Source organism: Phenylobacterium sp. (assembly GCF_035309685.1).
GTDB lineage: Bacteria > Pseudomonadota > Alphaproteobacteria > Caulobacterales > Caulobacteraceae > Phenylobacterium.
Genome location: NZ_DATGEX010000013.1, coordinates 1 through 54,552, shown reverse-complemented (window position 1 = coordinate 54,552; position 54,552 = coordinate 1). Strand labels below are relative to the sequence as shown.

Here is a 54,552-nt window from a genome sequence, read left to right as displayed (position 1 = left end):
CGGGGCCAGCTTGGCGAGGAAGCGGTTCTGGTCGCGGAAGGCGATCTTCTCGTGATCCATCGCCTCCTGCAGGTGCTCGACCAGGGCGTTGAAGTCGGCGTTCTGCAGGCCCATGTCCTTGTGCACGGCCTTCATGTCGCGGCCTGAATAGGCGCAGCCGCCGTTCAGGATGTAGCAGAACTGCTCCTTCAGCGTGCGGCGCAGGCGCACCATGTCGTGGCTCTTGAAGATGTCGGAGATGCTCGGGTCCGCGAGGCTGCGGTCCACCAGCTCATCAACCACCCGGTCGACGCCCGGCGCCTCGTGGAACGCCTTCCACATACGGTCGCCCTCGAATTGCGGAGCGCCAGCGTTGGCGGGCGACGGGGTGTAGGCGGCGATCTCCTCCTCACCCGGATATTTTGCCGAGGGGTGTTCGACCTTGAACGTCGGGGGGCCATCCGCCTTGGGCGCAGGCTGTCCCGTCGCCACCGCGGCGGCGAAAATCAAAGCTTGGATCATCTTAGAACCCCGCTTGCAGTGAGAGGTAGACGCCGTTCTCGTGCTTGAAGGTCGCGATCTCGCCGAGGTCGACATAGGCCGCGGTGACCGAGAGGTGCTTGTTGATGGCGTAGGCGGCGAAAACGTCCGCCCAATCGTCTTCCTTCAGCCCGTTCAGGTTGTCGGGCTTGGTGCGGTATTCCACGCCGACCGCGAACTTGCGGGTCAACAGCAGGGCCGCGGAGCCTTCGAATTCGGCGTGATAGTCGTCGCCCCTATTGCCGCCGAAACCCAGCAGGCCGGTCTGGTTGGCCTTGGTGGCGCGCACCGTGCCGTTCAGCACCAGGCTCTCGTCCAGGAACACCTTGGAGGCGGCCACGAAATAGTCGACGCCACTCGAATGCTGGCCGCCCAGGAAACTGATCACCGCGCTTTGGTCGGCCCGTTTGAACTGGGCGCCGAGCGCGACCTGGGGCATCCAACTGTCCTGATTGTAGACCGCATCGCCCGCCACCTTCACCTTCACGCCATAGACGTCCTGACCGAAGGTGAAGCCGTGGCCCAGGCCCAGCTTCTCGCCGGTCCCCTGGGTGTCGAATTCCTGGTGCGCGTAGCTCAGCTCCACCCGGTCGCGGAAGCCAAGCGCCGCGCCGTAGGTGCGGAACTGGTAGTCCTTCAGCTGGATGCCGGTGGCGTGGACATTGCCGCCGATGCCGTCGCGGGTCTCGTAACCGGCGATCAGCGCCCAGGTGGCGATGCCGCCGCCCGCCGCGCCTTCGATATCGCTGACGCCCTGGGTCAGCAGCAGCTTGCCGCTGGCCCGCAGTTCGTCGGCCTGGGCCGCCCCGGCGCAGGCCAGGAGACCGGCGCCCATGAGCGCCACGCACGGTCCACGCATGGAAGAGTCCCCACTCACCGTCCGCTTGCCGCGGGCCGTCTGAGGGGAAGTTTGCCTTTGTATTCTTTATATTACGTTCAGCGAAACCGGTTATCCCGGCCTATATGCGACACCCCCTCGAGACCGCCGCGGCCTGCGTCGCAGCCGCCGCCATCGCTGGTTCCGCCGCTGCGGCCGACCTCACCGTCACCGTCAAGGGCGAGGACGGGACGCCGCTGGCCGACGCCGTGGTCCTGGTGCATCCGGCCGCCGGCTCGGGCCCGGCCAGCGCCATCCATTACGCCTGGGCCACGACGATGACCCAGCAGAACATCGCCTTTAACCCCTACGTCCTGATCGTGCCGGTGGGATCGACCGTGGGCTTCCCCAACAAGGACAAGGTGCGCCACCACGTCTATTCGTTCTCGGCGGCCAAGAAGTTCGAGCTGAAGCTCTACGGCCAACAGGAGGAGCGCAGCGTCACCTTCGACAAGGCCGGCATCGTGGCCCTGGGGTGCAACATCCACGACGTGATGATCGGCTATATCTACGTCGCCGACACGCCGTTCGCGGCCAAGACCGACGCGAGCGGAACGGTGACGATCCACGGCCTGCCGGGCGGCAATGGCACGCTCAGCGTCTGGCACCCCGACATGCGCGCCAAGGTTCCGGCGGACAAGGCGGTGAACCTCACCACCGCCGCGCCGGAGACCGTCGCGCTCGACCTGCGGCCGGTGAGCCAGCGGCACAAGAAGATGGCGATGTCGTCGCCGCTTTAGAAGCTGAGGCGCAGCACAGACTGCGCCACGGTCTGGTCCTGGTCCGGTTGGACGCCCGCGAGCGCCCGGGCCGGGCGCTTGGAGGAGATGCGCTCCGCCTCGAGGATCAGGTTGGCGTGGGGGCTCAGCCGCTTTCGCCAGGCCGCCGTCGCCGCCCAGCCGGTCTCATTGTTGTTGTCGAGCGCCACGAAGGTCCGGTCGTGGTTGCGGAAGCCGTCGAGGCGGAAGGTCGCCGCGTCCTCGCCGAAGCGATGGGTGACCAGGGCATAGGCGGCCTGAAAATCCATGTCGAACCAGCGACCGCCCGGAATGGCATGGCCCATCACTGTGTGGCCCTGCAGCGCCTGCGCCAGCACCACGGTGTCGGTATCGGCCTGCCAGCGCAGGCCGGCGTCGGTGAAGCGCGTCGCCCAGGCCCACTGGAGGTCGGCGTCCACCGCGGTCCGGTTGCCTGCGTTGTCGTAGCGGATGAGGTTGAAGCTCACCGGCGCCGGCGGGCGCCATTCCAGGCGCGCGTAGTAGCCGGCGCGATGGTCGAGCTCGCGCGCGGGATAGGTCTCATCCCCCTGGAACTGGCCCGCGAAGGCCGAGAGCGGCGGCAGGGAAAAATGGGTGAAGGCGCCGGCGCGGACCGCATCGGTGGCCCAGCCGCGGAAGGTGAGCAGGGTGGCGGAGGTGTCGTCCCAGCCGAACACCGCGCCCGTGGCTTCCAGCTTGTGGCCGCCGACCGCGCCCTTCCAGCTCAGCTCGACGCCGCCGACCTTCACCTCCTCGCCGATCCAGGTATCGAGCGCCGAGGCGCTGACCGTGTCCGGCGTGGTCCAGCCGAGGCCTGTGTGCTCCTGCGAGACCGGCGGATAGAAGAGGCCCGCCCGGGCGGAGAACCGACCCACCGACGTCGGCGGCGCCTTCAGCGTCACATAGGCCTCGTCGAGGTCGAGCGCGGGGCGGACCTGCGGCTGGGCTTGGACGCTGACCACCGCGCCCAGCGCGAAGTTCAGCTGCGGGCGCCATTCCGCCACCGCCTGGCTGAGGTCGAACCGGCCGTGGCCAGCGGCGACCGCGGTCTTGCCGAAGCCGCCGTCCAGCCAGGACCGTTCGCCGTCGGCGGCCGCCAGGCGGATGTCGGCCAGGCCGTGGACCGTCTGCGGCCCGATCAGGCTGTCGAGATCGGAATCGGTCCGGGACTGGGCGCAGGCGGCCCCTGCGCCGGCCACCGCCAGCGCCGCGATCGTCACGCAGGTGAGCCTTGCGAAGCCTTGCATGACCCCTAACCGAAGCGGCGGGCTTTCACGTCATCCTCGCCGAGGAATCGCAAAAGTTCCTTTAAGGGTAGCGGCTTGGCGATCAGGTAGCCCTGGGCCGTGTCGCAACCCATGCCGGCCAGGATGGCGTAGCAGTCCTCAGTCTCCACACCCTCGGCCGTCACCTTCAGGCCCAGGCTATGGGCCAGGTCGATGGTGGAGCGGACGATCAGCGCGTCGCGCTGGCTTTCGGTCACGCCCTCGACCAGGGACTTATCGATCTTCAATTCATGGCCGCGGATCTGCTTCAGATAGGCCAGCGACGACAGGCCGGTGCCGAAATCGTCGATAGAGATCTTGATCCCGGCGTCGGCGAAGCGGCCGATCATGCTGAGCGCCAGGTCCGGGTTCTCGATGACCGCCGTCTCGGTGATCTCGAAGATCAGCCCGCCCGCCGCGCGTTGCGCCTCCGCGAGCGCGAAGTCGGCGAAGTCCGGCTCGCCCAAGGTTCGGCCCGAGACATTGACCGACATCTCGACCACGTGGCCGGCTTCGGCCAGCTGCGCCTGTACGTCGATCGCGCGCTTGAACACCCATTCGGTCAGCGTGCGGATGTGGCCGGTTTCCTCGGCCATGGGGATGAACAGGTCCGGTGGCAGCATGCCGCGGGCCGGATGGCGCCAGCGCGACAGCGCCTCGACGCCGGTGACCTTGCCCAGCCGCATGTCGAACTTCGGCTGATAGAACAGGTCGATGGCGCCGTCCTCCAGCGCGCGCAGCATGCCGCTCATCAGGGCGAGGTTCGCGGCGGGGTCGCCGTAGGCGGCCGCGTCGAAGAAGGCGACCCTGCGCCTGGCGCCGCGCGCCTGGTCGAGCGCGATATTCGCCTGTTCGATCGCCGCGCCCGGACCCGCGCCGCGCTGCAGCGAGGCCAGACCCAGGTGCAGGGTCAGATCGATAGCGTCGCCGCCGACATTGAGCGGGGTCTCGAGCTCGGCCATCAGGCGCTGCGCGTCGTCCTCCGCGGCCTTCAGGTCGGCGGCGACCAGCACGAAACCCAGAACGTCGCTCGCGACGCGGGCGACGCCCGACGCGGGAGCCAGACCCGCCAGGCGGTTGCCGATCATCCGCATGGCCTGGGCGGCCAGCGCGTAGCCGATGGCGCCGCGCAGGTGGTCGAAGCGGTGGACGCCGAGCGCCGCCACATAGACCTGGCCGGGCGGCAGGTCGGACAGCGCCTCGACGACACGCTCCAGGGCCAGGCGGTTGGGCAGGCCGGTGTCGCCGTCGTGCAGGGCCAGGTGGGTGATCCGCCGCTCGCGGTCGCGGATCTCGGTGGCCATGGTGTTGAAGCTGCCGGCCAGTCGGCCGATCTCGTCCTCGGTCTCGATCTCGACCTGGGCCTCCTCGCCGCGCTTCAGGCGATGCACCGCCTCGTCGAGCGCGCTGATCGGCCGGGTGATGCCGCGGGCGAGCGCCCAGGACCCCCAGGCCACCACGCCCAGACCCGCCAGGCCGGCCAGGGCCACCATGGCCAGCATCAGCTGATAGGGCGCCATGGCCCGCGCCAGGGGATAGCGCAGCACCAGCACCGCCGGCTGGGTCTTGGTCAGCGTCGGAAGCGGCTTGACCAGCGCCAGCGCCGCGCCATCGCCGGCGTCGATGGACTGCGGCGTCGTGATCTTGCGGGCGATGGCCTGGTCGATGAAGGCCGACAGGCGGGCGCGATCATGCGCGCTCACCCTGCCTTCCTGTCGCCAGCCCCCACTCTTCAGGTTCGGGGCGTCGCGGCTCAGCACCGCGGCGTTCAGCGGGATCGCCGACAGCTTCTCAAGCGCGGTCATCTCGCCCCTGTCGAGGCGCACCGCGAACACCAGCCAGCCGATCTGGTCGGGCGAAAGCACCGGGGCGGCCATGATCTGGTAGGGCGCGCCGCCCAGCACCACCACGCCGGAGGGGTCCTCGGCGTTGTCCAGCGCCTTCGCAAGCAGCCGCGCGTCGGCGGCGATCGCGCCGGCGTCGTCGCCGATCACGCGGCCTTCGGCGGTGACGATGAAGGCGCGGTCGATCTCGAAGCGCTGCTTCAGGTTCTCCATCGCCGAGACGATGGTGGGATCGTCGCGCGTGGCGACCGCCTCGCGGAAGCCGAAGTCCCTGGAGAGCAGCGAGGAGCCCTCGCGAAGCCGGTCGGAGCGCAGCGACCAGACCCGGTCGAACACCGTGCCCGTGGCGGTCAGTTCGCTCCGCACCTGACGCTGGGCCGCCTGGCCGATGGCCAGATAGACGCTGAGCGAGACCAGCAGCAGCACCGCCCCGAACAGGCCCGCGTAGAGCACGGTCAGGCGCGTGCGCAGGTGCGTGAACCGCGTCAGGCGCGCTTTCAGGCCCTGCAGGGCCGCGAGCTCGGGGCGGCGGGCCATCAGTAGCCGCCGCGCCGCAGCGGCGGCGTTCGCGCCTCGGCTGTCACGGCCAGCGCGAACGACCCGGAGGCCGGCGCCTTGACCGAGCGGCTCACCTCGTTGCGCGGACCCTTCAGGAAGGGCTGCCAGACCACCACCTGCGCGTCGCCGGGCGGCAGGTCACGCACCACAGCTTCGCCCTTGGCGTCGGTCTTGGCGGCGAACGGCGTGTCGACGACCTTGATGAAGGCGGTCATGTCGTCGTGGATGTTGCAGCCCAGGGCGACCACGCCCGGCTTGTCGAACTTCACCGAGCGCTGCTCGTCGCGGCCGTAGAGCTTCAACTCGAAGGTCTTGGCCGGCGAAAACGAGAAGACGTGGTGCTTGAAGGGGTCCCGGTTCGGGAAGGCGACCTCGGCGCCCACCGGCACCACCAGGACGTAGGGCTCGAACTGCATGTCCTTCTGGGACATCATATAGGGCCAGGGGAAACGGATCGGGCCGCGCGGCGCGCCGGACGCCGGGTAGACGGTGACCACCGCATTGGCCAACGGCTTGCCGCCCGGGGTGGCGAGCGAGAGCGCAAGGTCGGCGGCCCCGGCCGGAGAGGCGACAAGGGTCGCGACCAGTATGGCGAGCAACTGGCGCATGCCCGCGTGGCCTAGCGCAACAGTTCTGAAGGTCACGTAAACCACGGAAAAATTTTGGCTTCCGGATTTCAACCCAGGCGCGAACGGGTTTCCCGTTTGCCCTCGCGCGGGCCACTTGGCACTATCGCGCCCATTGAAGAACCCAAGTGCGGCCGTTTCATTCCGCCCTCCCATTTGAAAGCCTGTGACTTTGACGATTTCCACATCCGCCGCGGCCGCCGCCGGCCCCACGTCGGGGCCCAACACCGCCTCTGGCCCGTTTTCTTCGGTCGACGCCCTGGTCGAGGGTCTGGGGAGCGTCGGCTATATCGCGTCGCGCCGCATCGCAACCGCCCTTTACATGGCCGCACACCTGCAAAAGCCGATCCTGGTCGAGGGCTCGGCCGGCGTCGGCAAGACGGAGCTCGCGCTCTCCACCGCCCGCCTGCTCGCCCAACCGCTGATCCGCATGCAGTGCTACGAAGGCCTGGACGAGTCCAAGGCCCTCTACGAGTGGAAGTACGGCAAGCAGCTGCTCTACACCCAGATCCTCAAGGACCGCATGGGCGTCGCGCTGGCCGACGCGCCCGACATGGATTCCGCCATGGATCGGCTGCACGGCATGGGCGACCTGTTCTTCTCCGAGCCCTTCCTGGAGCCCAGGCCGCTGATGCAGGCGCTGCGCCAGGACGACGGCTGCGTGCTCCTGATCGACGAGATCGACAAGTCGGATGAGGCCTTCGAGGCCTTCCTGCTGGAGGTGCTGTCGGCCTACCAGGTCTCCGTGCCGGAGTTGGGCGTCATCGTCGCCAAGACCCCGCCGTTGGTGTTCCTCACCTCCAACAACGTCCGCGACCTGGGCGACGCGCTGAAGCGCCGCTGCCTGCATCTGCACATCCCGCTGCCGGAGCCGGCGCTGGAGGAGCGGATCGTCGCCACACGCGTGCCGGGGATCGAGGCGACGCTGACCAGCCAGCTGGTGGCCTTCGTCCAGTCGCTCCGCACGCTGGATCTCCGCAAGGCGCCTTCGATCTCCGAGACCGTCGACTGGGCCCGCGCGCTCATCCTGCTGCACGCCAAGGACCTGGAGCCGGCTATGGTGCGCGACACCCTCAACGTGATCCTGAAATTCGAGCAGGACATCACCGCCGTCGAACCCCAGATCGTCGAGCTGATGGGCCGCAGGTGAGCGGGGGCTAGGTGCAGCACACCCTCGAAGAATTCCTCCGTGCCCTCAGGGCCGCCGACGTCAAGGTCTCGCCGGCCGAGGCGATCGATGCGGCGCGCACGGTCGCCGCCGTCGGCTACGCCGACCGCGAGCTGTTCAAGGACGCGCTCTGCGCGACGCTCGCCAAGTCGCGCGAGGAGGTCGGCCGGTTCGATGAGACCTTCGAGACCTTCTTCACCCGCGACAGCTTCAGCCTGCCGCCGCCGGAAGACGACGAGGCGGAAGGCAAACCCCAAGACGGCGACGCGACCGGCGTGGACCAGTCTCCGCTCGCCCAGATGCTGCTGGACGGCGACGCGGCCGGCATGGCCCAGGCGATGGAGGAGGCGGCCCGCGCCGCCGGCGTCGCCGAGATCCGCCTGTCGACCCAGCGCAGCCGGCTGACGCGCAAGCTGCTGGACGAGATGGGTCTGGCGCAGATCGAGCAGATCATCGCCAACGCCAAGCGACTGCAGACCCACGCGGGCGCCCGCCTGGCGGTGCGGCTGGAAGCCGGCAAGACCGCGCTCACCGCCCAGGCCCAGGCCTATGTGGAGCGCCAGCACGAACTCTATGCGGCGGGCTCGGGCGCCAAGCTTCGCGAAGAGATGCTGGCCAAGAAGGCGCTGAACGCCGACGGCGGCATCGATCCCGTCGACCTTGTCATGATGCAGGCGCTGGTCAAGCGCATGGCCAAGCGGCTGGCCGACCGCTATTCGCGCCGCCGCCACACCGCCAACAAGGGCCACCTGGACGTGCGCAAGACCCTGCGCAAATCCATGGCCCACGGCGGCGTGCCCTTCGAGATCGAGTGGAAGATCAAGAAGGTCGATAAGCCGTCGATCGTCGCCATCTGCGACGTGTCGAAATCGGTGGCCGCCGCCGCCCAGTTCCTGCTGACCTTCCTCTATTCCCTGAACGAGGTGGTCGACCGCCTGGACGCCTACGCCTTCTCCGGCCGCCTGATCCCGGTCAACGCCATCCTCGACGACAACGGCGTCGAGAAGGCGATCCTCAAGGTGCTGCAGACCATCGGCTTCCAGCAGACCGACTACGGCAAGGCGCTGGAGGACTTTGCCGAGAACCACCTGGACCGCGTCGACCGCCACACCACGGTGATCTTCCTGGGCGACGGCCGCTCCAACTTCGCCGACCCGCGCCTGGACATCATGCAGACCATCGCGGCCCGCTCACGCGCGGTGATCTGGCTGAACCCGGAACCGGAAAGCTATTGGGCGCAGGGCGACAGCGTCATGCACCGCTACGCCCGCTTCTGCAGCGTCGCCAAGACCTGCAACACCCTGGGGCAGCTGGAACGCATCATCGAGGATGTGCTGCGGACCTATTCGGCGCACTAGGCCCCATGCTCGGCTAGCCTCCGCCAGGGCGGGATCGGGACAATTTGGTCCGCGGCAAGTCGGGCGAATTGGTCGCCATGAAGGTCAGGATGAACAGCACGCGGCGCGCTTCATCGCGAACCTCGAGCTGCCACTCCTCGCCCTCCCAGAACCGTGAGGGATTTTCCTTCAGCAGTTCACCGGACCGCACGACCGCGTGAATGCGCGCGGCCTCGAGGTCGACGAACTCGCTGCCCACCTCATCAGGAAAGAACTCACCGTCGCGGATGTCGAAGAAGTAGCGCGCCATGCCCTAGGCCAGACCCGGCGCCGCGGCGTCCGCGGCGCGGTCGAAAACCTCCAGGCCGTCCGGGCGCGGCCGGGTTTCGTCGCCTCGCAGATGCGCCAAAAGATAGTCGACGGCGACGACCACGTCGGCGGCCCGATAGGGCTTGGGCAGCGAGCCGATCGCGACAGTCCGCATGGACATTGCGCGGCTTACCTGGCCGCTGATGAAGAGGGTCGGAATGCCCATCGCCTGGAGCTCTCCGGCCAGAGCGATGCCGTCGTCGCGCCCTTGAAGCTCGATGTTCACCAGCGCCAGGTCGGGCTTGTGGATCCGGGCGGCCGACAGGGCTTCCTGATGGCGACCCGTGAGGTCGAGGACGCGGTAGCCGGCGTCCTCCAACTCATCCTGGATGGCCATGGCCGGCAGGATGTCGTCCTCGACGATCAACAGGGTCTGGCCGCGGACGGGCTTCGTCTGGGGGGCCATGGTCAGGCGCCGCTCTCAGCCGACGGCCGGCCGGCGGCGGCTTCGCCCTCGGCGCCCTCGTCTCCGCCGACAAGGGCGATCTGGGTGTGAGTGATCGAAACCCTCGTGCCGGGATGGGCGCCCTCGATCTCGACGGTCGCTTGCTGCTGCCGCGCCAGGGCCTCGACGATGCTGGTCCCCAGGCCCGCGTGGACGTCAGCGGGATCCATGGGCAGGCCGACGCCGTCATCGGTGACCGACAGGGTCCAGTTCGGGCCGCGGAATTCGCAGTCCACCGTGATGCTGCCGCGCCGATGTTCCGGGAAGGCGTGCTTCAGCGCGTTGATCACCAGCTCGGTGACGATCAGGCCCAGGCTGACGGACACCCGCGCATCGACAACGCCGCCGCCGCCCGTGACGGTGAGGGAGATCTCGTTGGGATCGCCGATCATCGAGGCGGCGATGCTGGCGCACAGGTCGGTGAAGTAGCTGTGCAACTCGACCTGGCCATCGCCCGATCCGGAGAGCTGCCGCTCGAGCGCCGCAATGGACATCACCCGGTGATGGGCGTCCCGCAGGTGCCCACGGGTCTCGTCCGACTGGGTGCGGCGGGCGTTCTGCAGCAGGACGCTGGCGATGATCTGCAGGCTGTTGGCGACCCGATGGCGGACCTCCTGCAACAGCACGAGGTTCTGCTGCAGCACATCGTCCTTGAGCTTCTCGTTGGCGCGCGCGTCGGTCACGTCGCACACCGCCATCAGCAGCCGAAGGTTCTCCAGGTCGAGGTAGACGAGCCGCTGGGCGTGGATGACCAGACGCCGTGTGCGCTCGCCCGGTCGCCTGAGATCCATCTCATAGGCCTCGATCTTGGCCGCGCCGGAGATAGCGGCGTCCAGCAGGGAACGCAGTTGCGGCGCGTTCCACTCGCCGGCGCCCAGAGTGGAAAGCGGCCGGCCCTGGGCGGTCGCCGCGTCGATCTCGAAAGTCTCCGAGAAAGAGGCGCTGGCCGCGATGATGTTCAGGGCGCCGTCGAGCATCAGCAGGGGACCAGGCGAGGAGGCGACCACCGCCATGGTCAGGCTGAGCGCGGCTTCTTCCGAATAGGCGGGCGGTTGGGCAGCCATGGCTGACCCTTCAAGAAACTGGAGGCTCGCGGAGCGAAAGCCGTGCCCAGACAAATTGTGGGGAACAAAGGCGGTCGATGAGGATCGAACCTATGCAGGCAAACGCCCCCCCCCGCCGTTGGTTGCACATTCACACCAGAAAATGGAATTTAACTCCAGTTTCCGACATTCGCGCGTTTGGATCGGTCGCCTGGCGATCTCGCCCGCGGCCGATCTCACCAGCTGTCCACCCACTTCAGCTTCTTCTCCGTCCGCGGCGGCGTGGGCGGCAGGACCTTCAGACCACCGACGATCCAGCGGCGCGTGTCGGCGGGGTCGATGACGTCGTCCAGCGCCGGGTGCGAGCCGCGGGCCATGGCCTTGCCGCTGGCGTAGGCGGCGGCGACCATCTCGTCGAACTTGGCCTTGCGGGCGGCCGGGTCGGCGATGGCGGCGAGCTCGTTGCGGTAGCCGAGCTTCACCGAGCCCTCCAACCCCATGCCGCCGAACTCGCCGGTGGGCCAGGAGACGCAGAACATCGCCGCCTGGTAGCTGCCGCCGGTCATGGCGATGGCGCCCAGGCCGTAGGACTTGCGCAGGATCACCGAGAAGATCGGCACCGTCAGGTTGGCCCCGATCACGAACAGCCGCGAGCAGTGGCGGATCAGGCCGGTCTTCTCGGCTTCTGGCCCCACCATGTTGCCGGGCGTGTCCGACAGCGACAGGACGGGGATGTCGAAGGCCTCGCAGAGTTGCAGGAACCGCGCGGCCTTGTCCGAGGCGTCGCTGTCGATCGCGCCGCCGATATGCATCGGGTTGTTGGCGAAGACCCCCATGGGCTTGCCCTCGACGCGGATGAAGGCGGTGACCATGGCCAGGCCGAACTTGGGCCGCAGCTCCAGCACCGAGCCCTCGTCGGCGATCAGTTCGATCACCTTGCGGACATCGTAGACCCGCAATCGGTTCTCCGGGATCGCGCGGCGCAGCAGCCGTTGATCCGTACACGTCCAATCGGCGAGTGGGCCCTGGAAATAGGCGAGGTACTTCTTCGCGGCCCGCACGGCGTCGGCCTCGTCGTCCACCAGGACGTCGATGGTGCCGTTGGCCTGCATGACCTTGATCGGGCCGATCTCCTCGGGCCGGAAGACGCCAAGGCCGCCGCCCTCGACCATGGCCGGGCCGCCCATGCCGAGCGCCGAGTCCTTGGTGGCGATGATCACGTCACAGCAGCCCAGGATCGCGGCGTTGCCGGCGAAACAGCGGCCGGAGTTGATCCCCACCAGCGGCACGGTTCCGGACAGCTTGCCCCAAAACTCGAAGCCGCGGGTGAAGCCGCCGCCCTCGGTGTCGCCGGGCCTGCCGCCGCCGCCCTCGGTGAAGAACACCGTCGGCGTCCGCCAGCGGTGGATCAGCTCGCTCATCCGGTCGAGCTTCCAGTGGTTGTTGGCGCCCTGGGTGCCGGCCAGCACCGTGTAGTCGTAGGAGAGCACGGCGGTGCGCGCGCGGTCCTCGGCAAAGCGGTCGCCGTTGACGCTGGCCCAGCCCATGATCATGCCATCGGCGGGCGTGGTCTTGACCAGTTCGTCCAGCGAATGCCGCCTGCGCCGCGCCGCCACCACCAGCGGGCCGTATTCGACGAAGCTGCCGGGATCGACCAGGTCCTCGACGTTCTCCCGCGCCGTGCGCTGGCCCGTCTTGCGCCGCCTGGCCACCGCGTCGGGCCGCGCGGCGTCCCTGGCCATCGCCTGGCGGCCCAGCACCTCGGCGAGGTCGGGGCGGATGTAGTCGAGGTCAATAGCCTCTTCCTCGCCACCTTCGCCCGCGCCGACCTCCGCCGCCTCCAGGAAGGCCAGCGGATGGTCCTCGAAGACCGTCTCGCCGACCGTCACGGTGATCTGGCGCAGGACGCCGCTGACCTCGGCGGTGATCACATGCTCCATCTTCATGGCTTCCATGATCATCAGCGCTTGGCCGGCGCGCACCGCGTCGCCCTCGGCGACCGCGATGGCGATCACCGTCCCCTGCAGCGGCGCGCACAGGGCCTGGGTCCCTTCCGGCGCGTCGTGCTCCAAGTCTTCCGTGGACGGCGCGGTTTCCTGTTTGCCAAGCGCCAGGATGGCCAGCGGATCCACGGCGTCGACCTGATAGCCGACCCGTTGCGGAGCGGCCGCGGCCTTCGCCGGGGCGTCGAAATAGAGCTTCGGATGAGCCTGCGTTCCGCCGGTCAGTTCGGCGATGTGCTCGTCGATGAAACGGGTGTGGACGTCGCCCGCCGCCACCTCCGGACGGGCCAGAAGGTGCTGCAGGAAGCCGATGTTATTGGCCGAGCCCTCGATACGGAACTCGCTTAAGGCCCGGTAGGCCTTGGCGACCGCGCGCTCCAGGCCGCCGGCGCCGGCATGCACGATCAGCTTGGCCAACAGGCTGTCGAACCGCGCGCTGGTGCGGTAGCCTGCATAGCCGAAGCCGTCGACGCGGATTCCCGGCCCCGACGGCGGCTCGAAGGCCGTGAGCAGGCCGCCCGCCGGCTTGGCCGATCCGTCCGCGGCCATGGTCTCCAGATTGACCCGGGCCTGCACCGCATGACCGCGCGGCGGCGGAACCTCCGCCTGCGTCAGATGAAGGTCCGCCAGCGTCCCGCCATCGGCGATCTGCAGCTGCAGCCGCACCAGATCGAGGCCGGTGACCTCCTCGGTGACCGTGTGCTCCACCTGCAGCCGCGCGTTACCCTCGATGAACACGAACCGCTCGCGCCCCACCAGGAACTCCATGGTGCCCAGGCTGCGGTAGCCCGCCGCCTCGCCCAGGCTGACGGCGGCGGCGAACAGCTGCTCGCGCAGGGCCGGCGGAACCATGTCGGCCGGCGCGATCTCCACCACCTTCTGCCGCTGGCGCTGCAGGCTGCACTCACGATCCCAGAGGTGGCTGACGGCGCGCCCGTCGCCGATGATCTGCACCTCGACATGCCGCGCCCGCGGCAGGAAGCGCTCCACATAGAGGTCGCCGTTGCCGAACGCGGCCTTGGCCTCCGAGGCGCAGCGATCGAAAGCCGCCGGCAGTTCCGCGGCGTCGGTCACCGGCCGCATGCCGCGCCCGCCGCCGCCCGCCACCGCCTTGATCATCACCGCCCCGTCTTCGCCCAGCTCGGCGAAGAAGGCCTGGGCCTCCTCCAAGCTGGTCGGCCCCGTGGTGCCCGGCAGCACCGGGACGCCACACTCGTGCGCCAGCGCGCGGGCGCGGCCCTTGTCGCCAAACAGCTCCAGCGTCTCCGGCGTCGGCCCCACGAAGGTCAGGCCGGCCTGAGCGCAGGCGCGGGCGAAGGCGGCGTTTTCGCTCAGGAACCCGTAGCCCGGATGCACCGCGTCGCAGCCCGCCGCCTTGGCCGCCGCCACCACGCCATCCATGTCCAGATAGACCGCCGGGCCGGAGCCCTGCAGCGCCTGCGCCTCGTCGGCCTTGCGGGTGTGCAGCGAGGCCGCATCGTCCTTCGAATAGACCGCGACGGTGGCGATCCCCATCTCGGCGGCCGTGCGCGCGATCCGCACGGCGATCTCACCCCGGTTGGCGATCAGAAGCTTCTGCAACGTGCCGTCCCCGCGTCGAACAAGCGGTCTGGCGCCGCCTCACAGGACATTGTGCAAACCTGGGCCGGCCCAGCAACCGCTCATGACCGACCTAGGGCGTGAACTGGCCCCAGCCGTGGCAGCCCTTGCGCGGCGCGGCGGCGTCCCCATCGGTGTCGATGCAGAGCAGCGACGGCCGCGGTCCCACGGAATCCAGGCCCGACGGCTGCGATATCCATTCGATCCTGTCGTTGCGCAGGCCCACGAGAGCCGCGTCCTTGAAGTTGCTGAGGTTGCGGGTGGGATAGCCGCCGAGGTCGATGGACAGCACGGCGTAGCCGGCCTGCCCGCGGTAGGCGCGGACGCCGGGATGCTGGGCGGCGAAACGTTCGACGGGCGCCGGCAACGCGTCCCCGACATGCAGCGACTGCAGGAGCGCGGTCCCGCGGACGCGGGCTTCCTCGCGCTGGCGGTTCATGGCCGGCAGGCCGACGGCGAACGGCAGCAGGGACAGGCCCTGCCAATCGCTGGCGTCGAGCCCGTGGTGCGGGGCGCGCTGGATCGGGGCCGGCGGCGGCGTTGGCGCGCAGACGGCCGACAGGCGAACACCTGGCGCAAGCTGCGGCCGGGTCCAGCGGGACAGGAAGGCCACGCCGTCCTCCAGGGGAAGGTCGCCCGCGTGTGCGGTGAACGGCGAGACCGGCGGATGGCGCTGACGCGCCTGCGCGACCGCGGGGTCCATGGCCGGCGGCGGCCGCTCGGTGTCGGGGGGCGCGCCGAAGGCTCCGGCCAGGCGTCCGCCGCGGAACATCAGCGCGACCATGACACCCGGCGTCGGCGCGCGGTCGTCCCGCTGCGCGGCCGTGCGGCACTCCACATAGGGCTCCCACGCGACCGGATCGGCATAGGTGCGGTACATCGCCAGGCGGCGCGCCGCCACCGGATCGATCATCAGCTGGTCGAGGCTGACGAACGACAGGGCGCCATCGGGGCTCGCGATCTCGAACATCGGCTGGATGGGCCAGGCCGGGTCGATGTCGGCCAGCCGAGCGCGCACCTCGGCCGGGCCAAGCCCCATGAGATCGGAGATTGCAACGCTGCGCGCAGGCGTCTGCGCCCAGGCCGCGGTCGCGCACAGCATCGCCGCCGCCCAGCCCAAGGCGACGAGCCGCATCGCGCGGCCGAGCGCGCCCGCCACCGCGGGCGCCCTTAGGCCTTCAGCTGCTTCGTATCGATCGGCAGGCTGCGGATGCGCTTGCCCGACGCGGCGAAGATCGCGTTGCAGAGCGCCGGGATCACCGGCGGCAGGGCGGGTTCGCCCAGGCCGGTCGGCGGGTAGTCGGTGATCACGAACTTCACCTCCACCGGCGGCGCCGCGGCCATCCGCAGCAGCGGATAGTTGGAGAAGTTGCTCTCCTTGGCTGCTCCGTCGACGATGGTGATCTTCTGGTAGAGCGCGTGGGAAAGCCCCTCGAGCGCCGCGCCCTGCACCTGGTTCATGGCGCCCAGCGGATTGACGATCTGGCGGCCCACGTCGGCGGCGACCCAGACCTTGTCGACCTTGACCGCGCCGCTGGCCGGATTGACGCTCGCCTGCACCACCTCGGCGAAGTAGCCGGCGTGGCTGTAGTGGAAGGCGACGCCCATGGCCGTGCCCTTGGGCAGCTTGGCCCGGCCTTCCCAGCCGGACATCTCCGCGACCTCGGCCAGCACGCCCTTCATCCGCGCGGCGTTGTAGCCGGAGGGGCCATTGCCGACCATCGGCGCGTCGCCCAGCAGCTTCATCTTGAAGGCCACCGGATCGGCGCCGGCGGCATGCGCCAGCTCGTCGATGAAGCTCTGGTTCACGAAGGCCAGCGCATTGGAGCCCGGCGCCCGCATCGGCCCGGTCGGCACGCCCAGCGGGATGGTCGACTGGTCGATCTTGCAGTTGGGCACGAAGCGGGCCGGGAACTCGGTCCCGCCCATGCCGGCGCTGGAGGCGACCTTGTCGCCGTCGCCGAAGGTCACGAAGTGGTCCTGCCAGGCGACCAGATTGCCCTTATCGTCCACGCCGCCCTTGAAATAGTGGTAGCCGGCGGGCCGGTAGAGGTCGTGGTGCATGTCGTCTTCGCGGGTCCACAGCAGCTTCACCGGAGCCCCGGCCTCGCGCGCGATCCAGGCGGCTTCGACCATGTAGTCGTTGCTGAGACGCCGGCCGAAGCCGCCGCCGCAGCGGGTCATGTGGACGGTGATGTCGTCGGGCTTGAGGCCCAGCGTCGCGGCGACCAGCTGGCGGCCGGGCTCCGGGTTCTGGCTCGGCGCCCAGATCTCCATCTTGCCGTCCTTGAAGTGGGCGGTGGTGTTCTGGGGCTCCAGCGGCGCGTGGCTGAGGAACGGATAGGAATAGGCCGCCTCGACGGTGTGCGCCGCGCCCTTCAGCGCCGCGTCGACGTCGCCGTCCTTGCGCAGGTTGGTCATCGGCGCGCCGGCGTTCAGCTCCGCGGCGCGCTTGTCGAAGGCCGCCGTGGATTGTTTGGCGGTCGGGTGGTCCTGCCAGGTCGTCTTGAGCGCGTTGCGGCCCTTGCGCGCGGCCCACCAGCTGTCGGCCACCACGGCGACGCCGGGCAGCAGGCCGTCGAGCTTGGTCCCGCCGTCGACGATGAACACCTTCTTGACGCCCTTGACGGCGCGCGCGGCGTCGAGGTCGGCGGTCGCCACCTTGGCCCCGAACACCGGCGCCTTCTCATAGGTCGCGTAGAGCATGCCCGGCACGCGGACATCGATGCCGAACAACGGCTGGCCGGTGACGATCTTCTTGGTGTCGTACTGCGGCTTGGGCTTGCCGATGATCTTGTAGGCCTTCGGGTCCTTCAGCGGCACCGTCTTGGGGTCGGGCGCCGCGACGCCCGCGCACTGGCCGGCCAGCGTGCCGTAGGGAAGCTTGCGGCCGGTCGAAACGTGGATCACGTGGCCCGCGTCGGTCTTGCAGTCGCCGGACGGGCAGTTCCAGGCGGTGGCCGCGGCGTTGACCAGCATGGCGCGGGCGACCGCGCCAACCTTGCGCAGGTCGTCGTAGTTCATCGGCGTCGCCAGGCTGCCGCCGGCGAACTGGCGTGTGTAGAGCTTGGGGTCGTTGTCCGCCTGTTCGATGCGGACCTTGTCCCATTCGACGTCCAGTTCCTCGGCGATCATCATCGGCAGCGAGGTCTTCACGCCCTGACCGATTTCCGGGTTCTTGGCCATGATGGTGACCAGGCCGTTGGGCGCGATGCGCACATAGGCGTTCAGCGCCTGGGCGCCGGCCTCGGCCGCGCCGGCCTTGGGCGCGATGGAGAAGGAGAGCACCAGGCCGCCGCCGACGACGGAAGCCTTCAGCAGGTCGCGCCGCGAGGCGCCGGTAAGTTCGAGGGTCATGGCGTCAGACCGTCACTTTCTGACCGGAGGCCTGTTTGATGGCCGCCCGGATCCGGGTGTAGGTGGCGCAGCGGCAGATGTTGGTCATCGCCTGGTCGATGTCGGCGTCGGTGGGCTTGGGCGTCTTCGCCAGAAGCGCCGTCGCCGCCATGATCTGGCCCGGCTGGCAGTAGCCGCACTGGGCCACGTCCAGGTCCATCCAGGCGGCCTGCACCTTCTTGCCGATGGGATGGTTCTCCATGGCCTCGATGGTGGTGATCGCCTTGTCGCCCACCGCCGAGACCGGCAGGACGCAGCTGCGGGTGGCCTTGCCGTCGATGTGCACGGTGCAGGCGCCGCACTGGGCGATGCCGCAGCCGAACTTCGGCCCAAGGATTCCGAGGGTGTCGCGCAGGGTCCAGAGCAGAGGCGTGTCCGCGTCGACGTCGGCCTCCATGACCTTACCGTTGACGTTGAGCTTGTAGGCCATGATCCGCCTCCGCTGGACTTGCTCAATTCTAGAGCCGCACCGCCTATTCCAGCAAGAAAAGACCGTTATGCGGTTGTTCTACCGGACGCTTAGCGCACGGTCGGGAATTCGACGCGGGCGCGGAAACCGTCGGGATCGAAGGCGAAGCTGACGTCGCCGCCCTGGGGCCGCAGGACCAGTTGCAGCAGCCGGGTGCCGAAGCCGGGCTTCTCCGGCGGCGAGACCCGTGGACCGCCGGCTTCGCGCCAGGTGAAGGCCGCGCGGCCCTCGGGCGCCGCGTCCAGGCCCACGGCGACGCGGCCGGACGACGCCGACAGCGAACCGTACTTGACCGCATTGGTGGCCATCTCGTGGACCAGCAGGCCCATGCCGATCGCCATGTCGCCCCGCAGGGTCACCTCGCTCATCTCCGGCTCGAGATCGACGCGGCCCAGGCCGAAGGGGGTGAGCGCCCTGGCCAGCACATCGCCCAGCGGCACCGGCCGGCCGCCCGCCTCCGTCACCAGGTCCTGGGAGTCCGCCATGGCCTGCAGCCTGGCCATGATCAGCTCCAGGAACCCCTCGACGGTCTCCTGTCCGCGGGCGGTCTGGCTGACGATGGCCATCAGGATGGCGATGCCGTTCTTCGCCCGGTGCGCCAGTTCGCCCATCAAGAGCGCGCGCCGCTCCTCGGCGGCCTTGCGCTCGGTGATGTCCAGCGAGGTGCCGACCGCAAGCCGGGCCTCGCCGTCGGCGTTGGTGGCGATGCTGCCGTGCGCCTGAATCCAGCGCTGCTCGCCGGCCGGGGTTATGATGCGGTGTTCGAGGGAATAGACGCCGCCGTCCGGCTGGTCGCGGGCGGCGATGAAGGTTGCGCGGACATCATTCCGATCGTCGGGATGCACAAGCTCCAGATAGCGCTGCACACTCACGGGATCGTCGGGTCCGAGCCCAAAGAGCGCCCGGTTGCGGTCCGACCAGTGCACCCGGTTCGCCTCCAAGTCCCATTCCCAGAAACCGAGGCCTGTGGCCTCCACGGCGACCTCCAGGCGGCGGCGCTGCTCCACCAGGGCGGCGGCCATCTCGCGCCGGTCGGTGACGTCGATCTGCAGGCCGTCCCAGAACACCGACCCGTCCGGCTGCGCGCGCAACAGGGCCGCGACCCGGTGCCAGCGCACCTCGCCGTCGGCGCGGCGCATGGCGACTTCGACATCGAACGGCTTCAGCTCGGCCAGCGCCTGGGCCTCCGCCGCCGCATAGGCCTCGCGGTGTTCCGGCAGGATCATGTCGAAGAAGACCTGGGCGTCGCCCATGATCACCTCGGGTCCGACGCCGTTCACCCCCAGGCAGCGGGGGCCGGCGAAGACGAACCGGCGCGACCACCCCTGATTGACTCCGGCGACCGGCCTGCTCTCGAGCACGAAGGCCATGCCGAGGGCGGTCGCGTCGGTCGACCACCGCACGATGGGATCTTGCGCGCCCAACTCTTCGCCCGAAGCGCTCACCTGGGTTCCGCTTCCCGCCCAACCGCGGCCACAATCTGTAGCGGCCGGGGCGCCGCGGCAATACCAGAAGAACTATGGTGAAGCTTGCCGAAGGCGGGTGCGGCGGATTGCCTCAACCCTTGCCGTGGCAAGGGATCGCCGCTCAGGGCCGGGGCAGCACCACCACGGCGTCGGGCAACTCGTTAGGGTTGTCGCCGGCGTGCGCCGGGAACTTTGCGGCCAAGACCTCGCCGCACAGTCCGATGCAGGCGGCGAAGCCCTCCTCGACCTTGCCGTCGGCCAGGCCCGCGGTCAGCGCCGCCATCGCCTTGTCCCAGACATGCGGCTCAACATGGTCGGCGATGCCTTCGTCGGCGATCAGCTCGGCCATCCGCTCGCCCAGCGAGACGAAGATCAGCACCCCGGTCCGCTCGCGTGTCTGATGCAGGTTCTGGGCGATGAACTGCTCGGCGGCGCGGCGCTGGACCCTCAGGCGCTTTAGCCCCTTTGGCGTCAGGAACCGCCGCACGCCCGGGATCGCCACGATCGCGGCGGTCACGACGAACAGGACGCCTTGGACGACGATGGCGCCGATCAGCGCGTTGCGCACCGCCGTCTCGATCGCCACGCCCACATCCGACGCGCTCCAGCTGGAGAACAGGTCGGGGATGGTGACATGCACGCCGGCCAGCAACAGCACCGCCGGGCCCAGCAGCGCCACCGCCGTCGCCCAGGCGATGACGATCTCGGTGTAGTGGGCGCTCTCCTCGGTGACCACGCAGTAGATTTCGCCGGTGGTCTTGGCCTCCGCGGCGCGCACGGCGGCCTCGATGGCGGTCAGGTCTGATGGACTGAGCGCTTTCATCACCAGCTCCCCGACGATCCGCCGCCGCCAAATCCGCCGCCGCCGCCGCCGGAGAACCCGCCGCCGCCGCCGCCGAACCCATCGCCGCCGCCACCCCAGCCGCCGCCGCGTCCGCCGCCCAGGAACATGAAGGGCAGCCACCAGAACCCGCCCAGGCCGCGCCGGCCGCGCAGCAGGATCGAGAGCACCCAGAAGACGACGAACAGGATGCCGATGATCGGGAAGCCGCGGCGCGGGTCGCGCGGCATGGGCGCGCGGTCCTGGCTCACGTTCGCCGCGTCGGCCTGGGCGACATTGGCCTTGGCCTGGTCGTCCGGGAGTCCGGCCTGGGCGATCAGCGCCTCGGTCCCGTCGATGACTCCCTGCTCCATGTGGCCGGCCTTGAACTGCGGCAGGACCTTGCTGTTGAGGATGACGCTGGTCATGGCGTCGGTGAGCACCGGCTCCAGGCCGTAGCCGACCTCGATGCGCACCTTGTGCTCGCTGGGCGCCACCAGCAGGATCGCGCCATCGTTGACGCCCTTGCGGCCCAGCAGCCAAGTGCGCCCGAGCTGGTAGCCGTAGTCCTCGATCTCATGGCCCTGCAGGTCGGGCACGGTGGCCACCACGATCTGGTGGCCGGTCTGCTGCTCCAGCGCCGCCAGCTCGTTCGTCAGCTTCTCCGCCGTCGCGGGCGACAGCATGTGCGCGTTATCGACCACGCGCCCCGTCAGCGGCGGGAACTTCAGGTCCGCGGCGAAAGCGACGGTGGCGAACGCGAAGACCGCCAGCACGGCCGCCAGCAGCCCCCCTCCGCGGCGGAGGAGGCTGCGGGCGTTGGCGCTCACTTGGGCGCCGGGGTCGCGGGCGGCGGGCTGCCGGGGGTGACGCCGGCGGGCGGCGGCGGCGGGGTGGTGTCGAAGCTCACCGTCGGGGCCGACTGGGCCGACGCCGTCGCCGAGAACAGCACCATCGGCTTGGCGTCCGAGTGCAGCGTCTTGGCCCAGATCACCTGCGGGAAGGTGACCAGCGTCGTGTTGTAGGCCTGGACCGCGTCATTGTAGTCGCGCCGCGCGATGGCGATGCGGTTCTCGGTGCCCTCCAGCTGACTCTGCAGGGCCAGGAAGTTCTCGTTCGACTTCAGGTCCGGGTACTTTTCCTGGATCATCATCAGCCGGCCGAGCACGCCGGACAGCTTGTCCTGCGCCTGCTGGTACTGCTGGAACTGGGCCGGATTGGTGATCGTCGAGGCGTCGACCTTGACCTGGGTCGCCGAGGCGCGGGCCTCGGTCACCTCGACCAGCGTCGACTTCTCCTGGGCGGCGTAGCCCTTCACGGTGTTGACCAGATTGGGGATCAGGTCGCTTCGGCGCTGGTACTGGTTCTGCACCTCGGCCCATTTCGACTGGGCGGCGAGGTTCTGCGTCGGAATGGTGTTGTAGCCGCAGGCGGCCAGCGAAAACGCGGCGGCCACGATCAGGGCGGCGCGCGCCCAGGCCGCGGGCTTCAGGACGGCAAAGGACGGACGGGTCTGGATACGGGTCACGTTGTCAGCTCCCCCAACGGCTCATAGTCGAGCCTGGTCACGGTTATTTGGCCCCACCGTTGATCCGGCGCAACGACATCGGGCATGACAGTTGCGTAACCTGTGCAGGACGCGATGGCGACCACTCATCCCTACTATGCCGAGAAGGGCCTCAGCGCGGCCTTCTACGACACGGTGACCGCCGCCGACGCGCGGCTGGCGGGCGATCTCGAGATCTACGCCAGTCTCTGCCCGCCGGGCGGGACGATCCTGGAACTGGGCGCCGGCACCGGGCGGCTGACCTTCGCGCTCGCCGAGCGCGGCTTCAGTGTCACGGGTGTCGACATCGCGCCCGCCATGCTGGCCCAGGCCAGCGCCAAGCGCGCCGAGCTGGACCCCGCAGTCGCGCGGCGCGTGGAGCTGAAGCGCGGCGACATGACCGCGCTGGACCTCAAACAGACCTTCGACCTGGTCATCTGCCCCTATTTCACGCTCGCCCACGTGCCGCGCGGCGCGGCCTGGAAGAACACCTTCGCCACCGCGTCCCGCCACCTGAAGCCCGGCCGCCTCGCCGCCTTTCATCTGCCCAGGCTGGAGATCATGCGCATGCCGGGGCCGGCAGATCCGGGCCTGCCGGTGCTCGACCAGCCGGCGCCCAGCGGCGGCCGCCTTCAGCTCTTCGTCCGCGAACGGAGCTTCCGCGAGGACGTGGCGCGGATGGACCAGGTGATGGAATATGTCGAGCTCGACGCGCGCGGCGCCGTCCTGCGCCGATCCCTGGAGCGGCAGATCTTCTACTACACCGACCCCGCGCCGCTGGCGGCCGGCGAGCGCCTGACGCCGGAGCGTGATCCCATCCCGCTCGGCGACGTCGGCGACATCCACGTGTTCCTCAAGGCCTAGGACGCTCGCAGTAGGCCTTCAGGTCGGCGAGATACTCCGGATTGTGGCTCTTGAAGAACCCGTAGAGCGCGTCGAACTCCGCGCCCCCGCCATAGCCCACCTGGGACAGGCTGACCTCGGTGTCCCCGCCCGGCAGCGGGTTCAGCGCCATGACGATGGCCAGCTTCGGATAGGCCGCGGCGCCCGGCAACGGCGGGGTCTTCAGGTTGCGGAAGGCGATCATCCGGCCCGGCAGGTAGGCGATGATCTCCTGGCTGATGTCCGGCGGATCGCCGGCCTTGGCCTTGGGATCGAACGCCACGTCCACGCGCCCGCCGACCCTGAAGTCGATGAAACTGCCCGGCGCCACCCAGGCGCGGTAGCTCGCCTGGTCGGTCAGCGCCTTCCAGACTGCCGCCGCCGGCGCGTGGATCGCCACCGTGTCCTGCAGGATTCGCGCCCCGGAGGCCTCGACGCTGGAGGTGTCGCGCACCGCCGCCAGATCGGCTTTGGCGCCGTCGGCCAGCGCAGCGCCAGCGGTCAGGGAGACCGCCGCGGCGATGGCGAGCGCGCGGCTCAATGCCAGGCCCCCAGGATCGTGCCGATCAGGGTGAACTGCAGGGTGGCGTAGCCGCCGTTGATCAGGCCCAGCGTCACGCTGCGCTTTTCGAAGACGTAGGTCATGGCCAGGCCCGCGGCGACCCAGCAGAGGCCGGCGGCGAAGCCTGCCCCAACGCCCAGCATCAGGGCCGGATTGGGGCCCAGGAACATAGCAAAGACCGCCGACTGGATGAGGGCGAGCACGAAGGCGCTGGCGAACATCAGGGGCTTGTTTCCGCCGCGCATCTGTTCGTCGGTGACGCCTGCCGCCGCCTGCCAGCGCTTGGCGAACAGGCCCGAGTACCAGGCGCCGCCGAGCACGAAACTCGCGGCCGCGGCGGCCAGCACCGCCAACCAATTTACATGTGGCATCTCAAACTCCCCCTTTGCTTGGATGATCTCTCAGGTCACGCCGCCGCGCCTTGGCGGGCGCTCTTTTCCAGCAGCGTCATGTGCTGGCGGAGCTGGGCGATGCTGCGGTCGAAATAGGCGATGTCGCGGTGGGTGCGCGCCTGCATGACGCCGCCCTCCATGGTGGTCAGGATGAACTCGGCCAGGCCCTGGATGTCGGTCCCCCTGGGCAGGCGCTCGGCCCCCGCCTCCAGGCAGCCGCCGATGGCGCGGGTCCAGCCGGTGAAGTTGTCGGCCAGCAGCGCGCGGACTGGCGGGTCCGGCTCGTGCAATTCCAGCGCCAGGCTGCCGATCGGACAGCCATAGACGCATTCGCTCTCCAGCAGGGCCGCGCGGTAGCGGTTCAGCAGGGCGAAGATGCGCTCGATGGGGTCCTCGACGCCCTGCCAGGCCGGCTCCAGCAGCATCTGGTGGATGCCGTCGCGGTAGAGCTCCAGCACGCCCACCAGCACGTCCTGCTTGCCCGGGAAGAAGTGGTAGAGGCTGCCGGAATTGGCCTGGCTGCGGCTCAGGATGTCGGCGATCGAGGTCGAGCCGTAGCCCTTCTCCGAAAACAGATCCATCGCGGCCAGCAGGATGCGCAGACGGGTGTCGAGCGACATGGATGGTCCTCGGGCGCGACCTTGGTTGATCGACCCATCAAGACCTTGGTTGATCAATCAGTCAAGGGGCCGCTTTGGGCGGCTGCCCCACCAACCGATGGCCGAGAACGCGGCGATCTCCAGGCCCAGCGCCACAACACCGCCCGTCAGGCCGAGCCCCGCGTCCGGCACGCCCAGACTGCGCCGCTCCGCCGCGAACCAGGGCAGCTTTGAAGTCACGCCGACATCGTCCGGGAGGATCAACTGCACGGTCGCCGCGAACAGGACGACGAACACCAAGGTGATCAGCCAGCCCTGCCAGGTCTGAGGGGTCCAGCCCGTCCCCGTCACCTTCGGCCGGAACCAGGGCTTTGGATTGTCGGCGTCGCTCATCGAACCCTCCTCGGGCCATCGAGCGGGAGACTACGCCGCGAGCCGGGCCTCTGGCGAGACCGTCACGGCGCGCGCGGGCTTTGGCGGGCGGACCCGCACCTTCTCGCCCTTCAGCCAGATCTTCAACGCCTCGAGGTGGATCGCCGCCATGGTTCCCAGCGTCATCCAGGGGTGAGTCAGCCAGGCCTTGATCAGTTCGCCGTCGGTCAGCGGCCGACGCTCGCCCGAGAAGCTCGCGGCCAGGATCAGGCCCTCGGCGTCCGAGGTGTCGACGGCCACCAGCACGCGCTCCTCCGGTCTGAGAATCCGGAAGGCGTAGGTCAGGTCCATGTCCATGAACGGCGAGACGTAGAACTGCTTGGCGCAGCCCTGCTTGATCAGCGCCGCGTTGGGCGCCGGGATCAGATAGCTGTGCCGCTCGCCGAAGGTGTTGTTCACCTCGTAGAGGATCGCCGAGAGCGTGCGGTTGGGCGCATGGCAGAAATAGACGGTGAGCGGGTTGAAGGCCCCGCCCAGGATCTGCGGCATGGCCAGCATGCGGATCGGCCCGCCGGTGGGAATGCCGGCCTCCGCCAGGGTCGCTTCGATCTGCGCCTTCAGCGGCCGCCCCGAGCTGTCGCCGAACCGCCGGGTGTCGAAGCCGAACAGGTTGAAGCGCCCAACGCCGAGCGTCTGCAGCCTGAGGTTGGGTAGCTCATCCAGGTCGATGAGCAGCATGAAGATGCGGTAGGCCAGCTTGTGCTTACGGGGCTTCACCCGGGTGTGGCTGACCAGGCCCGTATAGAGGCCTGAGGCCAGTTCCGCATTTGCCGGGTTGGTCACGCCGCGGCTCCCACGGGCTCCGCAGGCTGCGCGACGTGGATGCGGCCGCTCTCGCCCTCGACGCTCCAGGGCCGGCGCACGCCGCCCAGTTGCTCGGCGACCGCGAGGCCCGCCTGCAGGGCGTCCTCGTGGAAACCGTGGCCGAAGTAGGAGCCGGCGAACCAGGTGTGGTGCTCGCCCTGCAGGCTCCAGATCTCGCGCTGTGCGGCGATGGCGCCGGCGTCGAACAGTGGGTGCTCATAGACCTCGGTCCTGATCACCGCCTCCGGCGCGATCGGCCGGGTCGGCTTGAGGGTCACCAGCAGGTCCTGCGCGCTCTTCAGGCTCTGCAGGCGGTTCATCCAGTAGGTGACGCAGCCATCCTCGGGGTCGTTGCGCCGGCCGATGTGGTTCCAGCTGGCCCAGGCGGCCTTGCGCTTGGGCATCAGGGTCGCGTCGGTGTGCAGGACGGTGAGGTTGCGGCTGTACTTGAAGGCCGAAAGGATGCGGCGCTCCTCCGGCGTCGGGGCGTCCAGCAGGCTCAGCGCCGTGTCGCCGTGGGTGGCGATCACCACCTCGTCGAAGCGCTCCACATGGCCGGTCACGTCGGCCACCTCGGCGCCGCCGGCGACGCGCCTGACGCCGGTCACCCGCGCGCCGGTGCGGATCTCGCCGGCGAAGGCCTCGGTGAGCTTGCGGACATATTGCCGGCTGCCGCCCTGGACCGTGCGCCACAGGCCGCGGCCGAAGACACTCATCATCCCGTGGTTCTGGAAGAAGCGGATCAGGGCGGCGGCCGGATAGGCGCCAATGTGCGCCAGCGGCGTCGACCAGATGGCCGCGGCCTGCGGCAGCAGGTGGTCGTCGCGGAACGCCTGGCAGTAGCCCTTCTCGGCCAGGTAGTCGTCGAGCGAGGTCAGCGGCGCTTCCAGCGCCTCCAGGTCCTTCGGCGCGTGCTTATAGAAGCGCATCACATCGCGCAGCATGCGCCAGAACTGGGCGGAGAAGATGTTGCGCTTCTGGGCGAAGACCCCGGCCAGGCCGAAGCTGGAATATTCGAAGCCGCCATCGTCCAGGCTGAAGCTCAGCGACATGTCGGCCGGAATGCTGGCCACGCCCAGATGATCCAGGAGCGCGGTGAAATTCGGATAGTTTGGCTCGTTGAAGACGATGAAGCCGGTGTCGACCGGGGTCGCGCCGGCTCCGATCCTGCCGGGCTGATTCGGCGCCTCGGCGGTGTTGGCGTGGCCGCCCAGGCGGCCGTCGGCCTCGAACAGCACCACCTCGTGACGGGACGACAGCAGCCAGGCCGCGGACAGTCCCGCGATCCCGCCGCCTACGACCGCAACCCGTAGACGACGCTCATCCGAATCGAACACGCGCAACCTCTTGGCCAAACTTCGGCGCGCCGAAAAACGCACGGCGCGGCCTGATTGAGCTACGGGAGGCTTCCCCCAGCGGATGCATCCGTTTCAAGGTATGACCGGGTATGAGTGAGGTGGGAAGAGGGCGGGCATGATCTGGATCTTGAGCCTCGCGGTGCTGGCTGCGATGACGGTCGTGATGCTGGTCGCCTGGACCTATGGCGTGGCGCGGAAGAACGGCGGCTGGACCGACGTATTCTGGGCGCTCGGCAGCGGGCTAACGCTGGCCGCCGCGGCGCTGTTCCCGCTGGGCGAAGGCGCCATGCCGCAGCCGCGCCAGTGGCTGGTGGCGGCCCTGGTGGCGGTCTGGGGGCTGCGGCTCTTCGCCTATCTCGCGCCGCGCGTCGCTGGCCATCCGCACGAGGATCCCCGCTACGCCAAGTTCCGCGCTGAGTGGGGCAAAGACTACGCGCGCAACATGCTGTTCGTGACGCTCCCGCAGGCGCCGGCCACCGCGCTGATCGCGCTCTCAGTGCTGATCGCCGCCCGCGCGCCGGGCGCGCAGCTTGGGCTGCGCGACGGCCTGGGCGTGACCATGCTGCTGATCGCCATCGGCGGCGAGGCGGTCTCCGACAGCCAGATGAAACGCTTCAAGGCCGACCCTGCCAACAAGGGCAAGGTCGCCGACGCCGGCCTCTGGGGCTGGTCGCGGCATCCCAACTATTTCTTCGATTGGCTGGGCTGGCTGGCCTATCCGGTGATCGGGCTGGATCCCGCCCATCCGCTCACCTGGCTCAGCCTCACCGCGCCGGTGGTCATGTACCTGCTGCTCACCCGCGTTTCGGGCATTCCGCCACTGGAAGAGGCGCAGCTTGCCTCCAAGGGCGAGGCCTACCGTAGATATCAGCAGCGGGTCTCAGCCTTCTTCCCGCTGCCGCCCAAACCACGCGCTGCCTAGAGGATACGTATGAGTCTCGTTTCCAACGCCCTGCTTGCCTTCGAGGGCGCCCCGCTTCCCGACCCCGTGCGCAAGGCCGCGATCCAGGTGCTGGTCTCCGGCGCGCGCCGCCAGGCCGCCTCGGGCGGCCCCGCCGCCGACGCCGCCTTCGCCCGCCAGATGGCCGAGCGGCCGATCGCCGAGCACACCGACGCCGCCAATGAGCAGCACTACGAGGTCCCGGCGGAGTTCTTCCTCAATTGCCTGGGCCCGCGGCTGAAATACTCCTCCTGCCTCTACCAGCCCGGCGACACGCTGGCCCAGGCCGAGGACCGCGCGCTCGCCGAGACCTGCGCCCACGCCGACCTGTTGGACGGCCAGACGGTCCTCGAACTCGGCTGCGGCTGGGGTTCGCTGTCGCTGTGGATGGCCAGAACCTACCCGAAGTCCAAGATCACCTCGGTATCCAACTCGGCCAGCCAGGGCGAGTTCATCCGCGGCCGCGCCGCAGCCGAGGGCCTGACCAACCTCACCGTCATCACCGCCGACATGAACGAGTTCGATCCGCCAAACGCTGGCCGGTACGACCGCGTGGTCAGCGTCGAGATGTTCGAGCACATGGCCAACTGGCGCGCCCTCTTGGGCCGGGTGAAGACCTGGCTGAAACCGGACGGGCGGCTGTTCATCCACATCTTCACGCACAAGACCGGGCCCTACCGCTTCGATATCGAGGACGAGGCTGACTGGATCGCCCAGCACTTCTTCGCCGGCGGCGTCATGCCCAGCCACAACCTGATGCGCCAGTTCCCCGACCTGTTCGAAGTCGAGCAGGACTGGCGCTGGAGCGGCGCCCACTACGAGAAGACCGCGCTGCACTGGCTGGAGAACTACGACCGCAATGTCGAAAAGATTCGGCCCGTCCTGCGCGCCGTCTACGGCGACAAGGCGGTGCTCTGGCATCGGCGCTGGCGGCTGTTCTTCCTGGCCACCGCCGGCCTCTTCGGTCACCGTGGCGGCGAGGAATGGGGCGTGAGCCATTACAGATTGAGGCCTGCCTAGCGGGACTCAATCCACGGGGGGAAAATGCTGAAGTACGTCATCACCTACCTGGGTACAGGCGTGGTCTTCGCCGCGCTCGACGCCGTCTACCTGACCATCGCCGGGTCGAAGGTGGACCGCCCGGCGCTGGACGCGCTGCTGGCCGACACGGTGAACCTGCCCGCGGCGATCGCCTTCTACCTGATGTACGTCTTGGGCGTGCTGGTGTTGGGGATCCTGCCCAACAGGGATGCTGGCCTTGGCAAGACCGCGCGGACCGGCGCCCTGCTGGGCGCCTTCGCCTACGCCACCTACGACCTCACCAACCAGGCGACCCTGAAGATCTGGGCGACCCGGATCACGCTGATCGACATCTGCTGGGGCACGTTCCTGACCTGCGTCGGCGCCAGCCTCGGCTACCTGATCTGGCGCTGGTCGGCGAAGACCTTCGGTTAGCTTCCGCCCCTCCCAATTGTCGCCCGCTTCCTGTCGTGTGATGGTGCCGGCGAGGCCTCCGGACCGTCACGGGCGCGGACTATTTCGTCCCGTCCTCTGAGAGCCTCCAATAGCATTTTAAGCGCCGCTCTCAGTGAGGCGCCGGGAGGATTTGATGGAAGACCTGAAGGCCCCTCCAAGCCAAGAAGGGGTAAGCCTGGACGACCGGCTGACGGAAGCCGCCAACGTCGGCATGACCACCGCCGTCTGGGCGGACCTTAAGCCGAACGCGACCTTCATCCACGATCCCGACGGAGCGACCCACAGCTGGGGCAAGGTCAACGCCCAGGCCAACCGCATCGTGCGCCTGCTGCGCCAGCACGGACTGACCGCCGGCGACGCCGTCGCGCTCGTCTGCTCCAACCGCGCCGAGTTCGTCGAGGTGCTGGCCGCGACCCAGCGCGCGGGCTTGCGGATCACGCCAGTGAACTGGCACCTCACCGCCGATGAGATCGCCTACATCGTCAACGACTGCGAGGCCAAGGCGGTGTTCTGCGAGCAGCGGGTGACCGCCTCGGCCGCGGCCCTGGCCCAATGCCCGAACCTGGCGGTGAAGGTCGCCATCGGCGGCCCGATCACCGGCTGTCTGGACTATGACGCGGCGCTGGCCCCACTGGATGGCGGCGACATCGCCGACCCCGTGCTCGGCAACGCCATGATGTACACCTCCGGCACGACCGGGCGGCCCAAAGGCGTCTACCGCGCCCAGCCGATGGTGGTGATGCAGGCGATGTACGCCATGCGCGGCTACGACCACGCAACGTCCGTCCAGCTCTGCGCGGGACCCGCCTATCACGCAGCCCCCTTGGCCTTCGACGTGCGCGGCGCCATGGGCGCTGGCTGCGAGCTGGTGTTCATGGACAAGTGGGATTCGGAACATGCGCTGCGGCTGATCGCCGAAAAGCGCGTCAGCCACATGCACATGGTGCCGATCATGTTCCAGCGGCTGCTGGCGCTGCCGGACGAGGTGAAGGCCCAGTACGACCTCTCCAGCGTGATCTACATCGTCCACGGCGCGGCCCCCTGCCCGCCGGAGGTGAAGGCGGCGATGATCGACTGGTTCGGCCCGGTGCTCAGCGAATACTACGCGGGCTCCGAAGGCGGCGCGGGCTTCGTGATCAGCTCGGAGGAATGGCTGCAGAAGCCCGGCAGCGTCGGCAAACGCCCGGCGCTGCTCGGCTCCAAGATCCTCGACGAGAACGGCAATGAATGCCCGACCGGCGTGCCTGGCGGCATCTACCACCAGCTGCCGCCCGGCGGCGGCTTCACCTATTACAAGGACGAGGCCAAGACCAACGCCAACCGGGTCGGCGACTACTTCACCATGGGCGACGTCGGCTACTTCGACGAGGACGGCTACCTGTTCCTCACCGGCCGCAACGCCGAGACGATCATCTCCGGCGGGGTAAACATCTATCCGCAGGAAGTCGACAACGAGCTGATCAAGCACGAGGCGGTCGCCGATAGCTCGACCGTCGGCGTGCCGCACGACGAATGGGGCGAGCAGGTGAAGGCGGTGATCCTGCTGAAGCCGGGCTTCCAGCCCTCCGATGCGCTCGCCCAGGAGATCCTGGCCTTCGCCCGCGCCAGCCTGCCGGGCTTCAAGGTCCCGCGCAGCGTCGACTTCGTCACCGAGCTCCCCCGCTCCGAAGCGGGCAAGATTCAGCGTAACAAGGTCCGCGCCCCCTACTGGGAAGGCCGCGCGCGGCAGATCTGACTCCCCTCCCCTGAGGGCAGGGAAATCGCCGCTCTGACTTCGCCCAGAAACCAGTCGACGCCCTCGTCGGCCACGCCGGTGCGGCGCATCACCGACACGCTGATCCGGTTGGGCGGGAACGGCAGGTCCAGCACCTGCAGCCCCAGCCGTTCCGCATGGCGCTCCGCCAGCCGCCGCGAGCAGGTGACCAGGCCGTCGGTGGAGGCGGCCATGGTCAGGGCCGTCAGCCACTGCGGCACGGCCGCCAGCGACTTGGTCCGCACGTGGGCCGGCCCGGTGTCGCCGCCAACCTCGGCGGCCGACCAGGCGTAGATGTGGCCGATCCCGTGCCACTGGGCCTCGTCGATCACGCCGTTCAGCTGCGGATGATCCCGTCGCGCGGCGACGCAGTATTCGTCGTCGAACAACGGCTCGACCGTGAAGCCCGGCCGGGCGGCCCCGAACCGGCCGATGGCGAACTCGATCTCGCCCTTGCGAAGCGCCCGGAACGCATCCTCCTCGCCGGAAAAGCCAATGCCGAAGGTCACCTGCGGCGCGGCGGTCTTCAGCTGGTTGATCAAGGCCGCGCCGATGAGGGCGGTGACGAACTCCGGGGCCGCGAACCGGAAGGCCCGGCGGCTGCGCAGCGGATCGAATCCGGCCTCCTTGGCAAGCGTCTGGCCCGTCAGCTCGATCAGCGCCTCGATCTTCGGCCCCAGCTCCTCGGCCCGCCGCGTCGGCTCGAAGCCATGCGGCCGGCGGATGAACAGCGGATCGTCGAACAGGTCGCGCAACCGGGTGAGCGCGTGGCTGATCGCTGAGGGGCTCAGGCCCAGGCGGTCGGCGACCGTGCTGGCGCGCCGGGTCCGCAGGAGCTCGCGGAACACCAACAGCAGGCCGCCATCCAGCCGGCGGATTTGATTGAGATCGAAATCACTCATCGAGCGTTTTCATTATCACGGCAGAGGCTTGCGAAGCTAGACACTGATGGATGAAAGCCGCCCTCGCCGCGTCCGCGCTGATCCTGGCCCTCACCGGTCCGCCGGCGGCGCTTGCCGCGAACGAGGCGGGCGGCCTGTTCTCGTTCATCGCGCTCACCAGCGACTACCGCTACCAGGGCGCCAGCAACACCGACGGCAACGCCGCGGTGCAGGGCAACGTCCACTACTGGCGCCCCGACGGCTGGTACGCCGGGCTGTTCGCCAGCCAGGTCGACTTCAAGGACCCCGGCCACACCAGCTACGAGCTGGACTGGTACGGCGGCAAGAACCTCGAGTTCGACGGCGGCAGGACCGAGCTGAAACTGCAGCTCATGGACTCGGTCTTCCCGAACAACCGCACGCCGGGGCCAACCTATGATTTCCTGACCTATGAGATCGCGGGCAAGCGGGTGTGGGGCAAGCTCACCACCTCGACCCTGGCCGCCTTCGTGCCGCAGGGCTCCTACCGCTCCGGCAAGGTCTGGCGGGTCGAGACCGACGCCGACTACGCCTTGACCCCCGACCTCACCCTGAAGGCGATCGTCGGCGACCAATGGGGCGGCCGCAACCACACCCGCGCCTATTGGAGCCTGGGCGCCGCGAGCCGGTGGAAGACGCTCGGCTTCGACCTGCGCTGGGTCGGCACCGACCGCACGCGGGCGAATTGCCCGTTCCTGCCGAAGACCTGCGGTCCGGAGGTGGTCGGCACCCTCACGGTCAACCTGCCGCCGCTGATGTTCTAAATCAGGGCGCCGTGGGGATCGGCATCACGGGCATGATCTCAACGGAGTCGCCCGGGAAGATCGAAAAGTGCGGATGGCCCTCGAACAGCTTCGCCGCCGCCTCCGCGGAGTCCGCCTCGAGGATGGTGTAGCCGGTAACGAAGTTGCTGCTGTCGGCTATACCACCCGGGGAGACCCGCTTGGTCTTGCCGAGCGGGCCGCCGGGGTCGACCACGACATCGGCGTGGTCGGTCATCCACTTACCCCAGGCGGCCATTCCCTGGCCGATCCGCTCCGGCGTCGGCGGGTTCGCCTCGCCCCGCTTGCTGGCCTCGACCGACCCCATGTAGAGCGCGATGAATTTCGGCATGCGGTCCTCCAGCTTGTCGCTCGCGACCTAAGCGCCGAAACACCGCGACACCAAGCGTGTTTTGGCGTGGCCGGGCGACACATGCCATAGGCCCGCCCGCAATCGGCAAGAGGTCCGCTCATGATCCCGTTCATCGACCTGCAGGCGCAGCGCGCGCGGCTCGGTCAGCCGCTCGAGGATGCGATCCTCAAGGTCGTGCGCTCCGGCGCCTACATCATGGGCCCCGAGATCGCCGAGTTCGAACGCCAGCTCGCCGCCTTCGGCCAGGCGCCCTACGCGCTCTCCTGCGGCTCGGGGACCGAGGCCCTGGTGCTGCCGCTGATGGCCTGGGGGATCGGGCCGGGCGACGCGGTGTTCTGCCCCTCCTTCACCTTCGCCGCGACCGCCGAGGCCATGCCGCTGGTCGGCGCCTCGCCGGTGTTCGTCGACATCGATCCGGAGACCTATAACCTCGATCCGGAAAGCCTGCAGGCGGCCATCGAGGCGGTGAAGCGCGAGGGCAAGCTGACGCCCAGGGCGGTGATCGCCGTCGACCTGTTCGGCGGCCCGGCGGATTATCCGGCCATCGCGCGGGTCTGCGCCAAACACGGCCTGAAACTGATCAGCGACTCCGCCCAGGGCTTCGGCTGCACGTTGGATGGCAAGCACCCGATCCACTGGGCCGACGTCACCACCACCTCCTTCTTCCCGGCCAAGCCGCTCGGCTGCTACGGCGACGGCGGCGCGGTGCTCAGCAAGGACGAGGGCTTCCACGACCTCCTGGTCTCGCTCCGCGTCCACGGCCAGGCGGTGAAGTCGGACATCGTCGGCAAGACCTTCGAGCACGACCCGAAATATCTGAACGTCCGTATCGGGATGAACTCCCGCATGGACACCATCCAGGCCGCCGTCCTCTTGGAAAAGATGAAGATCTTCGAGGACGAGATCGCCGCCCGCAACCGCGTCGCCGACCGCTATGCCCAGGGCCTGGGCGACCTCGTGAAGACGCCCACGGTGCTGGATGGCGGCGTCAGCGTCTGGGCCCAGTACACCATCGAAGTTGCAGGTCGCGACGACCTGGGCCCCGCGCTCCGCGAACAGGGCGTGCCGACCGCGGTCTACTACCCGATCCCGATCCACAGGCAGGGCGTCTATTCCGGCTATCCGATCGCGCCGGGCGGCCTGCCGGTCACCGAGGCCAAGGCCGGCCGGGTGATCAGCCTGCCCATGCACCCCTACCTGAAGGAAGACGATCAGGACCTGATCGTCGCCGCCATCCGCGCCTTTGTGAAGAAGAATTCGGACTAGCTCACTATAGGTTTTTTATATCTCTGCCGGAGTGCTTGACTTAAAACTCGCACGACAATCCCCCGCTCTTCTTGCGAGATTCGCCTGAGACGTGTTTCCAATTGCGCAGGTTGCTCTGCGGTGATTGGGTCCGTTTACGAATTTTTAACGACGCGAATTGCCACCTTTCAAGGGGGAGACAACATGCGGATCACCACTCTTCTCGCCGGCGCAGCCATGGCGGTCGTCGCAACGTCGGCGGCGTATGCGGGTACGCCGGCGCTCAGCTTCAGCGACACCAGCGCCAGCACTCTGGGCAATCCGCCCTTCACCCTGGGCTGGCAATTCGATGTCCTGTCCGCGATCAACGTGGATGCCCTGGGCGTCTATGACCAGGACGGCGATGGCTTGGCCGACCGCTATGACATCGGCATCTGGGACAACAGCAACAACCTGATGGTTTCCGCCACGCTCGGCTCCGGGACCTCGGGAACGCTGATCGACAAGGTCCGCTACGTCGACGTGTCGCCGGTCACCCTGGCGGCCGGGACCTATTTCATCGGCGCCCTTTACGCCACCGGCGACGATCCTGTCGTCTTCCCGGGATCGGGCGACACGATCTCGACGATCTCGCAAGTCCACTATGTGGGGGCGACCTACGCCGGCGGCGGATCGCTCAGCGACCCTACAAACCCCTTCAGCAACAACGGCTTCTACGGCCCGGACTTCACCGCGAGCGGCGCCGTGCCGGAGCCGGCCGCCTGGGCGCTGATGCTCACCGGCTTCTTCGGCGCCGGAACTGCCCTGCGCGCCAGCCGCCGCCGGACCGCGGTCGCCTAAGGCGACCGCCGATCACGTCATGGAAAGGGCCGCCGTCGCCGGCGGCCTTTTTCTCGTCCCGCGCCTAGCCCCAGACCGCCTTGACGCTGTCGGCGATCGCCAGGCCCTGGGTGAGCCCGGCGCGGGCGGCGCCGGCGCGCTTCTCGAAGTCCATGGGATTGCCGCCGAGCGCGGCCACGCCGGCGGCGTCGGGCAAGATGGACAGCACCGCCGCGCCGCCCGCCTCCAGGCTGGCGGTCTCTTCCGCCAGGCAGTCGAACAGCTTGGCGAGCGCTCCGCCGGGCGTCCATTCGCTCATCCGCACCTGCACAATCAGCACCACGTCGTAGCCGGCAGCCAGGTCGGCGTTGGTCATCGACCGCGCCCCGCCGTCGATCCAGCGCCGGCCGTTGATGGTGACCGGCGGATAGATGCCCGGGAAGCTGCAGCTGGCCGCCACGGCGCGCCCCACGCCGACGCCGGAGTCCTGGGTCCACAGCTCAAAGGCCCCGGTCTCGGCGACCACGCCAGTGCAGGCGAAGCTGCGCGCCGGCCAGGCGTCGTCCGCCAGCGCGGCGAACTGGCGGCCGAAACTCTGGATGTACTCGTCCTCGGACATGGTCGGCGCGGCGAGCGCCAGGGCGCCGATCTCCGCGCGCGCCTCGGCGAGATCGCGCTTGGCCTCCTTCGCCTTGGCCATGATCCGCATCACCTGGGTCAGGTCCGGCGGCTTGCGCGTGCTTCGCGCGACATTGCGCACCATGCTGGTGGCGTCGGAGAGGATCGGATCGGCGAGGGTCGCGCAGGGCTCGCCCATGGCCAGCCGGAGGCCCACGAAAGAGCCGGCGGAGGTGCCCTGGATGTGGTCGGCCTCGCCCAGGTCGACGCCGCCCTGGGCGAGGCCGGCGATCAGGCCGCTTTCCCAGGCGATGCCCACGGGGCCGCCGCCGCCGAGGACAAGGGCGCGGCTCATCGCGCGTCCCAGTAGGGCTTCACGTCCGCCGCATAGGCAAGGCCCTGGGCCAGGCCCGCGCGCGCCGCGTCCGGGCGGCGGCGGAAATCCATCAGGTTGGGGCCAAAGGCCGCGACGGCGTCCTCGTCGGGCGTGATCGTCACCACCGTCGCGCCGCCGTCCTTCAGGGTCTCGACCTCCTCGTCGAAGCGCGCCTGAATCCGTTCGCCCAGCGCGCCGCCCGCCGCGCCCAACCGCACCGCGACCACGATCACCAGCCTGTGGCCCGCGGCCATGTCGGCGTTGGTCGAGGAGCGCATGCCGCCGTCGATGTAGCGCCGCCCGTTCAGGGTCACCGGCGGATAGATCCCTGGCACGCTGCAGCTCGAGGCCACCGCGCGGACCACGCCCACGCAGGACTCCTTCGTCCAGAGCTGGAAGGCCCCGGTCTCCGCATCCACCGCCGTGCAGGCGAAGCCGCGGTCCGGCCAGGCGTCCACCGGCAGGGTGGAGAACGACTTGCCGAAGGTCTCCAGGAAGGCCGCCTCGAGCATGGTCGCGGCGGCCAGCGCGAAGGCGCCGATCTCCTGGCGCACCTCGGCCGGGTTGCGCACCCCGCCCTGCGCCTCGCCCATCAGCCGCATCAGCGCGGTCAGGTCCGGCGGCGGGCCGCCGCCCGCGCCGCCACGGCTGGGGGAAGGCCGTTGTTCTCCGGGGATGCGGTCGGCGATAATCGCGTCGGCGAAGGTCGGCGTGTCCGCGCCCAGCGCCAGCCGCGCGCCGACGAAGGAGCCCGCCGAGGTGCCGAGCGTGAAGTCTGCCTGGCCGAGATCGACGCCGCCCTGCGCCAGGCCCGCCACCAGCCCGCTTTCCCAGGCGATGCCCACCGGTCCGCCGCCGCCCAGCACCAACGCTCGAGTCATCGCCCTGCCCTCTGCCGCAACCGCAGTGTCGGGGAGACCGGCGACAATGTCATCAGGCCTGCGTCAGGCCGGCGGCAGGCTGGGCCTCAGGCCGCGAAGCGCCGCTCGCGCATCAGCTCGCCGCACTGTTCCTGGATCAGCTCGACGCTGTCCGCATCGAGCCCGTTGCGCCAGTCGCCGGGCACGCCCTTGCGCAGAAAGGAACTGGCGTCCTCCACGCCTGGCGGCCGCCCGCTCATCGCCTCGAAGGAGGTCGCCGCGGCGATGCGCTCCAGCTGCACCTGCTCGGTCGAGACGCCCAGGAAACCGAACAGGCCCGCCGACGTCAGAATCGGATCGGCATGCAGGTCGCGATAGGTCACCTCATGCACCAGACCCGGATGCGCCTTGGAGAACGCGTCTACCCGCGTGATGGCGTCCTTCCACCAGCCGATCGCCGCTTCGACGACCTTGCGGCGGTCGTCCTCGCCAGGCGCCAGCGCGCGCGAGCGGCCGGCGCGGGCCTCGAAGCTCAGCCTGGAGACCGCCACGTCGCGCGGATCGCGGACCATGTGCAGGATCCTGGCCTGCGGGAACAGGTGATGCAGCCGCCCCAACTGCTTGACGTAGGCCGGCGTCTTGTCGCCGATCCAGCGCGTCTCGGCGCTCGCCCGCGCACCCATCCGGCGCAGGATGAAGGCGCGCACCATGTCGTCGAACTCTTCCTGGTCGACCGGCTGATAGCTTGGGCGGCCCTCGTAAACCTTCTCGGCCTCCACGCCGAGCTGGGCGTTGTAGGCGTTGATCATCTGCGCGGCCGGCAGGCTGAATCGCTGCACGAAATGGCCTTCGCCCGAGCAGCAGACCTCCGGATGGGCGTCCAGCACGCTCTGCAGCCAGGTCGTCCCGGATTTGGGCGCCCCACAGACGAAAAAGACGTTCACGCCACCCGGCACGCCACGGTCCTCAAGCCAATTCAAGCGTCACTGTAATAGGAGAAACTTATAGAGAAGTTATGCAACCGCAAGCTGCCAGCCGCGCGCCCGGGTTCTGCGCCGGGCCTTGCCGTCTTGCGCCTGCAATCGCCGCATGGGATGCGTTTCGTCAAACAGATGTTTGGCTGAAGTCAGCAAGTGGGAGGCGGCGCCATGAAGGCTGCGGTCTATTATGAAAACGGCGGCCCGGACGTCCTCAAGTACGAGGAGGTTCCCGATCCCGAATGCCACCGCAAGGGCATCGTCATCCGCGTCGAGGCGGTCTCCATCGAGGGCGGCGACACGCTGAACCGCTTCCGCGGCGCGCTGGCGACCAAGCCGCACATCGTCGGCTACCAGGCCGCCGGCGAGGTGGTCGCGGTGGGCGAGGAGGTCGAGAACATCCGCGTCGGCGACAAGGCGGTGACCACCGGGGCCTTCGGCAGCCATGCCGAGCTGCGCGCCGTCGCCGCCCGCACCGCCTGGGTGATCCCGCCCGGCATGGACGTGCGCCTGGCCGCCGCCATCCCCGTGCCCTTCGGCACCGCGCACGACTGCCTGTTCGAGTTCGGCCGCATGAAGAAGGGCGACATCGTCCTGGTGCAGGCCGGCGCCTCCGGCGTCGGCGTCGCCGCGATCCAGCTGGCCGCACGGGCCGGGGCGTCGATGGTGCTGGCGACCGCCTCCTCCGACGCGCGGCTGGAGGCCTTGAAGCCGCTCGGCCTCACCCACGGCATCAACTACAGCCGCGATGACGTGGCCCAGGAGGTCGCGCGGCTGACCGACAAGCACATGGCCGACGTGATCGTCGACAGTGTCGGCGGGCCCACCCTGCAGAGCTCGATCGCCAGCCTCGCCTACCGGGGCCGCGTTTCGATGGTCGGCGCCGCGGGCCGCGAGCCGATGGTCGTCGACGTGGGCTCGATGATGGGCGGCAACCGCACGCTTTCGGGCGTCTTCCTGGGCGCTGAGATCGCCACCGACCGGGTGCACGACAACATCCAGCAGCTGATCCAGGATGTGGCCGACGGCAGCCTGAAAGTGGTCATCGACCGGACTTTCAAGCTCGCGCAAGCCGCCGAGGCCCACCGCTACATCGAAAGCCGGCAGGCCATCGGCCGTGTGCTGCTGATCCCCTGAAAGCATCACGATGGGCCTGACGATCACGCTGACGCTGGGCGCCCTGATCGCCGCCATCGCCGCCCTGCACTTCAGCTGGGCGCTGGGCGCGCATTGGCCGGCGCCCAAGGGTCAGCCGCTGGCGATCTATGTGACGCCGGGGACCCGCTGGCCCGGCCGGGCGATCACGCTCGCCGTCGCGCTGGCGATCGGCGCGGCGGCCGGGGTGGTCCTGGCGTCTCGCGCCAAGGTCCCGGCGCCCTGGGACATGCTGGCCGCCGGCGCCTACTTCGTCGTCACCCTGGTCTTCCTGGGCCGGGGCCTCGCCGGCTATTTCCCGGCCCTCTGGCGCCGCGCCGAGGGCCTGCCCTTCCATCGCCTCAACCGCGCCTTTTACTCTCCGCTCTGCCTGGCGATCGGGGCGGGCCTGGCCATCAACGTCCTGATCACCTGAGACCTGAGGAGGCTTCACATGCCCCGCGCCAAGAACGGCGACGTCGAGATCGAGTACCAGAGCTTCGGGGACGGACAGCCGGAGACCATCCTGATGGTCAATGGCCTGGGCTCGCAGATGACCCGCTGGCCGGAGGCGTTCTGCGAAAAGCTGGTCGCCAAAGGCTACCGCGCCATCCGCTTCGACAACCGCGACACCGGCCTCTCCACCTGGCCGGAGAGCGCCTACACCTTGGCCGACATGGCCCGCGACGGCATCGCGGTGCTGGACGCCGCCGGGGTGAAGAAAGCCCACATCGCCGGGGTCTCGATGGGCGGCATGATCGTCCAGCGCATGGCCCTCGACCATCGAGAGCGGGTCCTGTCGATGACCTCGATCATGTCGACCACCGGCGCACCCGAGGCCTTCAAGTCGACGCCCGAGGCGGCCGCGGTGCTGAACGTCCCGCCGCCGGACCCCAAGGCCGACTTCGAGGCCTTTGTGAAGAACCGCATGGCCAATGCGGTCACCATCGGCAGTCCCGCCTATCCGTGGACGGATGAGGAGAACCGCGCCCGCGTCATCGCCGAGCACCAGCGCGCCTTCAATCCCAAGGGCGTCGTGCGCCAGCGCAACGCCGTGGGCGCCGACGGCGACCGCACCGAGGCCCTGAAGCGCCTGAAGCTGCCGGTCGTCGTGTTGCATGGCGCGGACGACCCGCTCCTCATGAAGGTCGGCGGCGAGGCGACGGCGGCGGCCATCCCTGGCGCGGAGCTGCGCATCATCCCGGGCATGGGCCATGACCTGCCGCCCGGCCTCTACGACACCTTCGTCGACGCCATCACCGCCGCGGCCAGCCGCGCCAAAGCGAACGCATAGGGATAAGATCATGGGACGTCTCCAGGGCCGCACGGCCGTCATCACCGGCGCCGGAAGCGGCATCGGCCGCGCCGCCAGCCTGCTGTTCGCCCGCGAAGGCGCCAGCGTCGTCTGCGCCGACCGCGCCGACAGCGTCGAGGAAACCGCGCAGATGGTCGGCCAGGCCGGCGGCAAGGCGATCGCCCTGCAGGGCGACGCCGGCGACGAAGCCTTCGTGAAGACCTACATCGACCGCGCCCAGGCCGAGTTCGGCTCGCTCGACGTCGTCTGGGCCAACGCCGGGATCTCCGGCGGCTGGACGCCGCTCGACGAGCAGACCGCCGACTACTGGGCCGAGATCCTGCGGGTGAACCTGATCGGGGCCTTCCTGGCCGTGAAGCACGCCAGCCGGGTGATGATCCCGGCCGGCAAGGGCTCGATCATCTGCACCGCGTCGGTCGCCGGCATCCGCTCCGGCGCCGGGGGTCCGGCCTATTCGGCATCGAAGGCCGGGGTCATCAGCCTCGCCCAAACCTCGGCCAATGAGTTCTACGGCACCGGCGTGCGGGTCAACGCCATCGCGCCCGGCCTGATCGAGACCGGCATGACCAAGCCGATCTTCGACGGCGCGCGGGCGCGGGGCAACGAGGACAAGATCGGCCAGCTCAACCCGCTCACCCGCTACGGCGTCCCCGACGAGATCGCCCACGCCGGCCTGTTCCTGGCCAGCGACGACGCCTCCTACGTCAACGGCCAGACCATCGCGGTCGATGGCGGCCTTTCGACCAGCCATCCGGTCGTGCGCCGCAAGCGGTGATCTACCTCGGATGATTTACCTGGTTCGGCACGGCCAGACCGAGTTCAACCGCGAGCGCCGCATCCAGGGCCATGTGGATAGTCCGCTCACGGAGCTTGGCTTGCGCCAGGCCAAGGCGGTCGGCCGCCTGCTGCGCGACCTGATCCGCGAGCCCGACGGCTGGCGCATCGTCTCCAGCCCGCTCGGCCGCGCGCGCTCGACCGCCGAGATCGTCGCGGCAAAGATCGGCGGCCTGCCGGTCGAGCTCGACGCGCGCCTGCAGGAGATGAGCTGGGGCTCCTTCGACGGTCGCCTGCGCGCCGAGATCGAGGCCGAGCACCCGGAGACCTTCGGCAAGACAGGCTGGGCTTTCGACGCCCCCACCGACGGCGAGACCTACGAGGGCGTCTGCGCCCGCGTCGGCGACTGGCTGGCGAGCCTCCCGCCCGAGCCGGAGCGCAAGATCATCGCCGTCTCCCACGGCATCTCCGGACGCGTGTTGCGCGGTCTCTACGCGGGCCTGCCGCGGGACGAGGCCGGCCAGCAGGACGTTCCGCAGGACGCCGTCTTCCTGCTGCAGCACGGCGGCGTCGGCCGCATCGACTGCGAGCCGGTGGCGTAGCCCGGCCGTGAGCTGACCTCACAAATCCACGCCCATTTCCTCGTTTGCTGCAACGCAGCATGAGGCGCACCTTCCGCTGGCGAACCTCGCGGAGAGCGCCATGAGCGTCCAGGCGATCGACACCCCGGCCTTCATTCCCGCCGCGCCGGCGCGGCTCGACAAGCCGGCGTCGGCGCTGAACCAGCTGTTCGGCGGGGCGTCCCACGACCTGGTCCAGTGGTGGACCGCCGAGAGCTTCCGCAGCCCCGTCACCAGCAACACCCTGCTGGGCGCCACCTATCACGCGATCAACGATCCGCAGGCCATCCGCCGCGTGCTGCTCGACAACGTGGAAAACTATCCCAAGCCCAGCCTGTTGCCCCGGGTCTTTCCGCTGATCGTCGACGGCCTGTTTGGCGCAGACGGCGCGCCGTGGCGCAGCCAGCGCCGCCTGATGGCGCCGGTGTTCACGCCCGCCGCCATCGGCGACTTCCTGCCGATCTTCACCGCCGTGGCGCAGGACACAGCCGACGCCTGGGAACACCCGGAACCCGCCGTCGTGGACGTGGCGGCGACCGCCACGCGGGCGACCTTCGACATCATCAGCCGCGCGCTGTTTTCCGCCGAACCGGGCCTGGCGGGCGACGAGGCGGCCCAGCACGTGGCCGCCATGCTGGCCGGGGTGGGCGAGGTCGGGATCATGGCCTACCTCGGCCTCTCCCGGTTCAGCCCCACCCGCCGCGCCCGCGCAGGCCGGCGGGGCACGGCCTATCTCGCCGAGCGCATCGCCGCCTTCATCGCCCAGCGCCAGGCCGATCCGAGCCCGCCGGCGGATTTCATGACCCGGCTGATCGCCGCCTTCGCCGCCGACCATCCGCCGGAGGACGCCGCCAGGCTGGCGCTCTCCAACGCCGTCACCTTCCTGGTCGCCGGCCACGAGACGACGGCCAATGCGCTGGCCTGGACCCTCTACCTCTTGAGCGAACAGCCGCAGGCCCAGGCCTGGGCGGCGCAGGAGGCGCGCGAGGCGCTGGCCGGCGGCGGCGATCCCGCGGCGGTGCTCGGCCGGCTCGTCTACCTGCGCTGGGTGCTGGACGAGGCGCTTCGGCTCTATCCGCCCGCCCCGCGCATCGACCGCCAGGCGCTGGCCGACGACCAGCTGGGCGACCTCAAGGTGAAGAAGGGCGACTACCTCGGCGTCTGGCCCTGGGTGCTGCATCGGCACGAGACCCTGTGGGACAAGCCCGACGCCTTCGACCCCGAACGCTTTGCCCCGGAGGCCCGGGCCGCGCAGCACCGCTTCCAGTACATCCCCTTCGGCGCGGGCCCCCGCATCTGCATCGGCGCCCAGTTCGCGACGGCCGAGGCGCTGTTGATGCTCACCGAATGGCTCGCCCGTTTCGAGTTCGCGCCGGCTCCAGGCCACCGGGTCGAGGTCACCTCCGACATCGCGCTGCGCCCCAAAGGCGGCCTGCCGCTGATCGTCTCCCGGCGCAGCTAGATCGTCCACGAACCACACGAACGGGTTCTGGTCCTGAGAGGCCCGCGCAGCGGGCAGTCCTTTTTTCAAACCGCAGAGAACGCCATGATCGCAAAGAGGCCGCGCCAGTCGCACGGCCATCGCGATCATCCTCTCCTCTGCGATCTTGGCGTTCTCCGCGGTTGAATCGACCGAGCCTCCGCTGCCGCGGAGTCTCGAAGGCGCGAAGCCGTTCGTGTGGTTCGTGGACAGACCTAAGTCCGGCGAATGCGCCGCATCTCGACCACCCGCTCCGGGCCCAGCCAGTGGGCCAGCGCCAGAACGCCGACGGCGGTGACCACGCCCAGCGTGAAGGCCGCGCTGGCGGTGATCGAGACCCCGGCCGCGCCGACCTTCAGCGGCGGGCGGTCCATCCAATGGACCAGCTCCCCGTTGGCGGCCGGCGCAGACGCCGGTGTCGTCCCGTCCAGTTCGTCGTAGACCTGTTCGCTCATGGTCGGCCTCCATCTTCCGGGTGGGCTAACCCGCGCGCATGGCAGGGGTTCCTGCGCGCCGCCCCGAAGGCTAGAAGCAGTCCCCTCCTTATGTACGGGACCCGCGCAGACCGACCATGGCCGGACATTCCAAGTTCAAGAACATCATGCACCGCAAGGGCCGCGCCGACAGCGCGCGCTCCAAGCTGTTCTCCAAGCTCTCGCGGGAGATCACGGTGGCGGCCAAATCGGGCCTCCCCGACCCCAACATGAACGCCCGCCTGCGGCTCGCCGTGAACAACGCCAAGGGCGAGTCGCTCCCCAAGGACGTCATCGACCGGGCGATCAAGAAGGCGTCGGGCGGCGACGCCGAGGCCTATGAGGAAATCCGCTACGAGGGCTTTGGCCCGGGCGGCGTCGGCGTGATCGTCGAGGTGCTCACCGACAACCGCAACCGCTCGGCCGCCACCGTGCGTTCGACCTTCTCGAAATACGGCGGAAATCTGGGTGAAACGGGCTCGGTGTCCTTCATGTGGGACCGGGTGGGCGAGATCGGTTACCCGCCCGAGGCCGGCAGCGAGGACAAGGTCATGGAGGCCGCCATCGAGGCCGGCGCCGAGGATGTGGAGTCCGACGAGGACGGCCACATCATCTACACCGCCTTCGCCGACCTGGCCGACGTGGCTGCGGCATTGGAGACCGCGCTTGGCGCGCCCAAGTCGACTAATATCGTCTGGCGCCCGAAGGCCCGCACCCCGATCACCGGAGATGCGGCGTCCTCGCTGATGAAGCTCCTGGAGACCCTCGACGACGATGACGACGTCCAGAAGGTCTATTCCAACGAGGAGATCGACGCCGCCGAACTTGAGTCCCTTGCCGGCTGAGGCCGCCGACCGCGCCCATCGCCAGGTCCGCGGCGAGCGGATCTTCAACACCCTCGTGGTCGGCTGCGTGGCGCTCGGATTCCTCACCCTGGTGGTGGTGGGCGCGATCGCCGCCTCGGTGCTGGCGCGCAACATCAACTTCACCGGCCTGGTGGCCCACACCTACCAGGTGCAGTCGGCGATCTCCGACTTCCGCGCGCTGGACGAGCGGATCGAGACGGCGCGCCGCGGCTATCTGCTGTCGCACGACGAGCGCTTCGTGACCGGGGTTAAGACCATCCGCGGCCAGGTCGACGCCGCCGCCGCGCGCATCGGCCAGCTCACCGCCGACAATCCGGCGCAGCGGGCCAATGTCGCCACCCTGCGCACCCTGCTCGCTCGCCAGACCCAGGCGATCGACGTCTCCCTGGCCTTCGCCCGCGGCGGCGCCCACGACAGTTCGGGCTTCTATCAGGACACCGGCGTCGCCATCGCCCGCGACATCCGCCGCCAGACCGACACGATGCTGGCGGAGGAGCAGAAGAAGCTCGCCGAGCGCGACCAGGCGCGGCGCGCGTCGGTCGACCGGCTGATCGTCATCAGCGTCGCCGCCGGCCTTCTGCTGCTGGCCGTGGGCGCGGGCTCCCTGCTGATCATCCTGCGCTACACCCGCGACCTCACCGCCTCGCGCGCGGCGTTGGCCGAGCTCAATCGCGGGCTGGAGGCCGAGGTCGCCAGCCGCACACTCGACCTGCAGGCCAGCAACACCCGCCTGGAGGCCCTGCTGGGCGAGGTCAATCACCGCGTCGCCAACAGCCTGCAGCTGGTCTCGGCCTTCGTGCAGATGCAGGCCCAGGCGGTGGACGAAGGCGTCGCCCGCTCGGCGCTGAAGGACACCCAGCGGCGCATCGAGGCGATCATCCAGGTGCACCGCCGCCTTTACTCCTCGGGCGACGTCACCTCGGTCAACATGCAGGACTACCTGGAGGCCCTGGTGCGCGAACTGGAGGACACGCTCTCCTCGGCCGCGTCGCCGCGGCGCCTCCGCCTGGTCTCCGACGAGGTGCGGCTGGAGACCGACCGGGCCGTCTCGGTGGGCGTGATCGTCAATGAGCTGGTGACCAACGCCTGCAAATACGCCTACCGCCGCGGCGAGCCCGGCGAGGTGCGCATCCGCCTGGCCGACGGCGGCGGGAGCCTGATGCTCACCGTCGAGGATGACGGCGCCGGCATGCCGCCCGACGGCGCGGTGCAGGGCACCGGCCTCGGCGGACGGCTGATCAGGGCCATGGCCGCCAGCCTGAACTCAGAGGTGATCTACGACGCCGCCCATTCCGGGGTGCGGGCCACGCTTCGCCTGGCCAGCGCCGCCTAGAGTGCTCCTGCGCACAGCCTCTTGGCTTCCGCCGCGTCGCCTGCGCACAGTTAGGGCCAACCAAAGCAACTGGGGGAAACCGACATGCACCTGAAACTCGCCGCCGCCGCCATCGCGGTCTTGACCGTCACAGCGGCGGGCGCCGCCTGCGCGGAAGACTTCGTGACCATTCCGCTGGAGACCACGGTCAATGCGCCGGCCGACAAGGCCTGGCCGAAGATCAGCGGCTATTGCCTGATCGGCCCCTGGTTCAAGACCACCTGCACGGTGGCCGGCACGGAAGGCCAGGTGGGCTCGGTGCGCACCATCGCCGGCCGCGTGCGAGAGCTGCTGGTCGCCAAGACGGCCTGGTCCTACACCTACTCCCAGCCCAAGAGCCCGATCGACTACCACGGCACCGTGGAAATCCAGCCGATCGATAAGAAGACCTCGAAGCTGCTCTACACGCTGGTCTACGACGCCGACGCGCTGCCCAAGCACGAGGCGGAAGACAAGGCCAAGGACAAGGCCCAGCGCACCGCCCAGTTCACCAATCTGCTGGCGACGATGAAGGCGGCCGCCGAAGCGAAATAGCCGCGTCTGCCGCCGGCTGGGTCGGGCTAGCACCCGGCCCAGACCCAGGCCCAAACCGGCGCGTCAGCGCCGGCCGAGAAATGTGAAGAGCGAATAGACGGCGACCAGCAGCAGCAGGCCGACCACCATGGCGCGGCCGACCAGCTTGCGCCTGGCGGCCTCACGATCATTCTCAGGGGCGTCGTTCATAAGGCCGGATGAGCCCTGCCCAGGCTCATTCGTCAAGCGCGGTCGAGGGCGCCCAGGGAGTCCGATCATGCGTATCTTCTTGCCCCTCGTACTGGCGCTCGGCCTGACCTCGGCCGCCGCCGCCCAGGACCTGGGCCTCGGCGCGGCCCAGCCCACCGGGGCCGGCGCGAACCAGACCAAGGCGCTCGCCTTCGCGGGCGGGCGGATTTTCCAGGCCACCGGTTTTGGCAACACCTTCATGGTGACCACCAAGGCCGGCGACGTGATCATCGACACGTCCTTGCCGATGAATGCCGCACGGCACCACAGCCTTCTACGCGCCGAGGACAAGACGCCGATCAAAGCCATCATCCTGACGCACGGCCACGGCGACCACACCGGCGGCGTCAGCGCCTGGAAGGAGGCCGGGACCCAGGTCATCGAGCAGTCCAACTCGGTGGAATTCCGCAACTACCAGGAGCGGCTGGCCGGCTTCTTCGCCATGCGCAACGCCGCCCAGTACCAGGCCCCAGTTGGAGGTTTAGGGGCCGGCGCGGTCCGGGCCGGCCTGAACCCAGGGAACTACGCCGCGCCGAAGCTCGCCGACGTGCTGTTCGACAAGGAATACAAATTCAAGCTGGGCGACCTGACCTTCGACTGCCTTGCCATGCCGGGCGAGACGCCGGACATGCTCAACGTCTGGATCCCGGAGCTGAAGGCGCTCTTCATCGGCGACAACTACTATGCGTCGTTCCCCAACATGTACACGCTGCGGGGGACCCCGCCGCGCCCGGCGTTGAACTACGTCGAATCCATCAACAAGGTCCTGGCGCTCAAACCCGAGATCGTGCTGCCGAGCCATGGCGTGCCGATCGTCGGCGCCACCAACGTCCAGCGCGTGCTGACCCAGTACCGCGACGCCATCCTCTATGTGCATGACGCCACCGTGCGGGGCATGAACCAGGGCAAGGACGCCTACACCCTGATGAAGGAGATCAAGCTGCCGCCGGAGCTCTATGTGGGCGAGGGCTATGGCGCGATCTCCTGGTCGGTGCGCGGCGTCTACGAGGGCTACGCGGGCTGGTTCGACGGCGACCCGGCGACCATGTACGCGACCGCGCCCTTGGCCGCCGACGCGGAGCTGGTCAGGATCGCCGGCGGGGCGACGCCGGTCGCCGCGCGCGCCGAGGCCGTCGTGGCCAGCGACCCGGCGCTGGCGCTGCGGCTGACCAGCGCCGCGCTCGCCGCAGAGCCGAAGAACGCCGCTGCGCTCGCCGCCCGCAAACATGCGCTGGACCGGCTGCTGGCCGCCTCGAAGAACTCCAACGAGAGCGGCTGGCTGCACGCGGGGCTCTCACGCGTCGAGGCCGCCCAAAAATAGCGTCGCAATCCGGCGCGTTGCCAGAAACCGGTAACGTGTTATCTTTCAGAAATCGGCGTTCGGGCGAGATTGACGATGCGTAAACTGCTGATCTCCATGGGGTTTGTCGCAACCTGCGGACTGTTGTCCTCGCCCGGCCCGGCCGCGGCGCAAGGGTTCGGCCAGGTCACCTTCGGCTCGACGGCGACGCCGGCGGCCACCCCCGCCGAAAAGGCCGCGGATGCGTCGAAGCCCCACAACCTCGATGGCGTCACCGTCACCGGCAAACGCGTGCCTGACAGTCAGAAGGATCCCACCGAGGTGCTCTGCCACAAGGAGACGCCCATCGGCAGCCGCTTCCCCGTTGAGGTCTGCGCCACGCGCCGCCAATATGCGGAGCGGCGGATGATCGACCAGGAACAGCTCTACGAGTGGACGCAGGGCAAGCCGCTCAAGAGCAACTGACGCTGCGGCGTAGCGCGCAACCGGGGAACCCGTTGCGGCGCAAGGCTTTTGTCTCCCCGCAGCAACCCGGGAGACGCCATCATGAAACACGCCCTTATGCTCAGCGCCGCCGCCGCCGCGGCCCTGTCGCTGACCGCCTGCAACAAGCCGGCGAGCACGACCGCCTCCGACGCGGCCTCGGCGACCGGCGCCGCGGTCAACAAGGCCGAGGACGCCACCGGCGCCGCGGTCGGCGCGGCCAGCGCCAACACCATCGGTCCGCACGACACCGCCGCCTTCGTCTCCAACGCCAGCCAGAGCGACATGTACGAGATCCAGGCCGCGCAGATCGCCGAAAAGCGGTCTAAGAACCCTGACATCAAGGCCTTCGCCAAGATGATGATCAAGGACCATACGGCCAGCACGAAGGCCATGACCCCGCTGGTCGCCGCCGCCGGCCAGAAGCCCGCCGATAAGCTGGACGACCGCCGCCAGGGCTTCATCGACCATCTGAACAAGGCCAGCGACGCCGACTTCGACAAGACCTACGTCGACCAGCAGGTGGCCGCGCACACCGAGGCGCTGGATCTGATGAACGGCTACGCCAAGGACGGCTCCGACGCCGGCCTGAAGGGCGGCGCGGCCAAGATCGCGCCCACCGTCCAGACGCACCTCGACAAGATCAAGGCGATGCAGGCGGCGATCAGCAAGAGCTGACCCCGGCCAGCTGCGCCGGAGCGAGGTAAGCGCCGCCCTCAGGCGACGGTGGCCCTATTCGACGGTGGCGGGAGCCTTGACGGCCTTGGCCTTCGCCGGCGCCCTGGCCTTGGGCGTGCCGTCGGCGTTGACCGCCTTCTTGCGGACCGCCTTGGGCTTGGCGGGCGGCGGCTCGGGCGCGGCGCCCCGCACATAGCCGGTGTCGCCGCGGTCGAGGATCGACTGGGTCACCCCGCCGCCCTGGTCCACCGCCACGCCGAGGTAGCGCATGCCGCCCTCGCCGAAGGTGATGTCGGCCACCGCCACCTTGGGGTCGCGCTTCAGTTCCGAGGCGTCGCGCAGCGTCATGCGCAGGGTCATGTCCTCGCGCGACACGCCGTCGGCCTCGGCCTGTTCGATGGCGTAGCGAGCCTCTTCGGCGGCGGAGCCGCGGCGGCGGGCGGGCTTGGGGGCTTGGGTGCTCATGGGTGTCACGCGTCCGCGAAGAAGCCGTGTTCGCCGCTCACCCGCACCTGGCACGGGCGGCCCTGGTCCTGCAGGGCGCGGGCGCGTTTGTTGGCGGCGGCCTTGGCCTCTTCCTTTTCGGCGGTGTGGTCGGAGAACACGCCCTGGTGTTCGACCGCCCAGCGGCCTTCGTGGCGCGCCACGGTCAGGGTTTCACGATCGGCGGCGCCGCGGATGGCCATGGTCGTTGATCCTTCTAAAGCGCGGCGCGGACGCCGCGGCCCCGGGATTGTTACTGGATGATTGAGCGACCTAGATTTCTATAGGTAAAACAGCGCGCTGTCTCCCCTTTTAAGCGAAGGTTTCGCGAATTGCCTTGCGTCTTGCGCCAGGTCATGGAAAGATGGCGCCATCGAATATCGTTTTGGCTCGCCCGCTCTCCACCCCCGATTTCACAGTCGGGCGCCGGAACCGCCCTCGACCCTCTCCGAAAATTTGATCATGCCGTCCATCGTGGGCGCGTGAATACTTGATACCCGGAAGGGGATACTAATATGGCGACTGGTGTCGTGAAGTGGTTCAACGGCCAAAAAGGCTTCGGTTTCATTCAGCCCGATGACGGCGGCCAAGACGTGTTCGTGCACATCTCCGCCGTCGAGCGGGCCAACATGTCTTCGCTGAACGAAGGTCAAAAGATCAGCTACGAGCTGGAAAAGGACCCGCGTAACGGCAAGACGTCCGCCGGGCAGCTCGGAGCCGCCTAAGGACTTCAACGCCTGGCCCCCAGGGGTCGCGTGAACAGATTGGGGCCGGCGCTTTCGAAGCGCCGGCCCTTTTCGTTTGGGGCGGCGCTCTTGGATAGGAGCGGGCTGACGCCAGGCGGGCATCCTTCAGGATGCTTCCGGCCCTTCGATCGCATGGTCAGATGCGAGCTTGCGGGTCCGGGCAAGTCAACTGGCAGCCATGAGATTTAAGGCTCAGATTGGCCGCCCCCTCTCGTGAAAGTCGCCCGCTTTCGGCTAGGGTTGCGCCATGCGCACCCTCTCACTGACTCTCGCCGCGGCCGGGCTCCTCGCGGTCTCGCCAGCCCTCGCTCAGAAGCCTCCTCCGAACCCCATCTCCCCAGCCCGCCTCTCCGCCGACGTGAAGGTGCTGGCCGACGCCAAGCTCTACGGCCGCGCGCCCGGCGGCCCGGGCGAGGCCGGGACGATCGCCTGGCTCACCGCCCAGTTCAAAGCGCTGGGCCTCAAGCCCGCGGGCGACAAGGGCGGCTGGACCCAGGCCGTGCCGCTAATCCGCTTCACCGTAGCGCCGGACCCGAAGTTCAGCCTCACCGCCGGCGGCAAGACCCAGGCGCTGGCCGAGACCAAGCAGATCATGGCCTGGACGCAGCGGCCCACCGACCGGGTGGTGATCGCCAATGCCCCGCTGGTCTTCGTGGGCTACGGCGTCACCGCGCCGGAGCGCGGCTGGGACGACTTCAAAGGCGTCGACCTGAAGGGCAAGATCGCCGTCATCCTGATCAACGACCCCGACTTCGAGGCGCTGCCGGGCGAGCCGGTGGCCGGCAAGTTCGGCGGCAAGGCGGCCACCTACTACGGCCGCTGGATCTACAAGTACGAGGAGGCCGCCCGCCGGGGCGCGCTCGGCGCGCTGATCGTCCACGAGACCGCCGGCGCCGCCTATCCCTGGTCGACGGTCGTGGCCTCCAACGGCGAGAGCTACGACGTGGTCCGCCCCGACCCGGACAAGGTCCATCCCCTGCTGCAGGGCTGGATCCAGCGCGACATCGCCGTCGACCTTTTCAAGGCCAGCGGCCTCGATTTCGAGGCCCTGAAGAAACAGGCCCGCACCTACGGCTTCAAACCCGTGACCCTGACCAGCGCCAGCTTCTCCGCCGACATGGGCGTCAAGACCGCCAAGCTGATGAGCCACAACGTCCTGGCTCAGATCCCCGGGACCACGCGGCCCAACGAGAGCGTGATGTTCGGCGCCCACTGGGACGCCTTCGGCCAGGGTCCGGCGGACGCGACCGGCGACACCATCCGCCATGGCGCGATCGACGACGGCATGGGCGTGGCGGGGGTCCTGGAGATCGCCCGCGCCTTCGCCCATGGCCCAAGGCCGCGGCGCAGCGTCGTCTTCGGCGTCTGGACCGCCGAGGAGCGGGGCCTGCTGGGCAGCGAATACTACGCGGCCCATCCGAAGTTCCCGCTGGCGACCACCGCCGGCGACTTCACCATGGACGTGGTCCAGACCGCCGGGGCGAGCCACGACCTGGTGCTGGTGGGCGCCGGCCAGAACAGCCTGGAGGCCGACCTCGCCAGGGCCGCCGCCCGTCAGGGCCGCACGATCACCCCCGACCCGGCGCCGGAAAAGGCGCTGTTCTACCGCGCCGACCACTTCAGCGTCGCCAAGCGGGGCGTCCCGACGCTGCTGATCATGGGGATGGCGGCGGGGCCGGACCTGGTGAAGGGCGGCCGCGCGGCCGGCGACGCCTGGGTCAACGACTACACAACCAAGTGCTACCATCAGGTCTGCGACGACTGGCATGCCGACTGGGACCTCTCCGGCGCCGCCGCCGACATCGACCTCTTCTACGAAGTCGGCCGCGACCTCGCCAACTCCAGCCGCTGGCCGACCTGGAACGCCGCCTCGGAGTTCAAGCCGGTCCGCGCGCAGACGGCGGCCGCGCGGAAGTAAGAAGCCTCCCCTGCACGCTGCCGCTGCGGTGGAGGTTTTGAGAGCCCGGCTAAGTTGACGCGCACGTCAAGGCTTCCTATTCCACGACGGAACGGCGTTCACGAAGGAACGGCCGACCGGGAACACGCCATGAAGCTCTCCATCGCCGCAACCGCCCTCGCACTCACCGCCACCGCCGCCTTCGCCCAGCCGCCGGCCTCGGCGGCCGGCCCCACGGTCGTGCGCGGCGTGGTCACCGCCATGACCGATGCCTCACTGACGCTGAAGACCGACAAGGGCCCGCAGGTCGTGAATCTGACGCCCGCCTGGTCGGTCTCGGTGACCAAGGCCGTCGCCATCGACGCCATCCAGCCCGGCAGCTTCATCGGCACCACCGAAATGCCCAAGGCCGAGGGCCAGGGCGAAAGCCTGGAGGTCCACGTCTTCCCGCCCGGCGTGAAGATGGGCGAAGGGCACTACGGCTGGGACCTGAAGCCGGGTTCGATGATGACCAACGGCACGGTCGGCACCGTCGTCACCGGCAAGAAGGGCTCGCGCGAGCTCGACGTCTCCTACTCCTACGGCCAGCGCCACATCACCGTGCCCGCCAATGTGCCGGTGGTGCAGATCGGCCCGGGCAAGCGCGACATGGTCAAGGTCGGGATCCCCGTCTTCATGGTGGTCCAGAAGACCGCCAACGGCATGATGGCCGGCGCTGTGTCGGTCGGAGAGAACGGCGCCAAGCCGCCGATGTAGCCGCCTTGGCCGGCCGCGAGGGTCTGGCAGGCGCCGCGGCGCGCGGGTAGGCTTGCGCCATGCTCCTCCGCCGCACCCTCCTCGCCCTCACCGCCGCGGTCGCCTTCGCGACCGCCGCGCCCTTCTCCCAGGCTTGGGCCCAGGCCCCCAACCCCCGCGTGGTCATCACCACCACCGTGGGCGCGATCACCGTTGAACTCGCCGCCGACAAGGCGCCGATCACCACGGCCAATTTCCTCAAATACGTCGACCGCAAGCTCTATGACGGCTCGACCTTCTACCGGGCGTCGAAGCCGCCGGGCCAGACCACCAACGACTACGGCTCGATCCAGGGCGGCCTGCGCGACGACGTGAAGAAGAAGCTGCCGCCCATCGCCCACGAGAGCACCATCAAGACGGGCCTCAAGCACGGCGACGGGACGATTTCCATGGGCCGCTATGCGCCGGGCACCGCCCAGGCCGACTGGGTGCTCTGCGTCGGCGACATGAGCTACCTGGACGCCACGCCGACCGACCCGGGCTTCGCGGCCTTCGGACACGTGACCGACGGCATGCCGATCGTGCGCCAGATCCTGGGCATGCCCACCGATCCCAACGCCGGCGTCGGAGCCATGAAGGGCGAGATCCTGGTTAAGCCGGTGAAGATCCTCTCGATCCGCCGCGCCCCGCCCGCCGACGCCGCGCCGGCGCCCAGTGCGACGCCGCCCGCCACGTCGCCGACCCCGTCCCCGACGCCCACGCCCTCCGCCTGACCGTGGCGCAGCACCCCAAGCTAAAGGTCGGCGTCGATGTCCCCTGGGTGACCAGCTGGTCGAAGGAGCCGATGGGCGCGGTCGCGCCCTGTCCGAGCGTCGATGGCGTCTTGGCGGTCGGCCAGGCCTGGGCGCCGGGCGAGGGCAAGCCGCTCTATTCCCGCAACCACCTGTTCCGCCAGCGCAAGTCGGTGCGCGAGATGCTCTGCCCGATGTGCGGCAAGCCCACCGCCAAGGGCGACCGCTGGAGCCAGACCGGCCGCTGGACCACCGCGCGGGAGGTCCGCGACCGCAACATGGGCATCTGGCTGCCGCAGGACCTGAAGGACGAGCATCCCCTGTTCGACGCCGGCGCCATCGCCCCTCTGCACCGCGCCTGCGCCGAGCGCGCGCTCACCCACTGCCC

Annotated in this window: 58 protein-coding genes and 1 pseudogene (1 of these 59 only partly in view); 28 read left to right on the top strand and 31 right to left on the bottom strand. The window is 69.1% G+C overall.

What is annotated here, in order from left to right:
- Together VKQ35_RS03050 and VKQ35_RS03045 are read right to left on the bottom strand one after the other, a co-directional pair.
- Positions 1-501, bottom strand: partial view of a group 1 truncated hemoglobin gene (locus tag VKQ35_RS03050; protein WP_324358580.1) — the 5' portion only. 27 nt of this gene lie to the left of the window's left edge; the window shows 501 of its 528 coding nt (coding positions 1-501); it begins with the start codon at positions 499-501; the stop codon falls past the left edge of the window.
- A 1-nt stretch (position 502) separates the two neighbouring features.
- Positions 503-1,378 (bottom strand): DUF3034 family protein, encoded by an 876-nt coding sequence (locus VKQ35_RS03045; RefSeq protein ID WP_324358579.1) that lies wholly within the window; start codon positions 1,376-1,378, stop codon positions 503-505.
- Between the two features lie 104 nt (positions 1,379-1,482).
- On the opposite strand from VKQ35_RS03045, the gene VKQ35_RS03040 reads away from it, so the two are divergent.
- Positions 1,483-2,136 carry a methylamine utilization protein gene (locus VKQ35_RS03040; protein ID WP_324358578.1) on the top strand — a complete coding sequence of 218 codons (654 nt, stop codon included), beginning with the start codon at positions 1,483-1,485 and terminating at the stop codon, positions 2,134-2,136.
- Here the strand turns inward: VKQ35_RS03040 and VKQ35_RS03035 are convergent.
- Genes VKQ35_RS03035 through VKQ35_RS03025 form a run of 3 tightly spaced genes read right to left on the bottom strand, consistent with a single transcriptional unit; the run spans position 2,133 to position 6,429 of the window.
- Positions 2,133-3,401 carry a hypothetical protein gene (locus VKQ35_RS03035; protein WP_324358577.1) on the bottom strand — a complete coding sequence of 423 codons (1,269 nt, stop codon included), beginning with the start codon at positions 3,399-3,401 and terminating at the stop codon, positions 2,133-2,135. The two genes, VKQ35_RS03040 and VKQ35_RS03035, sit on opposite strands and share 4 nt — an antisense overlap.
- Before the next feature lie 5 nt (positions 3,402-3,406).
- Positions 3,407-5,800 (bottom strand): putative bifunctional diguanylate cyclase/phosphodiesterase, encoded by a 2,394-nt coding sequence (locus tag VKQ35_RS03030; protein ID WP_324358576.1) that lies wholly within the window; start codon positions 5,798-5,800, stop codon positions 3,407-3,409.
- Positions 5,800-6,429 (bottom strand): methylamine utilization protein, encoded by a 630-nt coding sequence (locus VKQ35_RS03025; protein WP_324358575.1) that lies wholly within the window; start codon positions 6,427-6,429, stop codon positions 5,800-5,802. Before VKQ35_RS03025 ends, VKQ35_RS03030 begins: the two co-directional genes overlap by 1 nt.
- Positions 6,430-6,619: 190 nt before the next feature.
- Here VKQ35_RS03025 and VKQ35_RS03020 point away from each other — a divergent pair, with 190 nt between their 5' ends.
- Together VKQ35_RS03020 and VKQ35_RS03015 are read left to right on the top strand one after the other, a co-directional pair.
- On the top strand, positions 6,620-7,597 hold the full coding sequence (locus VKQ35_RS03020; protein WP_324358574.1) for a MoxR family ATPase: 978 nt from the start codon (positions 6,620-6,622) through the stop codon (positions 7,595-7,597).
- An 11-nt stretch (positions 7,598-7,608) separates the two neighbouring features.
- On the top strand, positions 7,609-8,973 hold the full coding sequence (locus tag VKQ35_RS03015) for a vWA domain-containing protein (RefSeq protein WP_324358573.1): 1,365 nt from the start codon (positions 7,609-7,611) through the stop codon (positions 8,971-8,973).
- Between the two features lie 13 nt (positions 8,974-8,986).
- Here the strand turns inward: VKQ35_RS03015 and VKQ35_RS03010 are convergent, their stop codons facing one another.
- From VKQ35_RS03010 to VKQ35_RS02960, 11 genes are all read right to left on the bottom strand, one after another.
- The gene (locus VKQ35_RS03010; protein ID WP_324358572.1) at positions 8,987-9,262 is read right to left on the bottom strand and encodes a DUF6894 family protein; all 276 of its coding nucleotides are present in this window, start codon (positions 9,260-9,262) and stop codon (positions 8,987-8,989) included.
- 3 nt (positions 9,263-9,265) lie between these two features.
- Complete coding sequence (locus VKQ35_RS03005) at positions 9,266-9,727, bottom strand: response regulator (protein ID WP_324358571.1); 462 nt, start codon at positions 9,725-9,727, stop codon at positions 9,266-9,268.
- 2 nt (positions 9,728-9,729) lie between these two features.
- A complete protein-coding gene (locus VKQ35_RS03000; RefSeq protein WP_324358570.1) occupies positions 9,730-10,830 on the bottom strand; it encodes a sensor histidine kinase in 1,101 nt (366 codons plus the stop codon).
- Between the two features lie 215 nt (positions 10,831-11,045).
- Complete coding sequence (locus VKQ35_RS02995; protein ID WP_324358569.1) at positions 11,046-14,393, bottom strand: carboxyl transferase domain-containing protein; 3,348 nt, start codon at positions 14,391-14,393, stop codon at positions 11,046-11,048.
- A 91-nt stretch (positions 14,394-14,484) separates the two neighbouring features.
- Positions 14,485-15,570, bottom strand: coding sequence for a hypothetical protein (locus VKQ35_RS02990; RefSeq protein ID WP_324358568.1), 1,086 nt, complete (start codon positions 15,568-15,570; stop codon positions 14,485-14,487).
- An 11-nt stretch (positions 15,571-15,581) separates the two neighbouring features.
- The gene (locus VKQ35_RS02985) at positions 15,582-17,768 is read right to left on the bottom strand and encodes a xanthine dehydrogenase family protein molybdopterin-binding subunit (protein ID WP_324358567.1); all 2,187 of its coding nucleotides are present in this window, start codon (positions 17,766-17,768) and stop codon (positions 15,582-15,584) included.
- 4 nt (positions 17,769-17,772) lie between these two features.
- On the bottom strand, positions 17,773-18,237 hold the full coding sequence (locus tag VKQ35_RS02980) for a (2Fe-2S)-binding protein (RefSeq protein ID WP_324358566.1): 465 nt from the start codon (positions 18,235-18,237) through the stop codon (positions 17,773-17,775).
- 89 nt (positions 18,238-18,326) lie between these two features.
- Complete coding sequence (locus tag VKQ35_RS02975; protein ID WP_324358565.1) at positions 18,327-19,679, bottom strand: sensor histidine kinase; 1,353 nt, start codon at positions 19,677-19,679, stop codon at positions 18,327-18,329.
- A 184-nt stretch (positions 19,680-19,863) separates the two neighbouring features.
- The gene (locus VKQ35_RS02970) at positions 19,864-20,565 is read right to left on the bottom strand and encodes a TPM domain-containing protein (protein ID WP_324358564.1); all 702 of its coding nucleotides are present in this window, start codon (positions 20,563-20,565) and stop codon (positions 19,864-19,866) included.
- Positions 20,565-21,392 carry a TPM domain-containing protein gene (locus tag VKQ35_RS02965; RefSeq protein ID WP_324358563.1) on the bottom strand — a complete coding sequence of 276 codons (828 nt, stop codon included), beginning with the start codon at positions 21,390-21,392 and terminating at the stop codon, positions 20,565-20,567. The genes VKQ35_RS02970 and VKQ35_RS02965 overlap by 1 nt, the downstream gene beginning before the upstream one ends.
- Complete coding sequence (locus VKQ35_RS02960) at positions 21,389-22,090, bottom strand: LemA family protein (RefSeq protein WP_324358562.1); 702 nt, start codon at positions 22,088-22,090, stop codon at positions 21,389-21,391. The genes VKQ35_RS02965 and VKQ35_RS02960 overlap by 4 nt, the downstream gene beginning before the upstream one ends.
- Positions 22,091-22,204: 114 nt before the next feature.
- Here VKQ35_RS02960 and VKQ35_RS02955 point away from each other — a divergent pair, with 114 nt between their 5' ends.
- Complete coding sequence (locus VKQ35_RS02955; RefSeq protein ID WP_324358561.1) at positions 22,205-22,972, top strand: class I SAM-dependent methyltransferase; 768 nt, start codon at positions 22,205-22,207, stop codon at positions 22,970-22,972.
- Here the strand turns inward: VKQ35_RS02955 and VKQ35_RS02950 are convergent.
- From VKQ35_RS02950 to VKQ35_RS02925, 6 genes are read right to left on the bottom strand one after another with little or no spacing between them, the layout of a single operon-like run.
- On the bottom strand, positions 22,962-23,531 hold the full coding sequence (locus VKQ35_RS02950; protein ID WP_324358560.1) for an SRPBCC domain-containing protein: 570 nt from the start codon (positions 23,529-23,531) through the stop codon (positions 22,962-22,964). The two genes, VKQ35_RS02955 and VKQ35_RS02950, sit on opposite strands and share 11 nt — an antisense overlap.
- Positions 23,528-23,923 carry a DUF1761 domain-containing protein gene (locus VKQ35_RS02945; protein ID WP_324358559.1) on the bottom strand — a complete coding sequence of 132 codons (396 nt, stop codon included), beginning with the start codon at positions 23,921-23,923 and terminating at the stop codon, positions 23,528-23,530. Before VKQ35_RS02945 ends, VKQ35_RS02950 begins: the two co-directional genes overlap by 4 nt.
- Before the next feature lie 35 nt (positions 23,924-23,958).
- On the bottom strand, positions 23,959-24,564 hold the full coding sequence (locus tag VKQ35_RS02940) for a TetR/AcrR family transcriptional regulator (protein ID WP_324358558.1): 606 nt from the start codon (positions 24,562-24,564) through the stop codon (positions 23,959-23,961).
- Positions 24,565-24,621: 57 nt separating this feature from the next.
- Positions 24,622-24,936, bottom strand: a complete 315-nt coding sequence (locus tag VKQ35_RS02935) for a hypothetical protein (protein ID WP_324358557.1) — start codon at positions 24,934-24,936, stop codon at positions 24,622-24,624.
- A gap of 30 nt (positions 24,937-24,966) precedes the next feature.
- Entirely contained in the window at positions 24,967-25,758 is a 792-nt protein-coding gene (locus VKQ35_RS02930; RefSeq protein ID WP_324358556.1) for a DUF1365 domain-containing protein, read from the bottom strand.
- Positions 25,755-27,116, bottom strand: a complete 1,362-nt coding sequence (locus VKQ35_RS02925) for an NAD(P)/FAD-dependent oxidoreductase (RefSeq protein ID WP_324358555.1) — start codon at positions 27,114-27,116, stop codon at positions 25,755-25,757. The genes VKQ35_RS02930 and VKQ35_RS02925 overlap by 4 nt, the downstream gene beginning before the upstream one ends.
- Before the next feature lie 136 nt (positions 27,117-27,252).
- Between VKQ35_RS02925 and VKQ35_RS02920 the strand changes: the two genes are divergently transcribed.
- The 4 genes from VKQ35_RS02920 (at position 27,253) to VKQ35_RS02905 (ending at position 31,288) form a co-directional block, all read left to right on the top strand.
- Complete coding sequence (locus VKQ35_RS02920; RefSeq protein WP_324358554.1) at positions 27,253-28,059, top strand: DUF1295 domain-containing protein; 807 nt, start codon at positions 27,253-27,255, stop codon at positions 28,057-28,059.
- A gap of 9 nt (positions 28,060-28,068) precedes the next feature.
- Positions 28,069-29,097, top strand: coding sequence for a cyclopropane-fatty-acyl-phospholipid synthase family protein (locus VKQ35_RS02915; protein WP_324358553.1), 1,029 nt, complete (start codon positions 28,069-28,071; stop codon positions 29,095-29,097).
- A gap of 24 nt (positions 29,098-29,121) precedes the next feature.
- A complete protein-coding gene (locus VKQ35_RS02910) occupies positions 29,122-29,532 on the top strand; it encodes a DUF2177 family protein (RefSeq protein WP_324358552.1) in 411 nt (136 codons plus the stop codon).
- Positions 29,533-29,686: 154 nt separating this feature from the next.
- Complete coding sequence (locus VKQ35_RS02905) at positions 29,687-31,288, top strand: AMP-binding protein (RefSeq protein ID WP_324358551.1); 1,602 nt, start codon at positions 29,687-29,689, stop codon at positions 31,286-31,288.
- On the opposite strand, the gene VKQ35_RS02900 is transcribed toward VKQ35_RS02905, so the two are convergent.
- A complete protein-coding gene (locus VKQ35_RS02900) occupies positions 31,258-32,208 on the bottom strand; it encodes a LysR substrate-binding domain-containing protein (RefSeq protein WP_324358550.1) in 951 nt (316 codons plus the stop codon). The genes VKQ35_RS02905 and VKQ35_RS02900 overlap by 31 nt on opposite strands.
- A gap of 50 nt (positions 32,209-32,258) precedes the next feature.
- On the opposite strand from VKQ35_RS02900, the gene VKQ35_RS02895 reads away from it, so the two are divergent.
- A complete protein-coding gene (locus VKQ35_RS02895; protein WP_324358549.1) occupies positions 32,259-32,990 on the top strand; it encodes a TorF family putative porin in 732 nt (243 codons plus the stop codon).
- Position 32,991: 1 nt separating this feature from the next.
- Here VKQ35_RS02895 and VKQ35_RS02890 read toward each other — a convergent pair whose 3' ends face one another.
- Entirely contained in the window at positions 32,992-33,339 is a 348-nt protein-coding gene (locus VKQ35_RS02890; RefSeq protein WP_324358548.1) for a hypothetical protein, read from the bottom strand.
- 120 nt (positions 33,340-33,459) lie between these two features.
- Between VKQ35_RS02890 and VKQ35_RS02885 the strand changes: the two genes are divergently transcribed.
- Positions 33,460-34,626, top strand: coding sequence for a DegT/DnrJ/EryC1/StrS aminotransferase family protein (locus VKQ35_RS02885; RefSeq protein WP_324358547.1), 1,167 nt, complete (start codon positions 33,460-33,462; stop codon positions 34,624-34,626).
- A gap of 183 nt (positions 34,627-34,809) precedes the next feature.
- On the top strand, positions 34,810-35,445 hold the full coding sequence (locus VKQ35_RS02880; protein WP_324358546.1) for a PEP-CTERM sorting domain-containing protein: 636 nt from the start codon (positions 34,810-34,812) through the stop codon (positions 35,443-35,445).
- A 64-nt stretch (positions 35,446-35,509) separates the two neighbouring features.
- Here the strand turns inward: VKQ35_RS02880 and VKQ35_RS02875 are convergent, their stop codons facing one another.
- The 3 genes from VKQ35_RS02875 to VKQ35_RS02865 all read right to left on the bottom strand — a co-directional run bounded on the left by VKQ35_RS02875 (position 35,510) and on the right by VKQ35_RS02865 (position 38,222).
- Complete coding sequence (locus tag VKQ35_RS02875; RefSeq protein ID WP_324358545.1) at positions 35,510-36,397, bottom strand: patatin-like phospholipase family protein; 888 nt, start codon at positions 36,395-36,397, stop codon at positions 35,510-35,512.
- Positions 36,394-37,299 carry a patatin-like phospholipase family protein gene (locus tag VKQ35_RS02870; protein ID WP_324358544.1) on the bottom strand — a complete coding sequence of 302 codons (906 nt, stop codon included), beginning with the start codon at positions 37,297-37,299 and terminating at the stop codon, positions 36,394-36,396. Before VKQ35_RS02870 ends, VKQ35_RS02875 begins: the two co-directional genes overlap by 4 nt.
- Positions 37,300-37,385: 86 nt before the next feature.
- On the bottom strand, positions 37,386-38,222 hold the full coding sequence (locus VKQ35_RS02865; RefSeq protein WP_324358543.1) for a sulfotransferase: 837 nt from the start codon (positions 38,220-38,222) through the stop codon (positions 37,386-37,388).
- A 204-nt stretch (positions 38,223-38,426) separates the two neighbouring features.
- On the opposite strand from VKQ35_RS02865, the gene VKQ35_RS02860 reads away from it, so the two are divergent.
- The 6 genes from VKQ35_RS02860 (at position 38,427) to VKQ35_RS02835 (ending at position 43,560) form a co-directional block, all read left to right on the top strand.
- Complete coding sequence (locus tag VKQ35_RS02860; protein ID WP_324358542.1) at positions 38,427-39,392, top strand: zinc-binding alcohol dehydrogenase family protein; 966 nt, start codon at positions 38,427-38,429, stop codon at positions 39,390-39,392.
- 10 nt (positions 39,393-39,402) lie between these two features.
- Positions 39,403-39,825 (top strand): DUF3995 domain-containing protein, encoded by a 423-nt coding sequence (locus tag VKQ35_RS02855; RefSeq protein WP_324358541.1) that lies wholly within the window; start codon positions 39,403-39,405, stop codon positions 39,823-39,825.
- Positions 39,826-39,843: 18 nt separating this feature from the next.
- Positions 39,844-40,683, top strand: a complete 840-nt coding sequence (locus VKQ35_RS02850) for an alpha/beta hydrolase (protein ID WP_324358540.1) — start codon at positions 39,844-39,846, stop codon at positions 40,681-40,683.
- Between the two features lie 10 nt (positions 40,684-40,693).
- Entirely contained in the window at positions 40,694-41,479 is a 786-nt protein-coding gene (locus VKQ35_RS02845; protein ID WP_324358539.1) for an SDR family NAD(P)-dependent oxidoreductase, read from the top strand.
- Between the two features lie 10 nt (positions 41,480-41,489).
- On the top strand, positions 41,490-42,080 hold the full coding sequence (locus tag VKQ35_RS02840) for a histidine phosphatase family protein (RefSeq protein WP_324358538.1): 591 nt from the start codon (positions 41,490-41,492) through the stop codon (positions 42,078-42,080).
- Between the two features lie 100 nt (positions 42,081-42,180).
- Positions 42,181-43,560: a cytochrome P450 gene (locus tag VKQ35_RS02835; RefSeq protein ID WP_324358537.1), complete on the top strand. Its 1,380-nt coding sequence runs from the start codon at positions 42,181-42,183 to the stop codon at positions 43,558-43,560.
- Positions 43,561-43,793: 233 nt separating this feature from the next.
- Here the strand turns inward: VKQ35_RS02835 and VKQ35_RS02830 are convergent, their stop codons facing one another.
- Complete coding sequence (locus tag VKQ35_RS02830; protein WP_324358536.1) at positions 43,794-44,033, bottom strand: hypothetical protein; 240 nt, start codon at positions 44,031-44,033, stop codon at positions 43,794-43,796.
- A gap of 116 nt (positions 44,034-44,149) precedes the next feature.
- Here VKQ35_RS02830 and VKQ35_RS02825 point away from each other — a divergent pair, with 116 nt between their 5' ends.
- The 3 genes from VKQ35_RS02825 to VKQ35_RS02815 all read left to right on the top strand — a co-directional run bounded on the left by VKQ35_RS02825 (position 44,150) and on the right by VKQ35_RS02815 (position 46,823).
- Positions 44,150-44,896, top strand: a complete 747-nt coding sequence (locus VKQ35_RS02825) for a YebC/PmpR family DNA-binding transcriptional regulator (protein ID WP_324358535.1) — start codon at positions 44,150-44,152, stop codon at positions 44,894-44,896.
- Entirely contained in the window at positions 44,877-46,250 is a 1,374-nt protein-coding gene (locus VKQ35_RS02820; protein ID WP_324358534.1) for a sensor histidine kinase, read from the top strand. Before VKQ35_RS02825 ends, VKQ35_RS02820 begins: the two co-directional genes overlap by 20 nt.
- Positions 46,251-46,334: 84 nt before the next feature.
- Positions 46,335-46,823, top strand: coding sequence for an SRPBCC family protein (locus tag VKQ35_RS02815; protein WP_324358533.1), 489 nt, complete (start codon positions 46,335-46,337; stop codon positions 46,821-46,823).
- 63 nt (positions 46,824-46,886) lie between these two features.
- Here VKQ35_RS02815 and VKQ35_RS02810 read toward each other — a convergent pair whose 3' ends face one another.
- Positions 46,887-47,012, bottom strand: a complete 126-nt coding sequence (locus VKQ35_RS02810; protein ID WP_324358532.1) for a hypothetical protein — start codon at positions 47,010-47,012, stop codon at positions 46,887-46,889.
- A 67-nt stretch (positions 47,013-47,079) separates the two neighbouring features.
- Between VKQ35_RS02810 and VKQ35_RS02805 the strand changes: the two genes are divergently transcribed.
- From VKQ35_RS02805 to VKQ35_RS02795, 3 genes are all read left to right on the top strand, one after another.
- On the top strand, positions 47,080-48,372 hold the full coding sequence (locus VKQ35_RS02805; protein WP_324358531.1) for an alkyl sulfatase dimerization domain-containing protein: 1,293 nt from the start codon (positions 47,080-47,082) through the stop codon (positions 48,370-48,372).
- 75 nt (positions 48,373-48,447) lie between these two features.
- Positions 48,448-48,816, top strand: a complete 369-nt coding sequence (locus VKQ35_RS02800) for a hypothetical protein (RefSeq protein ID WP_324358530.1) — start codon at positions 48,448-48,450, stop codon at positions 48,814-48,816.
- An 81-nt stretch (positions 48,817-48,897) separates the two neighbouring features.
- Positions 48,898-49,512, top strand: coding sequence for a DUF4142 domain-containing protein (locus tag VKQ35_RS02795; protein ID WP_324358529.1), 615 nt, complete (start codon positions 48,898-48,900; stop codon positions 49,510-49,512).
- Between the two features lie 54 nt (positions 49,513-49,566).
- Here VKQ35_RS02795 and VKQ35_RS02790 read toward each other — a convergent pair whose 3' ends face one another.
- A complete protein-coding gene (locus tag VKQ35_RS02790) occupies positions 49,567-49,977 on the bottom strand; it encodes a hypothetical protein (RefSeq protein ID WP_324358528.1) in 411 nt (136 codons plus the stop codon).
- Positions 49,978-49,982: 5 nt separating this feature from the next.
- Positions 49,983-50,198 (bottom strand): hypothetical protein, encoded by a 216-nt coding sequence (locus VKQ35_RS02785; protein WP_324358527.1) that lies wholly within the window; start codon positions 50,196-50,198, stop codon positions 49,983-49,985.
- A 312-nt stretch (positions 50,199-50,510) separates the two neighbouring features.
- On the opposite strand from VKQ35_RS02785, the gene VKQ35_RS02780 reads away from it, so the two are divergent.
- The 5 genes and pseudogenes from VKQ35_RS02780 to VKQ35_RS02760 all read left to right on the top strand — a co-directional run.
- Entirely contained in the window at positions 50,511-50,720 is a 210-nt protein-coding gene (locus tag VKQ35_RS02780) for a cold-shock protein (RefSeq protein WP_324358526.1), read from the top strand.
- 268 nt (positions 50,721-50,988) lie between these two features.
- The gene (locus VKQ35_RS02775; RefSeq protein ID WP_324358525.1) at positions 50,989-52,659 is read left to right on the top strand and encodes a M28 family metallopeptidase; all 1,671 of its coding nucleotides are present in this window, start codon (positions 50,989-50,991) and stop codon (positions 52,657-52,659) included.
- A gap of 129 nt (positions 52,660-52,788) precedes the next feature.
- Positions 52,789-53,394: a hypothetical protein gene (locus tag VKQ35_RS02770; protein ID WP_324358524.1), complete on the top strand. Its 606-nt coding sequence runs from the start codon at positions 52,789-52,791 to the stop codon at positions 53,392-53,394.
- 59 nt (positions 53,395-53,453) lie between these two features.
- Positions 53,454-54,146, top strand: coding sequence for a peptidylprolyl isomerase (locus tag VKQ35_RS02765; RefSeq protein ID WP_324358523.1), 693 nt, complete (start codon positions 53,454-53,456; stop codon positions 54,144-54,146).
- A gap of 2 nt (positions 54,147-54,148) precedes the next feature.
- Positions 54,149-54,552: pseudogene (locus VKQ35_RS02760) on the top strand (hypothetical protein); the annotation flags it as partial.

Coding starts and splice junctions, on each gene's coding strand:
- VKQ35_RS03035 (WP_324358577.1), bottom strand. CDS start 3,401: ATGCAAGGCTTCGCAAGGCTCACCTGCGTGACGATCGCGGCGCTGGCG.
- VKQ35_RS02860 (WP_324358542.1), top strand. CDS start 38,427: ATGAAGGCTGCGGTCTATTATGAAAACGGCGGCCCGGACGTCCTCAAG.
- VKQ35_RS02915 (WP_324358553.1), top strand. CDS start 28,069: ATGAGTCTCGTTTCCAACGCCCTGCTTGCCTTCGAGGGCGCCCCGCTT.
- VKQ35_RS02840 (WP_324358538.1), top strand. CDS start 41,490: ATGATTTACCTGGTTCGGCACGGCCAGACCGAGTTCAACCGCGAGCGC.
- VKQ35_RS02890 (WP_324358548.1), bottom strand. CDS start 33,339: ATGCCGAAATTCATCGCGCTCTACATGGGGTCGGTCGAGGCCAGCAAG.
- VKQ35_RS02855 (WP_324358541.1), top strand. CDS start 39,403: ATGGGCCTGACGATCACGCTGACGCTGGGCGCCCTGATCGCCGCCATC.
- VKQ35_RS02805 (WP_324358531.1), top strand. CDS start 47,080: ATGCGTATCTTCTTGCCCCTCGTACTGGCGCTCGGCCTGACCTCGGCC.
- VKQ35_RS03000 (WP_324358570.1), bottom strand. CDS start 10,830: ATGGCTGCCCAACCGCCCGCCTATTCGGAAGAAGCCGCGCTCAGCCTG.
- VKQ35_RS02945 (WP_324358559.1), bottom strand. CDS start 23,923: ATGCCACATGTAAATTGGTTGGCGGTGCTGGCCGCCGCGGCCGCGAGT.
- VKQ35_RS02980 (WP_324358566.1), bottom strand. CDS start 18,237: ATGGCCTACAAGCTCAACGTCAACGGTAAGGTCATGGAGGCCGACGTC.
- VKQ35_RS02795 (WP_324358529.1), top strand. CDS start 48,898: ATGAAACACGCCCTTATGCTCAGCGCCGCCGCCGCCGCGGCCCTGTCG.
- VKQ35_RS02870 (WP_324358544.1), bottom strand. CDS start 37,299: ATGACTCGAGCGTTGGTGCTGGGCGGCGGCGGACCGGTGGGCATCGCC.
- VKQ35_RS02850 (WP_324358540.1), top strand. CDS start 39,844: ATGCCCCGCGCCAAGAACGGCGACGTCGAGATCGAGTACCAGAGCTTC.
- VKQ35_RS02880 (WP_324358546.1), top strand. CDS start 34,810: ATGCGGATCACCACTCTTCTCGCCGGCGCAGCCATGGCGGTCGTCGCA.
- VKQ35_RS03025 (WP_324358575.1), bottom strand. CDS start 6,429: ATGCGCCAGTTGCTCGCCATACTGGTCGCGACCCTTGTCGCCTCTCCG.
- VKQ35_RS02790 (WP_324358528.1), bottom strand. CDS start 49,977: ATGAGCACCCAAGCCCCCAAGCCCGCCCGCCGCCGCGGCTCCGCCGCC.
- VKQ35_RS03005 (WP_324358571.1), bottom strand. CDS start 9,727: ATGGCCCCCCAGACGAAGCCCGTCCGCGGCCAGACCCTGTTGATCGTC.
- VKQ35_RS02815 (WP_324358533.1), top strand. CDS start 46,335: ATGCACCTGAAACTCGCCGCCGCCGCCATCGCGGTCTTGACCGTCACA.
- VKQ35_RS02875 (WP_324358545.1), bottom strand. CDS start 36,397: ATGAGCCGCGCCCTTGTCCTCGGCGGCGGCGGCCCCGTGGGCATCGCC.
- VKQ35_RS03030 (WP_324358576.1), bottom strand. CDS start 5,800: ATGGCCCGCCGCCCCGAGCTCGCGGCCCTGCAGGGCCTGAAAGCGCGC.
- VKQ35_RS03040 (WP_324358578.1), top strand. CDS start 1,483: ATGCGACACCCCCTCGAGACCGCCGCGGCCTGCGTCGCAGCCGCCGCC.
- VKQ35_RS03045 (WP_324358579.1), bottom strand. CDS start 1,378: ATGCGTGGACCGTGCGTGGCGCTCATGGGCGCCGGTCTCCTGGCCTGC.
- VKQ35_RS02845 (WP_324358539.1), top strand. CDS start 40,694: ATGGGACGTCTCCAGGGCCGCACGGCCGTCATCACCGGCGCCGGAAGC.
- VKQ35_RS02800 (WP_324358530.1), top strand. CDS start 48,448: ATGCGTAAACTGCTGATCTCCATGGGGTTTGTCGCAACCTGCGGACTG.
- VKQ35_RS02970 (WP_324358564.1), bottom strand. CDS start 20,565: ATGAAAGCGCTCAGTCCATCAGACCTGACCGCCATCGAGGCCGCCGTG.
- VKQ35_RS02955 (WP_324358561.1), top strand. CDS start 22,205: ATGGCGACCACTCATCCCTACTATGCCGAGAAGGGCCTCAGCGCGGCC.
- VKQ35_RS02830 (WP_324358536.1), bottom strand. CDS start 44,033: ATGAGCGAACAGGTCTACGACGAACTGGACGGGACGACACCGGCGTCT.
- VKQ35_RS02910 (WP_324358552.1), top strand. CDS start 29,122: ATGCTGAAGTACGTCATCACCTACCTGGGTACAGGCGTGGTCTTCGCC.
- VKQ35_RS02810 (WP_324358532.1), bottom strand. CDS start 47,012: ATGAACGACGCCCCTGAGAATGATCGTGAGGCCGCCAGGCGCAAGCTG.
- VKQ35_RS02895 (WP_324358549.1), top strand. CDS start 32,259: ATGAAAGCCGCCCTCGCCGCGTCCGCGCTGATCCTGGCCCTCACCGGT.
- VKQ35_RS02885 (WP_324358547.1), top strand. CDS start 33,460: ATGATCCCGTTCATCGACCTGCAGGCGCAGCGCGCGCGGCTCGGTCAG.
- VKQ35_RS02920 (WP_324358554.1), top strand. CDS start 27,253: ATGATCTGGATCTTGAGCCTCGCGGTGCTGGCTGCGATGACGGTCGTG.
- VKQ35_RS03010 (WP_324358572.1), bottom strand. CDS start 9,262: ATGGCGCGCTACTTCTTCGACATCCGCGACGGTGAGTTCTTTCCTGAT.
- VKQ35_RS02935 (WP_324358557.1), bottom strand. CDS start 24,936: ATGAGCGACGCCGACAATCCAAAGCCCTGGTTCCGGCCGAAGGTGACG.
- VKQ35_RS02905 (WP_324358551.1), top strand. CDS start 29,687: ATGGAAGACCTGAAGGCCCCTCCAAGCCAAGAAGGGGTAAGCCTGGAC.
- VKQ35_RS02825 (WP_324358535.1), top strand. CDS start 44,150: ATGGCCGGACATTCCAAGTTCAAGAACATCATGCACCGCAAGGGCCGC.
- VKQ35_RS02780 (WP_324358526.1), top strand. CDS start 50,511: ATGGCGACTGGTGTCGTGAAGTGGTTCAACGGCCAAAAAGGCTTCGGT.
- VKQ35_RS02985 (WP_324358567.1), bottom strand. CDS start 17,768: ATGACCCTCGAACTTACCGGCGCCTCGCGGCGCGACCTGCTGAAGGCT.
- VKQ35_RS02775 (WP_324358525.1), top strand. CDS start 50,989: ATGCGCACCCTCTCACTGACTCTCGCCGCGGCCGGGCTCCTCGCGGTC.
- VKQ35_RS02765 (WP_324358523.1), top strand. CDS start 53,454: ATGCTCCTCCGCCGCACCCTCCTCGCCCTCACCGCCGCGGTCGCCTTC.
- VKQ35_RS02940 (WP_324358558.1), bottom strand. CDS start 24,564: ATGTCGCTCGACACCCGTCTGCGCATCCTGCTGGCCGCGATGGATCTG.
- VKQ35_RS02770 (WP_324358524.1), top strand. CDS start 52,789: ATGAAGCTCTCCATCGCCGCAACCGCCCTCGCACTCACCGCCACCGCC.
- VKQ35_RS02900 (WP_324358550.1), bottom strand. CDS start 32,208: ATGAGTGATTTCGATCTCAATCAAATCCGCCGGCTGGATGGCGGCCTG.
- VKQ35_RS02835 (WP_324358537.1), top strand. CDS start 42,181: ATGAGCGTCCAGGCGATCGACACCCCGGCCTTCATTCCCGCCGCGCCG.
- VKQ35_RS02785 (WP_324358527.1), bottom strand. CDS start 50,198: ATGGCCATCCGCGGCGCCGCCGATCGTGAAACCCTGACCGTGGCGCGC.